At 33.0% G+C, this 52,010-nt stretch carries 40 protein-coding genes and 1 pseudogene; 20 read left to right on the top strand and 21 right to left on the bottom strand.

Annotation, left to right across the window (positions count from 1 at the left end; translation table 11 throughout):
• Positions 1-77 precede the first annotated feature (77 nt).
• The 11 genes from B0A81_RS01330 to B0A81_RS01280 form a co-directional block, all read right to left on the bottom strand.
• Positions 78-575 (bottom strand): 4'-phosphopantetheinyl transferase family protein, encoded by a 498-nt coding sequence (locus B0A81_RS01330; protein WP_089056330.1) that lies wholly within the window; start codon positions 573-575, stop codon positions 78-80.
• Complete coding sequence (locus B0A81_RS01325; protein ID WP_089056329.1) at positions 572-826, bottom strand: acyl carrier protein; 255 nt, start codon at positions 824-826, stop codon at positions 572-574. Before B0A81_RS01325 ends, B0A81_RS01330 begins: the two co-directional genes overlap by 4 nt.
• A 69-nt stretch (positions 827-895) precedes the next feature.
• Positions 896-2,167: a beta-ketoacyl-[acyl-carrier-protein] synthase family protein gene (locus tag B0A81_RS01320; RefSeq protein ID WP_089056328.1), complete on the bottom strand. Its 1,272-nt coding sequence runs from the start codon at positions 2,165-2,167 to the stop codon at positions 896-898.
• Positions 2,164-2,601 (bottom strand): 3-hydroxyacyl-ACP dehydratase FabZ family protein, encoded by a 438-nt coding sequence (locus tag B0A81_RS01315; RefSeq protein ID WP_089056327.1) that lies wholly within the window; start codon positions 2,599-2,601, stop codon positions 2,164-2,166. Before B0A81_RS01315 ends, B0A81_RS01320 begins: the two co-directional genes overlap by 4 nt.
• Before the next feature lie 249 nt (positions 2,602-2,850).
• On the bottom strand, positions 2,851-3,903 hold the full coding sequence (locus B0A81_RS01310) for a type III polyketide synthase (protein ID WP_089056326.1): 1,053 nt from the start codon (positions 3,901-3,903) through the stop codon (positions 2,851-2,853).
• The gene (locus B0A81_RS01305) at positions 3,900-4,613 is read right to left on the bottom strand and encodes a methyltransferase domain-containing protein (RefSeq protein WP_089056325.1); all 714 of its coding nucleotides are present in this window, start codon (positions 4,611-4,613) and stop codon (positions 3,900-3,902) included. The genes B0A81_RS01310 and B0A81_RS01305 overlap by 4 nt, the downstream gene beginning before the upstream one ends.
• Positions 4,614-5,741 carry an NAD(P)/FAD-dependent oxidoreductase gene (locus B0A81_RS01300; RefSeq protein WP_089056324.1) on the bottom strand — a complete coding sequence of 376 codons (1,128 nt, stop codon included), beginning with the start codon at positions 5,739-5,741 and terminating at the stop codon, positions 4,614-4,616.
• A gap of 221 nt (positions 5,742-5,962) precedes the next feature.
• Positions 5,963-9,178, bottom strand: coding sequence for a TonB-dependent receptor (locus tag B0A81_RS01295; protein ID WP_089056323.1), 3,216 nt, complete (start codon positions 9,176-9,178; stop codon positions 5,963-5,965).
• Between the two features lie 294 nt (positions 9,179-9,472).
• Complete coding sequence (locus B0A81_RS01290; RefSeq protein ID WP_244281203.1) at positions 9,473-10,840, bottom strand: sensor histidine kinase; 1,368 nt, start codon at positions 10,838-10,840, stop codon at positions 9,473-9,475.
• Positions 10,830-11,522, bottom strand: a complete 693-nt coding sequence (locus B0A81_RS01285; RefSeq protein WP_089056321.1) for a response regulator transcription factor — start codon at positions 11,520-11,522, stop codon at positions 10,830-10,832. Before B0A81_RS01285 ends, B0A81_RS01290 begins: the two co-directional genes overlap by 11 nt.
• 34 nt (positions 11,523-11,556) lie before the next feature.
• Entirely contained in the window at positions 11,557-12,474 is a 918-nt protein-coding gene (locus B0A81_RS01280; protein ID WP_089056320.1) for a bestrophin family protein, read from the bottom strand.
• A 233-nt stretch (positions 12,475-12,707) separates the two neighbouring features.
• Between B0A81_RS01280 and B0A81_RS01275 the strand changes: the two genes are divergently transcribed.
• Positions 12,708-13,451 carry a polysaccharide deacetylase family protein gene (locus B0A81_RS01275; protein ID WP_233206976.1) on the top strand — a complete coding sequence of 248 codons (744 nt, stop codon included), beginning with the start codon at positions 12,708-12,710 and terminating at the stop codon, positions 13,449-13,451.
• 353 nt (positions 13,452-13,804) lie between these two features.
• On the opposite strand, the gene B0A81_RS01270 is transcribed toward B0A81_RS01275, so the two are convergent.
• Positions 13,805-16,429 (bottom strand): phosphatidylglycerol lysyltransferase domain-containing protein, encoded by a 2,625-nt coding sequence (locus B0A81_RS01270; RefSeq protein ID WP_089056318.1) that lies wholly within the window; start codon positions 16,427-16,429, stop codon positions 13,805-13,807.
• Positions 16,430-16,803: 374 nt separating this feature from the next.
• On the opposite strand from B0A81_RS01270, the gene B0A81_RS01265 reads away from it, so the two are divergent.
• The 5 genes from B0A81_RS01265 to B0A81_RS01245 all read left to right on the top strand — a co-directional run bounded on the left by B0A81_RS01265 (position 16,804) and on the right by B0A81_RS01245 (position 21,996).
• A complete protein-coding gene (locus B0A81_RS01265) occupies positions 16,804-17,325 on the top strand; it encodes an RNA polymerase sigma factor (protein ID WP_089056317.1) in 522 nt (173 codons plus the stop codon).
• 47 nt (positions 17,326-17,372) lie between these two features.
• Positions 17,373-17,582 carry a hypothetical protein gene (locus B0A81_RS01260; protein ID WP_089055026.1) on the top strand — a complete coding sequence of 70 codons (210 nt, stop codon included), beginning with the start codon at positions 17,373-17,375 and terminating at the stop codon, positions 17,580-17,582.
• A 12-nt stretch (positions 17,583-17,594) separates the two neighbouring features.
• Positions 17,595-18,440, top strand: coding sequence for a FecR family protein (locus B0A81_RS01255; protein WP_089056316.1), 846 nt, complete (start codon positions 17,595-17,597; stop codon positions 18,438-18,440).
• 99 nt (positions 18,441-18,539) lie between these two features.
• Positions 18,540-21,152, top strand: coding sequence for a TonB-dependent receptor (locus B0A81_RS01250; RefSeq protein ID WP_089056315.1), 2,613 nt, complete (start codon positions 18,540-18,542; stop codon positions 21,150-21,152).
• A 4-nt stretch (positions 21,153-21,156) separates the two neighbouring features.
• A complete protein-coding gene (locus tag B0A81_RS01245) occupies positions 21,157-21,996 on the top strand; it encodes a DUF4249 domain-containing protein (RefSeq protein WP_089056314.1) in 840 nt (279 codons plus the stop codon).
• A gap of 113 nt (positions 21,997-22,109) precedes the next feature.
• Here the strand turns inward: B0A81_RS01245 and B0A81_RS01240 are convergent, their stop codons facing one another.
• From B0A81_RS01240 to B0A81_RS01215, 6 genes are all read right to left on the bottom strand, one after another.
• A complete protein-coding gene (locus B0A81_RS01240; RefSeq protein ID WP_089056313.1) occupies positions 22,110-24,902 on the bottom strand; it encodes a carboxypeptidase-like regulatory domain-containing protein in 2,793 nt (930 codons plus the stop codon).
• Between the two features lie 10 nt (positions 24,903-24,912).
• A complete protein-coding gene (locus B0A81_RS01235; protein ID WP_123922146.1) occupies positions 24,913-25,932 on the bottom strand; it encodes a hypothetical protein in 1,020 nt (339 codons plus the stop codon).
• Positions 25,929-26,726, bottom strand: coding sequence for a fimbrial biogenesis chaperone (locus B0A81_RS01230; RefSeq protein WP_089056311.1), 798 nt, complete (start codon positions 26,724-26,726; stop codon positions 25,929-25,931). Before B0A81_RS01230 ends, B0A81_RS01235 begins: the two co-directional genes overlap by 4 nt.
• Positions 26,727-26,759: 33 nt before the next feature.
• Positions 26,760-27,314, bottom strand: coding sequence for a hypothetical protein (locus B0A81_RS01225; RefSeq protein WP_123922145.1), 555 nt, complete (start codon positions 27,312-27,314; stop codon positions 26,760-26,762).
• A gap of 129 nt (positions 27,315-27,443) precedes the next feature.
• Positions 27,444-27,989 carry a hypothetical protein gene (locus tag B0A81_RS01220; protein WP_123922144.1) on the bottom strand — a complete coding sequence of 182 codons (546 nt, stop codon included), beginning with the start codon at positions 27,987-27,989 and terminating at the stop codon, positions 27,444-27,446.
• 255 nt (positions 27,990-28,244) lie between these two features.
• Positions 28,245-29,138 (bottom strand): helix-turn-helix domain-containing protein, encoded by an 894-nt coding sequence (locus tag B0A81_RS01215; protein ID WP_089056308.1) that lies wholly within the window; start codon positions 29,136-29,138, stop codon positions 28,245-28,247.
• A 361-nt stretch (positions 29,139-29,499) separates the two neighbouring features.
• Between B0A81_RS01215 and B0A81_RS01210 the strand changes: the two genes are divergently transcribed.
• Both B0A81_RS01210 and B0A81_RS01205 read left to right on the top strand, forming a co-directional pair.
• On the top strand, positions 29,500-30,243 hold the full coding sequence (locus tag B0A81_RS01210) for a DUF2490 domain-containing protein (protein WP_089056307.1): 744 nt from the start codon (positions 29,500-29,502) through the stop codon (positions 30,241-30,243).
• Between the two features lie 563 nt (positions 30,244-30,806).
• Positions 30,807-31,190, top strand: coding sequence for a GreA/GreB family elongation factor (locus B0A81_RS01205; RefSeq protein ID WP_089056306.1), 384 nt, complete (start codon positions 30,807-30,809; stop codon positions 31,188-31,190).
• A gap of 87 nt (positions 31,191-31,277) precedes the next feature.
• Here B0A81_RS01205 and B0A81_RS01200 read toward each other — a convergent pair whose 3' ends face one another.
• Entirely contained in the window at positions 31,278-32,762 is a 1,485-nt protein-coding gene (locus tag B0A81_RS01200; protein ID WP_089056482.1) for an aminotransferase-like domain-containing protein, read from the bottom strand.
• Between the two features lie 64 nt (positions 32,763-32,826).
• Between B0A81_RS01200 and B0A81_RS01195 the strand changes: the two genes are divergently transcribed.
• The 4 genes from B0A81_RS01195 to B0A81_RS01180 all read left to right on the top strand — a co-directional run bounded on the left by B0A81_RS01195 (position 32,827) and on the right by B0A81_RS01180 (position 38,620).
• Positions 32,827-34,689 (top strand): TonB-dependent receptor plug domain-containing protein, encoded by a 1,863-nt coding sequence (locus B0A81_RS01195; RefSeq protein ID WP_089056305.1) that lies wholly within the window; start codon positions 32,827-32,829, stop codon positions 34,687-34,689.
• Between the two features lie 309 nt (positions 34,690-34,998).
• On the top strand, positions 34,999-35,562 hold the full coding sequence (locus B0A81_RS01190; protein WP_089056304.1) for a helix-turn-helix domain-containing protein: 564 nt from the start codon (positions 34,999-35,001) through the stop codon (positions 35,560-35,562).
• An 88-nt stretch (positions 35,563-35,650) separates the two neighbouring features.
• Entirely contained in the window at positions 35,651-38,071 is a 2,421-nt protein-coding gene (locus tag B0A81_RS01185; protein WP_089056303.1) for a heavy metal translocating P-type ATPase, read from the top strand.
• Positions 38,072-38,398: 327 nt separating this feature from the next.
• Complete coding sequence (locus B0A81_RS01180; RefSeq protein WP_089056302.1) at positions 38,399-38,620, top strand: heavy-metal-associated domain-containing protein; 222 nt, start codon at positions 38,399-38,401, stop codon at positions 38,618-38,620.
• A gap of 210 nt (positions 38,621-38,830) precedes the next feature.
• Here B0A81_RS01180 and B0A81_RS01175 read toward each other — a convergent pair whose 3' ends face one another.
• Together B0A81_RS01175 and B0A81_RS01170 are read right to left on the bottom strand one after the other, a co-directional pair.
• Positions 38,831-40,372: a hypothetical protein gene (locus B0A81_RS01175; RefSeq protein WP_089056301.1), complete on the bottom strand. Its 1,542-nt coding sequence runs from the start codon at positions 40,370-40,372 to the stop codon at positions 38,831-38,833.
• Between the two features lie 438 nt (positions 40,373-40,810).
• Entirely contained in the window at positions 40,811-41,548 is a 738-nt protein-coding gene (locus B0A81_RS01170; RefSeq protein ID WP_089056300.1) for a hypothetical protein, read from the bottom strand.
• A 240-nt stretch (positions 41,549-41,788) separates the two neighbouring features.
• Here B0A81_RS01170 and B0A81_RS01165 point away from each other — a divergent pair, with 240 nt between their 5' ends.
• The 8 genes and pseudogenes from B0A81_RS01165 to B0A81_RS01130 form a co-directional block, all read left to right on the top strand.
• A complete protein-coding gene (locus tag B0A81_RS01165) occupies positions 41,789-42,970 on the top strand; it encodes an MFS transporter (RefSeq protein ID WP_089056299.1) in 1,182 nt (393 codons plus the stop codon).
• A 108-nt stretch (positions 42,971-43,078) separates the two neighbouring features.
• The gene (locus B0A81_RS01160) at positions 43,079-44,353 is read left to right on the top strand and encodes a histidine-type phosphatase (RefSeq protein ID WP_089056298.1); all 1,275 of its coding nucleotides are present in this window, start codon (positions 43,079-43,081) and stop codon (positions 44,351-44,353) included.
• A gap of 243 nt (positions 44,354-44,596) precedes the next feature.
• Positions 44,597-45,226 (top strand): GNAT family N-acetyltransferase, encoded by a 630-nt coding sequence (locus B0A81_RS01155; RefSeq protein WP_244281201.1) that lies wholly within the window; start codon positions 44,597-44,599, stop codon positions 45,224-45,226.
• A gap of 197 nt (positions 45,227-45,423) precedes the next feature.
• The gene (locus tag B0A81_RS01150; protein ID WP_089056297.1) at positions 45,424-46,407 is read left to right on the top strand and encodes a helix-turn-helix transcriptional regulator; all 984 of its coding nucleotides are present in this window, start codon (positions 45,424-45,426) and stop codon (positions 46,405-46,407) included.
• Complete coding sequence (locus B0A81_RS01145) at positions 46,407-47,402, top strand: helix-turn-helix domain-containing protein (protein WP_089056296.1); 996 nt, start codon at positions 46,407-46,409, stop codon at positions 47,400-47,402. Before B0A81_RS01150 ends, B0A81_RS01145 begins: the two co-directional genes overlap by 1 nt.
• 489 nt (positions 47,403-47,891) lie before the next feature.
• Complete coding sequence (locus B0A81_RS01140; protein ID WP_089056295.1) at positions 47,892-48,887, top strand: hypothetical protein; 996 nt, start codon at positions 47,892-47,894, stop codon at positions 48,885-48,887.
• 398 nt (positions 48,888-49,285) lie between these two features.
• The gene (locus B0A81_RS01135; RefSeq protein WP_089056294.1) at positions 49,286-49,885 is read left to right on the top strand and encodes a PAS domain-containing protein; all 600 of its coding nucleotides are present in this window, start codon (positions 49,286-49,288) and stop codon (positions 49,883-49,885) included.
• Between the two features lie 689 nt (positions 49,886-50,574).
• Positions 50,575-52,010, top strand: a pseudogene (locus B0A81_RS01130) (collagen-like protein); the annotation flags it as partial.

Raw genomic sequence — 52,010 nt, 5'->3', positions numbered from 1 at the left:
TTCCGCTCCTATGGAGCTTTTTTATTTGCCTTATTGAAATTCTACAAATAATTTACTCCACTGGCGTCTTATTTACTTTAAAGAATAGTCACCACTTTTTCAAATTGTCCGTGATGACTTATTGATACGCTCTGAATTGTATTTTGAGAAGTGAGTAAGTAGGGAATACCATTTTTATCTTTTAGAATAGAGTTTCTTTCGATTTCTGTCACATCATTTAGATTTTTTAAAATATTGACTGCAATAGTATGAATATGGTCTTTAGAAAGCGTTGTTTTGGTATAATAAACATTTTCAAAACAAGTAACAATGCCTGTAATAGTATTCTGGTTTTGTGATGTGATCGAACATACGAGTTTTTGCGGAATGTATTCCCTTATTTTGGTTTGTCGGTTATAAATTTTATAAGCCGCTTCTTTCATGCTCCAAAGCTGCCAAACCATAATTTCTGGATTTGGTGCATTTGAAACGAGCAATTGTTCCTCTAGTGTAAATAGTTTTTGTATAAAACCTTTACGCTGCCAGTTGCTTTCCTGTCGCGATTGCTGAATATCTATAACATCATTACCAATCATTTTTCGGATAACTTAGTTTCTATGATTTCTACGGCAGCTTTTACATTGAGCATACGTTCCATATCGGTATTATCAATTACTACATCAAAGTTTTCTTCGATATCCAGCACAATATCAACCAAGTTAGCCGAATTGATATTTAGATCCTTAATGAAATCAGTATTTTCATTAAGATTATCATACGCTTCGGTATTAGTTGTATATGGTTTTATAATCAATTTTAGTTTAGCGATAAGTTCTTCTCTGTTCATATTGGTTTTTAGTTTTGGGTTATGTTTTTTTTCAAATGAATTAGAATTATTACTATAATTTGTAATCTGCTATGAAAATTTCTTAAGGATTATACAGGCATTTACATCACCAAAACCAAAACTGGCTTTGGCAATTATAGTTGGACTAATTTCTATTGTTTTTAAAGGTATTTTAGGTGGATCAATCAATGCAGTAATTTCGGGATGAAGATCATTGCAATTGATATTTCCAAATATAAAGCCTTCATGAATCTGTAATATTGCGGCAATACTTTCGATACTTCCTGCGGCACTTAAGCAATGTCCGGTCATGCTTTTTAAGGAATTGATATACGGAAAATCATTTCCTTTTCGATCTAATGCTTTGGTCCAATTTTCAATTTCAAGACTGTCTTTTGTAGTTGCGGTAAGATGTCCGTTTATAGCATCAATATCAACTGCAGAAATTCCCGAATTATTAATTGCATCTGTAATGCAGCGTTGTACAGCTGTGCTGTTGGGAGCTGTCATACTTCCGTTACCGCGTTGACCGCCTGAGTTTACATTTCCTCCTAATATTTCAGCATAAATAGTCGCGCCACGTTCCAAGGCACTTTCTAAATCTTCAATTACTAATGCACCTGCACCACTTGCAGGTACAAACCCTGCAGCTGAGGCACTCATTGGTCGTGAGCCTTTCTCAGGATTATCATTGTATTTTGAACTGCAAACGCGAAGCGCATCAAATCCGCCCCAAATATAAGGTCCGCTGTCTCCAGTGCTTCCCGCCAGTATACGTTTTGCTTGTCCGGATTGAATGCGGTCGTACGCCATTAAAATAGCTTCGGTTCCTGTTGAGCAGGCAGACGAATTTGTGGTAATCTGATTCCCGAGTCCTAATTTACCGCCAAGATAAGCGCTAATACCGCTATTCATGGTTTGAGCCACAACAGTACTGCCTAATTTTCGAACCTCAAGTTCATCAATTTTATAAATGCTTTCGCGAAATTTATCAATTCCTGATGTACCAGAGCCAAAAATGATTCCACTGTCCCAATCAGGATCGTCGTTAATTTCTATAGCTAATCCTGCATTCTTCCAAGCTCCGATACCTGCAATAACACCATACAAAATACCTGTGCTGTTAAAACCACGAAGTTCCAGTTCTGTAAAATACTGCGCCTTTAATTCTTCAGAGATTTTAGGTTTTCCTGCTATCTGACAAGAGAATTGAAGTTCTTCCAACTGAGTATCGTGCCGAATTCCTGATATTCCGTTTTTTATGGCGTGACTAAATTCGGTGATTCCAACTCCGTTTGGAGCGGCAACGCCTAATCCTGTTATTACAACTCGTTTGCTCATAATTTATTTGTAATCATACCAGCCAAAACGCCTTTACAAACTTCTTGCCCGGCTTCGTTTGTCATTACTACATCACATTTTAATTTTCCAAATCTGAAAAATGTTTTTTGAGAAGTTACTGTTACTTTTTCGTTTGGATAAACAGGTTTTAAAAACTGCATATCAGCTGATGTAAAAGCAATTACGGTGTCTTTGTTAAAGTTATCCCCTAAGAGATAAATACCAAGACAGACCATGCCAATTTGCGCCATCGTTTCGGTGAGAATTACTCCTGGAGTTACAGGATTATCTTTAAAATGACCTTTATAAAAATCAAGATCTTCTTTAAAAGTATAAGTTCCAATAACACTATTTTCATCGACCTGAAGTAATTCATCTACAAATAGAAAAGGTTTACTGTATGGTAACTGTGCTATAATATTCTCTAAGATCATGATTTATTTTGTTTAATGATTTGATGTTTGATTGAACGCGGATTTTACGGGTTTACTTCGTAAAGACGCGGGTTAAAACAGATTTTTTTTTATTCTATAGCCCAGGGTTGAAACCTTGGGCAATGTTTATAATTTTCTGTTTACAGTTAAATTAGAACAAAAAATCAACGTTTTTCAATTTTAAAATCCGTTTAAATCCGCGTTTTCGCGAAAGCGAATCAGTAAAATCCGCGTTCGTTTTATGCAATATTACCATTGCAATAAAACTCGTTGTGCCGAGAATCCTGGACCAAAACTGAGCATTAATCCTTTTTCTCCTGCTTGCGGATTTTCGTCCATAATTTGTTCTAAAACGTATAATACTGTGGCACTCGACATATTGCCATACTGTTTAAGTACTTCTTTAGTTGAGTTTATGTTTTTTCCTAATTCTGAGAAAAGTGACTCCACTTTATTAATGATCTTTTTTCCGCCAGGATGGAATATCATATGATCTATATTTTCAATTTTTAAATTATTCTTTTGTAGAAACGGATGAATAATATCTTCAAAATGGGAGGCAATAGTTTCAGGTACTTCTATATCGAGAACCATTTTTAAACCATTATTTGTGAGTTTAAATCCCATCATATGTTCAGCATCATAAAAATGATACATTTCTTCATCGAGTATTTCGGGACCAGAATCTTCTTCGTAGGAGGACAATAAACAACAAGCTGCGCCATCGCCAAAAATAGCAGCACTTACGATATTGGGCATTGAAAAATCATCAAGCTGAAAAGTTGCTGTTGGCGATTCTACAGCAATCACTGCAGCACGTTTTCCGGGATTGGCTTTTAGGAAATTTTTAGCATAAATTATTCCAGATATTCCTGCCGCACAACCCATTTCGGTTACTGGAAGCCGCACAATATCTTGCCTTAATTTCATTTTATTGACAAGATACGCATCTAAAGACGGAATCATTATTCCGGTACAGCTTACCGTAATGATATAGTCTAAAGTTTCGGGATTCCAATTGGCTTTTTTGAGTGCTTTTTGCAAAACCTGTTCGCCCAGTATGATAACTTCCCGACTGTAAATATCATTTTTATCTTCAAACGAGGTTGCTGTAAAAACGGATTCAGGATCCATTATTGAGTAACGTTTGTCTACGGCGGCGCCTTCAAATATTTTTTTGACTTTTTTTATGAAGCGTTCGTCTTGTCCATGAAGCCAACTTTCCAGCATTGGAATTATTTCGGACGTTTCTCTTGAATATTGCGGTAGCTGCTTGGCAACTGTTACTATTTTTACACTCATGTTTTAGTAATTATCCATTGATAGCGAAATGCCCATTTCCAGTTTATGGTATAGTTTTTTAAGTTTAGTTTTTTTGAGAATTCTTCCAGATCACTTTTTTTAAATCCTCTTAAAATAGATACTAGTCCATCTTCACGCGACATTTTATTCAAACTAAAAAGAACACAGATCAATTCAAAAAGGTGATAAGCTAGTTTGCTGCGATGCAGGTCGTTAATAATAATTCCAACCTCAACATTATTATTAAAGGTAGTAATTATATTTAATATTTCGACATTGGTAAAATGATGTAAAGTCAAGGTACATAATACAATATCATATTTTAAATTTTTAAATTCTGGACTGAAAATGTCTTCGCAGGAATATTGGATGTTAGGATATTCTCTAGATAAATTTTGGGCATATTTTATTGTAAAAGCGTTTGCATCAATGCCGATAAGTTTAAATTTGAGATTATTTTTTTTTCCAAATTTGGCCAGTATTCGCAGCATGTCACCATTGCCGCAGCCTATATCAGCAATTGTTATTGTTTTGGCAGTATCTGTCTTTTTTAACAATTGTTTTATTCCGTGAAGAGTAAGTTTGTTGCCGCCAAGCAATTGATTTATACGTGCAATTTGGTCAAGTGCAGCTTGAAGTTCTTCTCCTTGAAGAGAAAAATCATCCATAATCTCAGGAGCGAGTGTTCTATATTGAGTGCTTACGGCCATTTACTGAATTGCTATTGTTTTGCCATGTGTTTGTTTTATTATTCTTGATATTACTTTAGGAAACGTTGCAGCTATTGTAACAAGTATGTTTGTAATCGTTTTATGAGTTAAGATTTGGGCTAGAATTCGGCCCCAAAGCATTCTTTTTCCAAAATGAATATTCCATTCTTTGGTATATTTTTTTTCTAATATTTCACGAGACATCTGCTGTCCCGAAAAATATTCTAAGATTAATTCTGATGCAATTTTGGCACTGTGAATTGCCATCGCCATTCCGTTGCCGCAAAGCGGATGAATAAGTCCGGCTGTATCGCCAATCATTAAAATATGGTTTTCAACAGCTTGTTTTTTATCAAACGAGATTTGACTTATGGTTAACGGTTTGTCAAAGAGTATTTTACTGTTTTCAAAAATGGCTTTAAGATGTTTGTTTTTATAAAGTACATTTTGCTGATAATCGTCAATGTTTTTGTATTGTTTGAAGGTTTTATAATCTGCCAGATAACAGATGTTTATGACGTTGTTTTCGACTTTAGAAACTCCGCAATAACCTCCTTTAAAGTTGTGAAGCGCAACAAGATCATCGTCTAAACTTCCAGAATAGTGTGCTTTTACAGCTAACCAAGGCGATTTTTTATGAATAAAGCTTCTTGTCAAAACTTGATCTATGTTTGATCTTTTTCCAAAAGCACCTAAAACTATTTTAGTATTAAAAGTTTGATTTGAAGTATTTATGGTAAATGTATCGTCGTTGAAAGATACGTTAGTAACAGTCTCATTAATAATAGTACAATTATGGGCTGATGCTTTTTGATATAAGAAATTATCGAGTGTATATCGGCTTACGCCAAAACCTCCTAATGAAAGTGGTGCAGAAGCTTTTTTCGCGTTACTGGCGGTAAATTCAAATTTTGAAATGCTGGTGGGATTTAGTTCTGAAACATCGGCGCCAAGCCATTGCAAATAGGGAAGAATTTCATTAGAGATATATTCACCGCAGACTTTGTGTCTAGGATAACTGGATTTTTCGATCAAGATTACTCTTAGTTTCTTTTGAGACAAATGTATAGCCGCAGTCAAACCGGCTAGTCCGCCGCCAATAATGAGTACATCCGGATTTGTTTCCATATCACCAATTTAAGCATTAAATCTTAAATAATGATGGAGGTGTTAAATTTATTTCGACTTAATTTTAGAAGTTGATTATACTGATTTGCTGTCGCAAAAACGCTGATTGAAACATGTTTTAAATGATTACTCAATTTGACGCATATTTAGATAAAAAAAAATCCCTCAGTTCCATTAAAGGTGGAACTGAAGGATAATCAAAAAAAATCAAACAAAATCTTTTAGAACGAATATCTAAGTCCAAGCTGTCCTTGGAATCTTGAGGCTAATTGATCTACAGTATATGGTGCTGACGTAGGTTTTTGGAAAGTATAAGTAGGATCGCCAGTAGCAGTTCCGCCAATATTTCCTGATTTTGTTAACCCAAGACTTGCTGTTGAATTATAGGTATTTGGAACAAAATAGCTTCTTCCCCAATCTTTGTTGATTAGATTTCCAACGTTTGCCATGCTGAAAGAAATTTGGAATGTACCAACTTTGTTAACTTTGATTTCGTCCATTAATTTCAAATCAGCTTGAATGTTCCATGGTGTAGTATCGCCATTTCTTTGTGTGAATGTTCCTCTTCTGCTTTTCAAATAATCATGTCCGTTAATGAAAGCTTCGTAGTCTGCAACTTGCTGTGCCGCTGTAGCTGAAGGAACTCCTGCTGCATTTACTCCAATATATTTCGCTGCTTCTGCTGCATCTTTAAAAATATAAGCCAATCCTGCTGCTTGTCCTGTTCCTGCAATTGTTGAATTTACAAATCCCCAAGAGAATGGATTTCCTGATTGTGCATTAAAATATACGTTTGCAGAGAAAGTATTATTATCAGCAAGTTTTACAGCATATCCAACATTAGAAACAATTCGGTGTTTAATATTGAAATTCGAAGTTGCTAATTGTGGATCATTTGGCGTTAATGATTGGTTCATTTGAAAGTTACTTTCCATTGAGTTACGAATTCCGTTTGTAACATCTTTAGAATCTCCGTAAGTATAAGCTACCATGAAGTTAAGACCAAAGTCGTAAGTTTTCGTAATCATTTCAGTAATGCTGTATCGATATCCTTTATTTGTATTTGAAAGTAAGTAAGCATTTGAAAATGCAGGATTGATGTTTGCAGCGTAAATAGGCATTTGATGATTTGTATCGTATGAGAAATAATACGGATTATCTGTTTTATTTACTTGTTGAAACTCTAGGTCACGAATTACTTTTGTATACATTCCTTCAGTAGTAAATTTATAACCGTCGATAATTTTATCAATTGCAAGTGTATTTCTTAAAACTGCAGGCATTTTGAATTTATTATCAATTAAATCTGCTTGTACTTTTGGTGTTGCATCGTGATAACCGTTTAAACCATTAGCTTTTAAAGGATCTCCTGCAGCAGCAACTTGCGCTGGAGTTAGATTGTTTTTATCGTAGCTTCCGTAACCTACACCATCATTATAATAAGCATATCCTAACCATGCAAAAGGAACTCTTCCTGTAAATACTCCAGAACCACCTCTTATAACTAGAGTTTTGTCTTCGTCTACATTATAAGTAAATCCAACTCTTGGCGAAATTAATGCTGTACTGAAGAAGTTGTTTTTTATTTGGCTTAAAGGCGTGTAAGAATATGTAGTTCCATAGTTTGGATCGGCAGGAGAGTTTTGAACTTGCGGGCTTAAGTTTGGCTTAGTCGGCATATCTGTATAATCAACTCTTACTCCTGGAGTAACTTTTAATTTACTGCCAATTCTAATTTCGTCTTGTACATAAACACTGTAAAGGTTTACTTTGAATTTTGCATAAGGATTATTAAAGATCTCATCTCTTGTTGAACCGTCGAACGGATAAGTACCACGAACACGAGTAGGCAGTTTGTTATAGAAATCTGCAAGAGATTTATAAGAAACTCTTCCGTTAAGAGCATTTACAAAACCGTAGTTAATATCGTAGAATTCGTTGTGTGTTCCAAACAATAAAGTATGATTTCCTGTTTTGTACGTTAGGTTATCAGTAATTTCAGTTGTGTTTTGTTTCATATTAAAAACAGTCGCTTCACGATCATTTCCTAAGAATATTGTTCCTCCATTATAACCAATTTCTGTTTGGGGAAACATAATATTGCTTGATTTTGGATCACGATAATCTTTAATAGCTGAATAACTTGCAATGAAGGAGTTTGACCATTGGCTGTTGAAATGACTTTTGAATTCTAAAACAGTACTGACAGCTTGATTTTTTTGTGTAAAATCCATACTTGAGAATCTAAAGTTTGCCGCATCACGTTCTAGGTTTGAAGCTTGAGAAACTACTGTGTTATTTCTTAATGAAAGAGAATGTTTATTGCTGATTTTCCAGTCTAATTTATTGAAGAATTTTTGACTTTTAGAAAAGTTGTTGTACGAACCATATGTTCCTGGATCAAAACCGTAATTGGTTTTAACAAAATTTGATATTTGTTCTGCGGTCGCATTATCGATCAACGAAGTTACTTTTCCGTTTGCATCTGTTTGTCCTGCATTGTAAAATAAAGGATCAGTTCTTTCAGCATATTCCATATTGGTAAAGAAGAATAGTTTGTCTTTTACAATTGGAAGACCTAATCTAAAACCAACTTGGTAATCTCCAAAAGCACTTGGCATTTTTGAGCCGTCCCCTGCATTATTAGGTCCCGTGATTGCGGCGCTTCTTCCGTAGCTGTAAATAGATCCGCTTACTGTATTTGTACCGCTGCGAGTAACGGCATTTACGCTTCCTCCTAAAAAGTTTCCTAGTTTAATATCGTAAGGAGCAATATAAACTTGAATATCTTGTATTGCATCTAGACTTATTGAGTTTGAGCGTGTACTGCTTCCCGGCATACCAGAAGTACCAGATTGACCGCCTAATGATGGACTGAAACCAATTGCATCATTATTGATAGAACCATCTATAGTTACGTTGTTGTATCTAAAATTGGTTCCTGCAAATGAGTTGTTTGAACTTTGCGGAACTAGTTTTGTAACATCCTGAATTCCTCTGTTGATTAACGGAAGACCATTTACTTGTTTTTCGTTAATACTAGTTCCGTTATTTTTAGAAGAAGGTTTTGAGCTTGTAATAACAACTTCTGCCAATACAGTATTATCTGCTTTATTTACAACAATAGCAGGTAAATCGTTGTCACCAAGAGCTAAATGTATATTTGCATTTGAATAATCTTTAGTGTCTGCACTTTTAATTTCTAATTCATAAGGACCTCCAGCACTTAAATTCTCGAAACTGAATCGGCCTTGTTTGTCAGTTACAGCTTTGTAAACTGAGTTTGTAGGTAAATGAGTAAGAGTAACTTCGGCCTCAATTAAAGGACCTGTTCCGTCATTAACTTTTGCAGTTAAAGATGAAGTTGTAATTTGAGCAAAAATGTTTCCTACGGTAAGGAGCATTAAAGCCGAAAAAAAGAGTTTTAGTTTTGTCATTATTTTTAGTTTTTATTTGACAAAGAAACTCAGTTTGTTTCGATCGGATTTAACGCTTTTGTTAACTTAAAATCATAAAACTATTCAGTGTTATCTTAAAATTACTAAGGTGTTATATTAATGAAAATGATTTAACTCTTTAAAATCAATACTTTATGTAAAACAATGAAAATTAATAGATTAGAGTTAGGTTTAAAGTAGATTAGAAAAAGATTAGAGTGTTAAGCCAGTGTTACGGATTGCAAAAAAGAGTGAAGTAAGTTAATGCTGGTTTCCTTAAAAATGAAGAATTTTTTAAGGAAACAAAAGAGAAAATGAAGTGCCTTTTTGGAGTTCAGAATCTACCGTAATTTTGATATTATGAAGTTTTAGTATCTGCATGGTTATAAAAAGTCCTAATCCTTGTCCTTGTATATGGCGTGTATTATCGCTTCTAAAAAAAAGATCAAAAATAGCCTCTTTATCATGATCTGAAATTCCAGGTCCCTGATCTGTAATTTTTATTAGAAGTTTATCATTTTCTGCAGACGCAAAAACAGTTACTTGTGCAGGTGATGAAAATTTAATGGCATTATCTAAAATATTGTACAAGGCAATAAATATCATGTGTTTATTGACGTAAACAGAAAGAAGATCTTCATGATTTGCAACGGCATTTAAATTTACAGAAACTTTAGATTCAGGATATTCAATCGCTTTTTTCTCCAGAACATTCCACAGAATTTCATCTATTCTCACCGTTTCCATTTGCTGCGGCTCAGAAAGTTCAAGTCCAGACAATACTAATAAACCTTCTAATGTAGCTTTCAAGTGTAAAGTATCATTTCGAAGCGATTTTAGAATATCTTGATATTGTTCGTTTGTTCTTGGCTGCTGAAGTGAAACATCTATATCACCAATAATAATAGTAAGCGGTGTTTTTAATTCGTGAGAAGCATTTTTGAGAAAGTTTTTCTGAATCATAATACCACTTTCTAATCTTTCTAAGAGATAATTGAATGTGGTCGCAAGTTCTTTAATTTCGTCTTTATCGCTGGTTTGCGGAATTTCTAATCTAGAATGAAGATTTTCTGTAGTTATGGTATTTACTTTGGCAATAACTTCTTCAAAAGGGCGAAATGTTTTTCGCGACAAAAAAGTTCCTAAAAAGTAATTTAAAGGTATGCCAATTAAATAGAACAGTAAGAACATCAGTCCCAATGTTTCAAGCTGTCTGTTGCCGGCGCGATCAATTCCTGAAACAACAATTATAAAATCTCCTTGGTTGTCTTTATAGAATAACCCAACAAATTGTCGGTCATTTATAGTAAACGACGCCATTTTGTTTTTGATTATATGATCTAAATATTGACCATTTAAATCCATATTAATATTGTCGCGTACATAAAGCTGTTTTGTTTTGGCATCGTAAACGCGAATAGATTCGTTGTCGATTTTATTGTATTGAATTTCAATCTGTCGATAACGTTCGTTGTTGATTTCCTTAATTTCATCTTTTTCAAAGTAAAAAAGGGCAGTAGTCATGGCGTGATCTTCCAACGTATCGATGTACAAATCTTTCATGTGACTTCTAAACAAGAAAAAAGCACCTGCCATAAGAAGTCCCACCGTAAAGGCAAAAAGCAGGGTAGAATTTAAAGATAGTTTGTTTTTAAGATTCATGACTCTTTTGTTTGAGCATATATCCTGTTCCTTTTATAGTATGAATTAATGGGACTGCGAAGTTTTTGTCTATTTTATTTCGCAGATAATTAATGTAAACGTCTACCGTGTTTGATGTCGAATCAAAATCGATACTCCAAACAGCCTGAGCAATTGCAGTTCGAGATAAAGCCTTTTCACGATTTTTCATAAAAAATATTAAGAGTTTTAACTCTCGCGATGAAAGATTTAATTCCTTTCCGTCTCTCGAAGCACTTTGTTCTTTCATATTAATTTCGACTCCTGCATAGGATTGAAAATCTAGAATTCCGCTGCTAAATTCCGCACGACGAAGCTGAGCATTTATTCTTGCCAGCAGTTCTTCGAACATAAACGGTTTTGAGAGATAATCATCGGCGCCGGCTTGTAATCCTTTTATTTTTTCTTGCGGTGTGTCGAGTGCGCTTAGAATGAGAATTGGAACTATTATTTTTCTGCTTCTTAAGGCTTCGCAAACTTCAAATCCTGTAATATCAGGAAGCATAATGTCTAGAATAATAATATTATATTCATTTTCGGTAACTTCTTTTATGGCTTCAAAACCTTTTGCTATTGTTTTAACTTCATAAAGATGTTCTTCAAGTCCTCTTTTAATAAAGGAAGCAACTCTTGGATCGTCTTCAACTAATAATACTTTATTCATAATTAGATATAATTGTAATGCTGGCTATTATAAGTTAAGAGATACAATAGTCATTTGAATTTTTTATTGGAGTTACTTTTTTATTGTTCAATTCTAAAAGTGTATTTTCTATCATTTGCGACATTGTGTCCAAAGCAAGGTCATTGGGCTGAAGTCCAAAAGGATTTTCCAATTCATCAGCAATCGCTTCAAGTGCTACAAAAGTATATGCAATAAATACAATTATAAATGGTGTAATCCATCCCATTGTTTCTACAAAGCCAAAAGACAATAAAAAACAATAAATATAAACGGTTCTATGCAGTAATACACTATAAGTATACGGAATTGGTGTGCTCGCGATTCTTTCGCAGCCGCCAACTATATCGGAGAGTTTGTTTAGGTTTTCTTCGAATGCAAGTTGAGTAATGCTGTCAATCTTGTTTTCAGATTTGGCATTTTTTACCCAAATTCCTAATTCACGTAAAATGATGACAGGTTTAAATTGTACTTCTTTAAGTTGTTCTGCAAGTTCTTTTGGAAGCAGTCGCGTCATGTCTTGTGCCGAATCTGTTTCTCTAAGCTGATGTTTCAGACTGTAAACAAATGCAATTAGTAAATTAAGAAAGTTATCACGTTTTGCTTCATAAGCATTGTCATTGATCAAAGTAATGCTTTGTCTGGCTAGAGATCTAGTGTCGTTAAGCAGCGCGCCCCAAAGTTTTCGGCCTTCCCAAAATCTGTCATAACTTACACTATTTCTAAATCCAAGGAAAATAGCAAGCGCGATACCAAACAAAGTAAAAATGGCAGGATTAATATGTAAGTTGTATTGTATAAGATAAGGCTTAAAATAAACTACTGTAAAAGAGAACAACAGTAATAATAGAAGTCTGGGAAGGAGCTGAGGCAGAACAGAACCTTTCCATTCAAAGAGCATTTTAAACCAAGTGTCTTTTTTCTTTATAATCATCTGAAAGCGGAGAAATTATTGACTATAAAAATAGTTAAAAGTACAACCTGTTACAAGAAAAATAATAGAGAATATGAGAGAATATTATTTATGTCTAGTGTAAGTAAATGATTTCAAAAAAAGTTTATATTTGACTCTTAATTTTATCATTCAACAAAACAATCAAAACTTTACTGTTAACTAATTGATCGCGGTTTATGAAGCTTTTTTTTATCAAAATAATGGTGTTTTTAATGTTTCTTACTTTCTTGGGCTGCGACAGCAAAAAAGGAAAACCGGAACCAAAACCGTATGAAGCAGGCGTAATTTTATCTTTTGATGATGCTTATGTCGATGAATGGTTTGAGGCGGATCAAGCTTTGAAAAAATATGGATGGAAAGCTACTTTTAATGTTTGCAGAATCGATTCTATAGGAGCTCCTGAACTAAAAAAATTGCTGCAGCTTCAAAAAGAAGGTCATGAAATTGCAGGTCATGGTTATCATCATTATAATGCGGTAAAGTTTGTAAAGAAAAACGGAATCGATGAATATATGAAGCAGGAAATTGATCCAATGATTGTTTCCATGAAAAATAAATCTTTTAAGGTGACTACATTTGCATATCCTTACGGTTTAAGATCTGATGCGCTTGATAAAGCGTTATCTGCCGATTTTAAAATTATTAGAGGAAGATCTTTTGGCGGCGAAGTTCCAGAAAAACAGAATAGCTATTTTAATAATTCTAAAATAGTTTTTGCTTTTGATATCGATAACAGCCACATACATTTTAGTATTCCATATGTTTTAGAATTGCTTGATTATGCAAAGAAAAACAATAAAATTTTGCTTTTATGCGGTCATAAACCAGTGAAAAATGTAACTGAAAATTATCAGGTAAAAATTGAAACTTTAGAGTTTATCTGCAAGTACATGAAACTAAACGATCTTAAGTTTTATAAATTGTCTGATTTAGATGATCTTCTTCCTAAGAAATAAAAGATATTATAGTATTGTTTTTTTGCCACAGATTTCAAAGAAGTCCTTTGGCACTTTGAAAAGAAGAAAGAAAATGAATAGCGTCCAGCTTTATCTGGATGTGAATAGTAAATTATGAGAATGACTTTAGTCAAATCGTATTAGATTAAATTTGGCTAAAGCCTGAATCTATAACTAATTTTTCTCCTATAGTTAAAACTGGAGGCAATTTAAGTAATGTAAAAAATACAATGAGTAAACAAAACAAAGAAGTAACAGTTTTAAAAGAATAAGATATAATTTAATCCCAATAATTTCTTTTTTATGACTTTATGACTTTCGACTTTAAGACTTTCAACTTTATGACTTTCAACTCAACTTTTAATTACTTTTGCTAAAACCTGCGGAATTTGAAGCAGGTCATAATCGTCATTAAAAACGATATATTGATTTTGCCATGAAGGAGAGAATTTATCTTTAAAATCTCGAAGACCTTTGTAATGCGAAAATGATTTTAGTTTTTCATAAGCGTATTTCATTGATTTTTCTTGAATAGTCTGCGGATTTTCGATTCCGCTCATTGGCGCAAGACCAAGATCTACAAAGGAAACATTTTGTGCTTTTAAATGATTGAAAAGTGTTACCATCATAAAATCGATAATACCATTTGGCGCATCATTTGTTTTTCGGATTAAGTCGTACGTGCTTTCATTTTTCTTATAATCGGGAATGATATTTAAGAACGCAAGTATTTTACCTTCGTTATTTTCTACTGTAATAATGGTTTGTTTTTTGAGTTCCTCCCAAAGAAAAATTCCTTGAGAAAAAAGCACTTCTTTTCGTGAAGTTTCAATAAGCCATTGATCGCTTACGGCTTTTAGTTGCTGCAATAAACTGTCTTTTATTGGCGGCTCGTTTATTACAGCGCGCAAACCTAAATCTGTGATCTTTTTTATTGAATTGCGCAAGGATTTTCTGTTTTGTCCTTCAAGATTAAACTCCTGCAGATTTACAACAGCGGCCTGCCCGACAAAAAAGTATTTTTTGCCCATTTGCGTGTACATTTTTAAGTTTGCTTCTGGTATGCGATAAAACATGCTTCTTAAGCCATAATCATAACAATATTGGTCAAATTCAAGAATGCAGGAACGGATTTCTTGTTCATCACGTCCAACGGGATTTTCTAGTACAACTGCAAAGTTTCCTGACAATCTATAAGAAAGAAACGCATTTTGATTCTTTGAAATAAAAAGCAGTTTATCAAAATAGGTTTTGAAATAATCTAAACTTGAATTACCGTATTGTTCTAAAAGTGCAGAGGCAATTTCTTTTTCTTGTGCAGTGACTGTGTTTTTTAGAATCGAAGGTTTTACTAATGTGAAAATTAAGAAGGCGAAAGAAAGAAATCCGCTGATTTTGAGCGATAGTAAAAAATGCATCGCAAATGTTCCTGTTGGATGCAGGTTATCACTGCTAATTAGAAAATAGTTTTGAAGAGTATATCGAACCGATTCAATAAAACTAAAATCAATGTTAAAGTGTTTTTTGTCGAAGAAATAAAAGCCAAGCACTCCGTAAATTAAGACAGCAAGTATACTTAATAGTGAGGTTTGTAAGCCAATAAGTCCAAGTTTTGGGTTGGCTTTTATATAATATTCTTTTCGCGTTGCAATTAAAACACAAAGTACTAAAAAAGCAATAGTCGATTCTTCAAAATCAATTGCTTTTGTAAGGTTTCCAATCAATGAAATTATGGATAATAATACGGCAAACCACCAAGCCATTCGGAGTCCTTTAAGCATAAAAGCTGCTGTTACTAATAAAAATAAACCAGTGGTGAGTACCAAATAGTTTGAGGTATGTATCGCTTCAATAGGAAGGATATCTTTAAGCGTTAAAAGCCTGCTGTGAATGGCTGGCGTAACAACCGAAATAATATTTATAACACCAAGTATGAACAAAAGCAGTGCAGGGACTATTCGCAAAATTAGTTTTTGTATTCTTGATGCAAACAAAAATACGGCGGCAAGTAAAGGCAGCCAAAATTCGAAAACGCGGTAAAACAGTGTTATCGCAACGGCTTCCATATTATTAAAACCATATTTAATTAAAATATAGCTCATTGAGACTTCGACAGCGCCAAGACCTCTTAATAAAGGAGAAACTATTAAAAAGATTACAGCAACTACATATGCAATTGAAGCTGCCAAGATAGAAGCCTCGAGCTGGATGGCTTTCATGCCGATGAAGATATGTATAATTCCTGTAAGATCAATTAATAAAGAGCAAAGTACAATTTTAAGAAAGCTTTTTCTATTGATTTTATGTTGCTGTAAATCGGTAATAAAAGGTTCTGTTTTTGGGAAACTTTTCAGCAGAAACTTGTAGAAACTTCCTTTTTGAATTATCGAATTAATTAAAACAAAAAGTAATGGCAGAATAAAGATAACAAGTGCTAAAACCAGCCATTCGCTATAGCCGATGCTTCCTTTTAATAGAGAAAAAAGAAACAAAGGTATTGCAAGAAGTACAACTGATAAAATTCCAACAAATCCGTATAGAGCAGAAGCTAAATGAATTTCCGTTTTCGTTGTTCCCTTTTTTGACAAACGTTCCGTAAAGAATAAAAGTGAGGTGATACCGCCGGCAGGAAGAAATACACTAATAAAGTTTCTTTTTATGAATAAAGCATTCGCATCTTTCCAGCTGATATTTGCTCCAATGGCAGAAAATGAAACTACATATAATAAACCTTGCAGAAAAATATATAGAATTGTGACAAGCAAAGCTATCAGAACCCATTTTGGCTGTGCTGTGGCAATACTGTTTTTTATTTGATACAATTCACTTTGTTCTTCTTTTATAAACCAAAAACCAATTGTCAAGAAAATTAAAGTCAAGGTAATCTGACCTAACAATTTCCCGTTTTTCGAGAAAAAAGCAACAATTCTTTTTTGAAGCGAGTGCAGAGCAGTTTCGGTTTGGTTTATTTCTCTCATAGAAAGGACTTATTTACTTTATTTATTATAAAAACAATTTATAAGTTCTGTATTCTGTATTTTTTAACGATTTTTTTTAAAGAATGATTGTCAATTGTAAAACTGAATTTTAAAAAGAAAATAACAGTTAAAAATACGCTTATTTTTTGTAAGATAAAAATTTGTGTTTTTTGGGATTATCAGCATAAATAAAGCTGAAAAGAATACTTTTTTTGTACTATTTTCTTTTCTGTCTGCTCATTTTTCGAATTAAATTCCTGTACTTTGCAGCTTAAGATTAGCTTAAAGAACTAAGTAAAAAAGTCTTTGATGCCAATTTTAAGATACAATATTATTTTAGACATTGAGTTAAGACTAATTATCGTATTTGCATTATGGACAATAGAAAGTTTATATTAAGTTTAAAGAATGGTAATGAGGAGGCTTTTAAGAAAGCATATCTTAGTTACTACGATAAGCTGATAAGTATTGCAAAACGATTTGATTTTACAGTTCTTACTCCGCAGGATTTTATTCAGGAAACTTTCTTAAGGCTTTATGATAAGAGAGAATTGCTCCATGAAGATGTTTTATTTGATAAGCAATTGTTTACCATATGCAAGAACATCATTATTAATCATGTAAACAGAGAAAACAAAGTAGTTCAACTTGATTCTCTGCGATTTGAATTTGAAGAGGAAGATACTGATACCACAGTTTTTGAAGAAAGAAAAGAAAAATTGTACAACTTCATAAATCAGCTTCCTGAACAGCAGCAAAAAATATTTACACTACATAAACTGGAAAACCTTAGCTATAAGGAGATTGCAGAGCTTACAGATCTTTCTGAAAAGACTATTGCCAATCATATTTATCTCGCCAGTAAATTTATTCGAAAAAAAATAGAAGATCATTAGGAACTTTTCTGTTCTCGTTTGTTATATATAAAAAAAGAGAACTTAAAATGCATATTGAATCTTATAAAACAGATGTAAAAAGCAAGGAAGATGCAAGCTTTATGGTTGCACTTCTGCAGTTTATCATTTCTGATTGTATCATGAATTTTGATTTGGAGGATTCTAATAAAATTTTGCGAATTGAAACCAATAGAGAAATAAAAGAAATGGTTTATGGCGTTTTTAATAAACAAGGATTTCATTGTCAAAAACTTTAGCGCTCAAAAGATATGGATGAAAAGAAATTAGAGGAAGAATTGAAAAAAATATGGGACGAAACTCCTGTTGCGCATTCTGACAGTGAAAAAGAAGCTTCTTGGGAAGCATTTCAGGCAAAAACATTTCCTTCAAAAGTAAAAAAGTTTAAGCCATGGCGTTATTATGCAGCGGCCGCAGCGGTGCTGGTTTTTATTTTCATAGGTACTGGAATTTACTTTAATAAAGATGTTACGGGTAATGCTGTAAATCTTGCCGGAGTTACAATTGAAAACTCGACTTCAATATTAAAAATTGTGGCTTTGCCGGACAGTTCAAGTGTAGAATTGAGCCCAAATTCTAAAATTGTGTATGCCAATAATTTTGCTGTTGACAGAAAAATTGAAGTTACTGGTCAGGCTTATTTTAAAGTTAAGAAAGACAAGAAACATCCTTTTCAGGTTTTTTGTAACGAAACGACAACTACGGTATTAGGAACTTCTTTTACAGTTGAGGGATATACTAAAAAAGAAGTGACTGTTGAGCTTTTTGAAGGAAGTGTTGAGATGAGTGTGAAAAACCAAGATAAAAAATGGATACTTAAACCGGGTGAAAAATTTACTTACGGAGAAACAACAGCTTCAGTATCTCATTTTAACAGGTTTACGGATTTTGAGAACGAAAAACTCAGCGTTGTCTGCACTTATATCGAAACAAATTATGGTTATAAAGTGACTATTCCAGAGGAATATCGCAGCCAGAGAATTACAGTACGAATAAATAAAAAGGAAGATTTAAAAACAATTGTTCAATTAATATCAGAAATGTATAACCTAAACTTTGAAGTAAATGAGAAATTAAAGCAAATTACTTTTCAGTAGAAAAGAAAAGGATGTCCTAGCCGCGAAACTAAACATCCTTCCCATAGTCAAGACAGCACGGAGCTGTCTATTTAATAATATTCAAAAATACAAAATTTCATGAAGTGTATAATTTCAACATGCTTTTTTTTATTCAGTTGGTGTATATGTGCCCAAAACATAAGCGTAACTGTAGATCAGACAGTAACATTAAAAGAATTTTTTAAGCAAATTGAAAATCAAACGGATTATAAATTTGCCTTTACGGATCAGATAAATACCAATCAGAAATATTTTACTCAAAAAGGTGTTTATAACAATGTTGAAGTAAAAGAGGTTATCAATCAGCTTAATAAGACTGCATTGGTTCAATTTTCGGTTGTAGGGAATAATATTTTCGTAAAACATAAAGCTGCAAAAACAACTAAAAAAAAAAATAAGCTGACAGGACAAGTTCTTGATGAAGACAAAGAACCTGTTATTGGCGCAAATGTTTACATTAAAGAAATTGCTGCAGGTGCTTCGACAGATGCAAACGGAATGTTTTCTGTGGATTTGGATAAAGGCACGTATACGGTTGTAATCAGTTATGTTGGTTTTAAAAATAAGGAAAAGCAAGTTACTGTTTCTGATGACACTAAGGTAAGATTCAACATGGAGCCAGATAGTCACGAGCTGGAGCAGGTTGTAATTACGGGAAACAAAGCTGTTGATGTTAGGAATACGCAAATGAGTGTTAATAAGCTTTCGATGGCAGAAATTAAAAGATTACCAACGGCGATGGGGGAACCGGATCCTTTAAAATCACTATTGACTTTACCGGGTGTTACAAATGCGGGCGAAGCTTCTTCTGGTTTTAACGTGCGTGGAGGTGCCGCTGATCAAAACTTAATTCTTCTAGATGGCGCTCCTGTATACGGTGATTCACATATGTTTGGTTTCTTTTCTATTTTTAATGCAGATGTCGTTAGCGGATTAGATTTATATAAAGGAGGTATTCCGTCTAAATTTGGTGGTCGTGTTTCCTCTGTTCTTGATGTAAGCCAGCAAACGGGTGATCTTACTGATTATAAAGTAAACGGGGGCATTGGTCTTATTTCAAGCCGACTTTTAGTGCAAGGGCCATTAAAAAAAGATGTTGGTTCGTTTATTATTGCTGGACGTGCTTCTTATGCGCATTTGTTTTTAAAACTTACTGATATTAAAAGTTCGGTTATGTTTTATGACATTAATGCTAAGTTGAATTATCGTTTAGGAGCAAATAATTCTATTGCTTTTTCTGGTTATATGGGAAATGATTTATTTGATATTAATAATTTTTTTGCCAGTACCTACGGTAATACTATGGGAACGTTTAGTTGGAAACATAGGTTTTCGGACAACTTAAATACAAATCTTTCTCTTTTTTACAGTGATTACAAATTTAATCTGCAAATACCCTTTCAAAAATTTGAATGGGATAGTAAAATTACCAACTATGGTTTAAAATACAACTGGAATCATGCGATATCAGAAAATTTTAAACTTAATTATGGTGTAGAGGGTTTGTATTATGATTTTAATCCGGGAACTGTAAAACCGTTTGGTGTTGATTCTCAGTATAATTACAATCAATTAGATAAAAAATATGCTTTAGAAACTGCTGCATATCTGGATGTCGAAAATCAGATTACAGAAAAATTGAATCTTCGTTACGGACTTCGTTACAGTATGTTTAATCGTTTGGGAGGCGAAAGTATCAATATTTATGAAAATGGAGAAGCAGTAGTTTATAATCCGTTATATCATATTTATGAAGAAGGAACTCCAATTGGAAGTACTTATTACGGAAAAGGAAAAACCATTAGCACTTTTACTAATTTTGAACCAAGATTGGCATTATCATATGCTTTTAATGACGAAACTTCTGTAAAAGCGAGCTACAACAGAATGGCGCAATATATCCACATGTTGTCTAATACTCGTGCTCCTTTGCCTATGACAATCTGGACGCCAAGCGGACCTTTTACAAAACCACAATTGCTGGATCAATATGCAGTAGGATATTTTAAAAATTTTAAGGAACAAGAGTACTCTTTTGAAGGTGAATTATTTTATAAAAAGATCCAAAACCGTATTGATTACATTGATGGAGCAAATTTGTTAGGTAACAATAATATTGAACAAGATATCTTGAATGGAAAAGCCAGATCTTATGGTATGGAGTTATTATTGAGAAAAAATACCGGTCGTTTTACAGGATGGGTTTCTTATACTTTGTCTAAAGCAGAACAAAAAACACCTGGAAGAACACCTGAAGAACCAGGTATTGCCAATGGCGAATGGTATTTGTCTGGTTATGATAAATTGCATAATTTGAATATTACAGCAAATTACGAATTCAATCCTAAATGGTCTTTCAATGCTAATTTCAGTTTACAATCAGGTCAGCCTGTAACATATCCAAATGGTTATTATGAATTTGGCGGAAGAAATATACCTAACTATACGTTGAGAAATTCAAACAGACTTCCAACTTATCATCATTTAGATATTGGCGCAACTTATACTCCTAAACCAGATAAAAAGAAAGGATGGCAAAGCTATTGGGTATTTAGTATTTACAATCTTTACAATAGGCAAAATGCGGCGTCGATCACGTTTGCACAAAATAATGATACAGGAATGAACGAGTCAAGACAATTGTCTATTTACGGATTAGTTCCTGGGGTTTCTTATAATTTTAAATTTTAATAGTATGCTGAGATTAAAACAATACAATTTTAAAAGTAAAGCGTTTACGCTGTTCAGTCTTCTTTTTGTTTTACTTTTTTCATCTTGTGATAAGGTTGTGGAACTTGATTTAGAAACAGGAGATCCCAAAATAGTAATTGATGCCGAAATCATTTGGGAAAAAGGAACTGACGGCAGCCAGCAATCAATAAAAATAACCCGAATGGCTCCTTATTACAGTGCTACTACGCCAAAGGTTTCTGGAGCACAGGTAAGAGTGGAGAATAGCAATGGAGTTGTTTTTAAGTTCAATGAATCTGAGCCGGGTTTATATGTCTGTACTAATTTTGTTCCTGCAATTAATATGGAATATAAATTATTTGTAGACGTTGATGGACAGAGTTTAACAGCGACTGAAAAATTAATTAGTGTACCGCCAATTGACAAAATAGATCAGGAATTTATGCCCGATATTACAGGACCAGACCTTATTGTGGTAACATTTTATTATAAAGACCCTGCTGATCAGGCAAATTATTATCTGACAGATTATAAAACTGATTTTCTGCCTTTTCCGGAATATACTTCTACAAGTGATGAATTTATTAATGGAAATGAAATAAATGAAAAATTTACAGATACTGACTTAAAGCCGGGAAAAGTTTTAAATATTACACATCGCGGTATTTCTAAAAATTTCTCTAATTATATGAGTTTAATTCTGGAAGTAACAAATTCAAATCCGTTTGCTGCGGCACCGGGTAATATAAGAGGAAATATTATTAATACCACTGACGCAAACAATTTTGCACTTGGTTATTTCAGGGTTTGCGAGGCAAACCGAATGACCTATACCGTAAAATAAAAATTAGTTTTTAAGATTGATTTGTATGTACATCTGGCATTTAAATAGAATGTCAGGTGTATTTTTTTTTGCAATAAATCGCAACAATTAATTTTTAGTTTGATTTAAGGAATCTACTGTTTTTTAAAACCGCTGGAACTGAATTTTCTTGTTTCTACACGTTTCTCCTTAATATTTAAAGTAAATTTTATTTCTTTAATAGTATTAGGTTCGGCATTTACAATCTGATTATTGTCTTCAACCTCAACATATTCTGAAAGACCCGTTTTTTCAAGACTTACGGTGTATGATCCTTTTGGTACATACAACACAAAGTTCCCGTTCTCATCTGTTTTGGTTGTAAATGCTTTACCATTATCGCCAATAGCAATAAGCGGCAGACCGCCTTTTTTCTTTGTTATATCAAAGCTTTTGTCAGTTGTAATGTAAGTTATTGATCCTTTTATAGCAGCTGTTTTATTTAAGCCAATAGCAATTTTAGTGTCTTCATTTACATTTACTTTTACTTCGTCAGCATACCATTCATTTGTATTAACAGGTTTTATAGAATATGAACCAGCAGGTAACGATCTGTATTTTAGAATTCCATTACTATCAGTTCTAAACGCTTTTCCTTCAATAATTACAAGTTGGTTTACAGCTGGTGTATTTTTAGCAGTTGTTTCATTTTTGTTTCCCGTTTCATAGTAAACATAAACTTCAAGTTCGTTTCTTGAGTTATCAATCTTTATAGGATTAAAGCGCTTTGTAAGTCCAACTTGAATCGTATTTAGAGTGTTTATACTAGTCGAAAAATCGCTGTAATAATTGTAAAGAAAAATGGTAAAATCTTTTGTTACATCATAATCCAAACGTCCATTAAACTGAAGTGATTCACTTATTATGCTGTTTTTAGAATAAACCATTCCAACATTAACATTCAGTTTATCATTAAAAAACTTGTGCTGTAAAGTAGGAGAGATGGTTAAATTGGTGTATGTATCTTTGATGCCTAACTGTGAGTTGGCAATGATTTCTCCTAGATAAAAGTTATTGTATTGATAAAAGGCTAGAAGATTAAAGAATTTCCAGCTGTAAATGAAATTGGTTTTAAAATGGAACTCTTTATTTTCGATAGTATTAGCAGAAAAAAGTCCGCCCTCAAAAGACAACGATAAATTTTGTTTTGTAGGAGCATTAAAGTAGGTTAAACCCAAAGTCATTCGGGCTGCTTTCATTGAATATTCTTCTGGCGTAAGTGTGCTGATGAGTTGTTCTTTACGACTCTCAGTATAGTAATAAGGAGACAGCGATACTACCAATGAAGAAAATCGTCGTGACGCTCCAATATCATAACGTGCTGTTGAAAAATGCGTAGAGGTAAACTGATTTCCAAAAGCTTCTGGTTTTGCAGATAAATAATTATAAACTCCCCAAAGATTATATTTACCTGCAGGGAGATTCACTCGTTCATTTAGGTTTACAACTCCTTTTCTCATTCCTGAAAAATAACCAGAACTAAGGTAGTTGGAACTGCTGTAGAACAAATTTTTAAATTTACCATTAAACTGAAGTTCTCCTGCACCGCCAAGTTTGTTTCCAGTTTCCATATTTGATGTAAGATTACTTACAGCACCGCCAAATCTAAGGTTGAAATTTTCTGATGTATACAATGAAAAGCGAGATGATGCCAAGTAGTTCTTGGTTCTGGAATAGGTGTCATCATCATAGATAATTGTATTCTCATAACCATTTTTCTGCATCCATCCGTTATTATGGGTAAATACAGCCCACGCCGATTTACCAAAAGACAAACTAGGATTATCAATGAGGTTAAACGTTTTGTCGATTGCACCAGCTTCAATAGTACTTTTTTCGCTGGGTTTATAGAAAGCTTCAGCACCTCTTCCAATTAGATTCATGTCAAAAAACTTCGATACGTTTCCAATTGTAGCTCCAAAGTTTTTTTGGCTGTAACCAAGCCAGGTATTTCTTAAAAAGACTTGATCTGAATTCTCCCACCAGTTCATGTCTAAATTTGCCTGCAAACTTCCCTTATTTATTTCTGCCCGAGCATTGGCATACAAAAAATAGGCATTTGTATTATCGCTGTTATGCTGCACGCTTGCTGTAACCTGATTGGATTGATTAAAGGCATAATTATAATCGGGATTATAAGGCATAACGTATCTTCGATCCTGTCTAATAGAACTAGCTCTTACTGTACCGTTAGTAATAATATCGCCATTATGATACAGTACTGTAATATTTATAGTAAAATCCTCTTGATTTAAAATAGTCTTGTTTACGATTTTTTTCAAGACTACAGTAGTATCAGTAAATGGCTGAATATTTATATCCTTATTTTCTATTGCACTTCGAGTTATAAAATCTGGATAACGGGCTAAAATGGTGATTTTTTGAGCGGTATTACCTTCATTAGAAATACGAATAGGTATTGCTAGACTATCGCCAGCTCTTTCATAGATTATGTTTGTTTCCAACAACATCACTTTTACCAGTTTTCGTTCTTGAATAAAAACGGGTAAAAAAACGTTTTTAGAAACTGAAGTTCCAGCAATAGTAAATACGGCTTCTATAGTGCTTTTATTTCCTGCTTTAGCTGTTGCGGCAACAATAGCTTTTATTGGAATAAAAATACTATCGTGAGCGGCCAATGTAATATTTTTGGATTTTCGCTGTGAAAGGTAAATATCTTCGTGACTGCTGCTTGTATCAAAAGTTCCTTCAATAGTATTGGAACTGGTATTTACAATTTTTACGTAAGCCTCTATAACTCCTTTGCTGCTTGTTTCAATTTTATTGTTTGTAAATTCTATAGTAAAGCTGCCATTTTGTGACCAAGCGTTTAAACTTGATCCCAAAATAGTAAGAAACAATACTATTTTATAGAATTTACTCAGCATTATAAAAAGGTTAATTAGGCATTATTACAAAATATACACGAGTACTATATGTTCCCGGATTAACATTTAGTCCCGGACTATTGGCTGGTATAAAAAATTTCACATTATAGGTTATGTCCTGCGGAGTACTGCTGGATCTAATCGCTATAGGCTGTGTTGTCGTTGCCAATGTTACAGGAGAAATTATTTGTAATCCTTTATAAGTTTGATTTGTACTTAATTGCAATTTTAAGTTAGAAAGCGGCAGTGTCTGCGATGATGTTGATGATATAAAATCACCTGAAGCTTCTACTGCCAGTTGTGAATTATAAGTGTTAACTCGCAGTGCATTTGGAATTGTAACCGATTTTTCGACGGTGTAATCAGATGGAGTGTTGTAGTTTAAGTTAAACTGCTGCGCACCATTTTGAAGTATAACGCTTTGACTTCCAAAATTTCCTCCAAAAGATAACTGAAACCTTGCATCACCAATCGGCGAGGTGTAGATGCCAATTAATTGTTCTGTCCCGTTGCTTATTTTATAAAGCTTAAATTCATATGATGTATTATACATTCCGTTTGGACTTACCAATAAATGATTTCCTCCTTGAATGGTTAAGTTATATCTAAAAAGTCTGTTTACGGCACCATTTAAGTTTACATTGCTATGAATAAGGGTAATTTCATTGTATTTGCTCAGCTGAAATACTTGGTTTGGAACATTGATAAATATTCCATTTGCTGATCCGCTGTTTTCTTGACTGTTAAATTTTAAATAAGCATATTGAGCACCTACAGTGTAGGCACTATTTACTTCACTGGTAAAATCCTGTGTAAGTCTTGCAGTAAGTTTCCATTCATTTACATCCATATTAGAACCATAATACTGTATTGGAATAGAAATTTGACTGTTAAGTGTTTTTCCTGATACCATTTCTGAATAAGTAGAAAATACAGGCTGTCCATTATTATAGGCGCCCAGCATATACTGAGCATTAACAGTGTATTGCGCAAATAAGTAACAAACGATAAAGGTTATTATTTGTTTCATAGACTAAATTCTAATTCAGCAATTTTTATAAGGTCGTTCTCGCCATAAGTTAAAATGGCCGAAACGGTGTAGTTCCCTTTAGCAAGATCTGCTGGTAATTGTTGTTTTAGGATTCTAATGTCCTTTGGAAGAGTGTAAAATTCAGATTCTTTCAAGGTGCTTTTTTTTCCGGTGCTATTATTAAATAATTCCCATTTTACCTTTCCATCAGTCCATAAATCGCCTTGATTTTCTATTTTTAGTTCAATGATCTTATTTTTATTATCATCAGCATAGCTTGTAAAATCAACAAAATCTACAAGAACTTTATTTTCTTTAATAAAACTATGGTACACTTTTACACCCATTCTTACGGTTACCTGTATCGCAGCACCATTTTGATCTGTGGCAGTTCCAGGGTTAAGCTGTGTAAAGAAAATCATTCCTGTATGAACGGGTACAGAAGAATCAGCAGATGCAGGAACTTTAAAAAGCACTTCAACTTGTTTAGTTTCTCCTGGTTTTACAACAAAGTATGATGACGGTAATATTTGTATCCAATCAGTGCATGAAGTTGGAAGCGTATTTGCTGGTACAATTTTATTGTTGCCAGACGGTTCATATTCCCAGTCGCTAAAAGAAACACCTACTTCTAGTTCTTTATCTGTAGGATTTGTTAAAGATACATACTGAGAACCTGATGCTCCAGAATTTAATTTATAATATAAACGTCCTGGCGATACAGATATTCCTGCCTGAGCTTGAATCTGATTTGCCATGAATAACCCAACTAAAACCAATATAAATTTTTTCATATTTTTATTGTTTGCTATTAGTAAATATACCAATTATTGCGGAATTAGGGTGTACATAATTGTAGTACTATATGTACCTGATTCGCGATTAAGATAATTTGGTGATTTTGTTTCAGGTATTGCGTAGTTCACATGAAATCCGCGCCCCCATTCTCCTGCAGGAGATTTTATAATAGTTGCAGGCAGTGCCGAAAGCATAATTTGAGGCACTACTTGAAGTCCAGCGGGCGGCTGAGCAGTAGAATTTGTAAGACTGCCGGTTACTGTTTTTACAGCAATTGTATTTACAGGTAACGAAGTGCTATTTCCATTATGAGAAAAATATTCCGTGCTTGCCTTTACAGTTACTTCATAAGCCGTACTCGAACTCACTTTTATATGATTCGTTTGCTGTCCAGAATCATTTCCCAAAAGGAAATGAGAAGGCTTAGCCATACTTATATTAACAGTAGGCTGAGAAATTTGTATGCTTTGTACTTGCGCAATAGTCACATTTACTTGTGTTTGCGCAGAACCTATATTTTGTGCCATTGCAGCTATAGGACAAAGCAGTAAAAATAAATCTTGTATGTTTTTAAGAGTTTTCAAGCCTAATTATATTTCTAAAATGGTTAAACAATACCCTCCAGAAAACAACTAATTCTGAAAATAATAGAGATAAAAACGGCACTAACCGCATAAAGCAGATTAGTGCCATTTTATTAAAAGTTTTTATTATTAGTTTGCTACTATAGTGTAAGTAAGCAAAGTACTGTAAACAGCTTCAGGTTTGTTTAAGTATACAGGAGCACTTACCGGAGGAATAGTGTACTGTACATTGAATCCGCGAATATCACCTGTAGTTGATGAAATAAGCTCAACAGGAGTAGTTACGCTAAGTGCTGGAGCATTTGCAGGGAAAGCAGCGTTTGATCCTGCATCAATACTGCCCGCAGCACCAGAGAAAGTACCCGGTGTAGTTTTAACAACAACAGTCGATACTGGGATAACATCATTACCTGGTGATGTCAAGTCTGTAGCAGCCTGAATAGTTACTTTGTAGCCATTAGTTGCACTTACTTTAACATGATTAGGTAAAGTACCTGTAGTGTTACCATTTGTAAAGTTTGCTGCAGTATTCATCCCGATAGTAACTGTTGGATTAGTTACTTCGATAGAATAAACGTTTGCAACATTTACGTTTAAATTAGTTGTTTGTGCAAAAGCAGAACTTGTTGACAACGCAATAATTGCAAATGATGCAGCCATTAAAAAATTTTTCATTTTATAATTTTTTTTAAGTTTAAGTTCTAAATAGTAGAGACTTAATTTATTTGGTGCAAAATTACTTTCGTGCGTAACGAAAGTCAAAGTCAAAAGAAGACTTTTTAGTGTCATTTTAAGACATAAAATGACTTTAACTTTTATTTAAGATGCATTATAACAATAAGTTAAATAAAAGTATTGGTGTAGTTTTAAAGCAGAAAACCCTTCAGAGAACTGTTCTGAACGTTATTCGTACTAAAGGCCGATCACTATTTAAGCAAGTTTATTTTTAGGAATGTAAACTCTTTTTTCTTCAAATTGTGTTCTGTAGTTTGTGGGCGACATTCCTGCAGCATTTGTGAAAAAACGAATAAAATTACTCGGATCCAAAAACGAGAGTTCAAAAGCTATTTCTTTAATACTCATATTAGTGTATCGCAGTAAACGTTTACTTTCGATTACAATTTCTTCAGTAATTACTTTTTTTGGCGGCATGCCATAAATCGAATTGCATATTTCATTTAAAGATTTTACTGGGATATTAAGTAAATCGGCATAATCTTTTACAAGTTTAGTTTGCTTTAGATTATCTTTTATTAGTTTTCTAAAGTGGTTTGCAATATTGACATCTCCCTTTTTAAACGTTTCAATAGGACTGTAAGCTCTATCTAATAATTCTTTCTGAGAGAATAGTAAAAGCCGCTCTACCGTATTATGCGCAAAGTGATACATTAAGTCATCAAAAGGTTTTCGGCATAAGTGCAATAAAGATTGATAGTATTGCTCTATAATCTTTTTTAAGGAGCTGTGAAGTTTATATTTTAAGGCATGCTCTGAATTAAAAAACACACATGAAGACAAAAACTGTCTGTCAAGATCTGTACGACAATAAAAGGCTTCATCGAAACAAACAAGCAGTACTTCAAAACTAGTTTTTGTGTCAACACTAAATACTTGATTTATGCCTATAAAACCACATTCAAATTTATTGATATCTATAAGGTTATTATCTACGTTAAGCGTTAATTCTCCAGATTTCAGCCAAAACATTTGATAGAACGAACTTCTAAAGGATTTGTTTAAGAGCGTGCTCTCTTGAGATTTTACTAAATGTACACTGTATCCGCTTGGGAAGTGATTTTTGTCAAGGCTTAGAATTTCAATCATGTTGTTTTATAAAAGAATATGTAATACTTAAAGATAGGAAAATTATAACAAAAAAGCGGAGTCAAAAGGAAAAGAAATTTATAGAAATAGTACTTAAATTATAACATTAAATAATAGTATTTAAGTTTAATATTTATAAAGATTTACTTTATTATTTTCTAATAGAAAATAATCACAGAAACAGAATATGATTTAATATTAAGGATTTATATAAAACAGTAAAATCGATTTTAATATTTTTAGCAAAGAAAAACTCATGAAAATTTGATTTTTACAAATAAAACAAGAATTAACAATGCAAAAAGCGTAATTAAATTATAAATTATTTAAATTAGCAATTCCTCATATAATTTGATAAAAAATGATTTTTAGATTACCTCTCATCAGCTTTATAAGCCTGTTTTTTCTACTCTTAAGTACAATTGCAAACGCCCAGACACAAAATACTTTTACAGGATGGGGAGCTTTATTTTCGACTTATAAATTAAATAATAAGTTCAGTATTCATTTTGACGGACAAGCAAGATCTACGGATGAACTAAAAGATATGCAGTCCTATATTATTCGTCCAGGATTAAATTATCATGTAAAAGATAATATGATTGCAACAGTTGGTTATGCTTATATTGGAAACCACAGAAGCGTTATGGATGTTGATGGCTGGATACCTGAGCACAGAATATGGGAGCAGTTTATTTTTAATCAAAAATTCACATTATCTAACCGTCCAGTTACTTTACAGCACCGTTTTAGATTAGAGCAGCGTTTTATGGGACAACCAGTGATTGATCAAAACGAACTTGTGACTGATAACTTTGAGTTTGCACAGCGATTACGCTATTTTGCCCGTTCTATTTTTCCATTGTCAGAGACAGCTAATTTTACCAACGGAGCATTTTTAGCATTACAGAATGAGATTTTTGTGAATATTCAGAACGCTCCAAACGATAGTTTCTTCGATCAAAATAGAGCTTATTTGGCACTAGGATGGAGATTAAGTCCTAAGTTTGATGTTGAAGCAGGTTATATGAATCAATACATACTTGGAAAAAACATTAATACCGTAAATAATATAGTGCAAGTAGCAGCTTACGTAAGGCTTTAAACGCATTCAATACTTATAAATTTTAAAACATCCTAAAGAAGAATTTTTCTTTTTTAGGATGTTTTTTTTGCGGTATTATTTTTATAATGTGCGGCAAATAAATTTCTACAAATTTTAATTTGTTTATGTAGATTTATTAGTTTCTTAAATATTTGTAATACAAAAGAATATGTCTTATTACTTATGTTTTTATTTTAAGTAAAATCTATTTTGGTTTTTTGATTTTTTTTCTTTCAAAAAAAGAGGTATCTTGCACTAAGTTAAAAGCACTTGTAATAATGACTATTTCAAATTTTTATTTAAAAAATAATCGCTTGATGCGCCTTATGGGCACGTTATTATATTTGCACGACGATACTTTCTTAAAAAGTTCGAAAGAGTTTATTAATTAAGCCCTGTCAAAACTCTAGACAGGGATTCTTTCATTCAGACGGCTCATTTATTTAATCTTCAATTTTTATTTAGGATTAGGATATCATTGAATTTACACGCTTAAGAGCCATAAAATGGTTCAATGATGAGTTATATATCATACCTATGAAAAATGGAGCAAACAGAAAGTTATGTCACAATTACAAAATATCATTTTAACAACAGGAGTATACGATTTAATTAAAGATCATGTAAGAAGAAAAAAAGTAACCTTACAAGAAGAAAAATTGCTGCTTGATGAACTTAAAAAAGCAACACAAGTATTAAGAAGAGATTTACCAGAAGATATTGTTTCAGTAAATCGAAGAGTAACTTACAAAGATCATGCAACAAATGAAGAAAAAACAGTTGTATTTGTTGGTCCTGAGAAAACAAAAGTAAGTAAAAATAAAATTTCAATTCTTTCAGATGAAGGTATTGCAATGGTAGGATACAAAGTGGGAAATCTAGTAGAATGGCCGGCTAAAAAAGGCGATTTAAAATTCGAAATCTTAAAAGTAGAAGAAGTAGCTTAAAACTTCTTTTATAATCAAAAAAATATCCCATAAGAAGCATTTCTTTATGGGATATTTTGATTAATATCAACTCTTAGTACTGCAGTTTTAAATGATCTCTTCGAGAGACTGACTTAAAATAGCAACAGCATTTTCCATTGCTGTTTTGTCCAAATGTCCAAAGCCTAAACGTGTAGCAGTTAAATCTTTTGTTTGATATAAAATTGTCTTTGGCAGGAATAACCCATTTACAATACATTGCTTTTGAAGCGTTATTAAATTAAAGCTGTCAAGCCATTCAACCCAAATCGCCAAACCTCGAACAGGAATTTGGAATTTGATTTTGCCGTCTAATTTTTCCTTTAACAATGAAACAAAGTAATCTCGGCGTTCTTTATAGATTTTTTTGTTCTTTTTTGAAAGACGATGAACTTCGCCTTCCGTAATCCACTCCGTTAAAACCTGCTCTTTAATAACATCAATACTAGGTTCAAGAATATTTTGATGTTTTTCTAGCTCCTGAATAAACGCTGAAGGCGCAGCAATAAATCCGTAACCAAAACCTGCAGGTAAAGATCTTCCGAATGATCCAATATAAACGACTCTTTCATTAGAATCTAGAGCTGCCAAAGGCAATACTGGATTATTATCATAATGAAAATCAAAATCGTAGTCATCCTCAACAATAACAAACCCGTATTTATTAGCCAATTCAAGTACTTCCATTCTTCTTTTGGCACTGAGAGAAGTTGTTGCAGGATAATGATAATTTGACGTAAGATACAATAATCTGATTTCCTGTGTTTCGCAAATTTGTCTTAGATGTTCCGTATCAATTCCGTCCTTATCAACTGGTATCGAGATTATTTGCGCGCCGCTGTCAGATAATGTCATATTCGACATATAGTAGCCCGGAGATGCGACAACAACTTTATCATTGGGAGAAATAAGTAATTTTAGGACTAAATACAAACTGACTTCGTGACTAGAAGTAGTAAGTAAATTTGATGTCGAAATGCGTATGCCTCGTGTTAGATTTAGAAAGTTAGAGAACTGAGTTTTAAAATTTAGATGAGATTGCGTTTGAATTTGTTCCCAGGTTTCGGTGTGTTTTTTTCTTTTTAATTTAGAAACATAAAGCCTCGCCAGAACATCAGTTTGAACGAGTCGTAAATCAGGTAATCCATCATTAAATTGATAAGGCAGAGTGCTGGTTTCTTTAGGATTCTCTAGAATTGTAGAACGTTTAAAAGTAAAAGGTTCACTTATTTTTGATGTGTTTTTATTTTCAGTCGGAACAAATTCAGCTTTGTTTTTTTGTTTTTTCTCCGATAAGATAAATGTTCCTTTATTGGGTAAAATTTCAATCCAGCCTTGTAATTCTAAGTCCTGAAAAGCTTTAATAAGTGTATTTCTATTAACCTCTAATAATGTACATAATATACGTGTTCCCGGAAGTTTTGTGCCTTCAGGAAGTAAACCAATTTGTATCGCTTTTATAAACTCAAAAACGATTTGTAGATATATAGCAGTGGATTCTTCAGGCTTAAGCTGAATGAAACTTTTGAAGGGAATTTGAACCGGACTATCCATTTTTATAAAACTGGTACACATTAGTAGTACGGCAAGATACTACTTTTGCAAAAAATTAAAAAAAATGACAAAGATTTATTTTGCTTTATTAACCTTTATGAGTGTTAGTTTGTACGCTCAGGTTCAAAAAGACACTATTAAAATTGACGAGGTAATAATTAACGAAAATAGATTTAGCACGCCTATATCTAAAAAAAATAGAAATGTATATGTAATTGATAAAGCAGCGATTGAAAAATTGCCTGGAAAAACTATTCAAGAAGTTCTGCAATATGCGAATGGTGTCGATTTAAGACAAAGAGGCCCATTTGGAAGCCAAGCTGATGTGAGTATTGATGGCGGAAGTTTTGAGCAGACTGTTGTGCTTATAAACGGAACTAAAATTATCGATTCGCAAACGGCACACAATATGCTTAATCTGCCTATTCCGGTTGAAGTAATCGAAAGAATTGAAATAATTCGCGGGCCGGCGGCACTTACATATGGAATAAATAGTTTAACGGGAGCGATAAATATTATAACCAAAAAGCCTGCGCAATCTGGATTTTTAGTAAATACTTATGCGGGTTCTAATTTTGAAAAGGATACGCAAGATACAGGTGATACATTTTATGGTACGGGAATTCAGGTTGGAGGAGTTTTAAGTAAAGAGAAACAACAACATTCGCTTTTTGCTTCTCACGATAAAAGCAACGGATATAGATACAATACGGCATTCGAAAATAATAAAATATTTTATCAAGGTAATTATCAGATTAACGATAAAAATGAAATTTTAAGTTCATTTGGTTATATCAATAATGGCTTTGGTGCAAACGGATTTTATGCAGCTCCGGGTGACCGAAATTCAAGTGAAGTTGTACAAACTACATTTGCATCTGTACAATCGAAACATCAATTATCGGATAAATGGGCACTTATGCCTCGAGTGAGCTATAGATATAATTATGATGATTATCGTTATTTTGGGATTTCCAATCTAAAAGCAGGAAGAAGTCAGCATTATACCAACTCATTAGCTGCCGAAGTTAATACCACTTATAAGATGGAAAAGGGAGAATTGGGCTTTGGTGCCGAATTTCGAAATGAAAATATTACTTCGTCTAACATTGGAGATCATGATCGAGAAAATTTTGGAATTTATCTGCAGTACAGAACTACTTTTATTGAAAAGTTAGATGTGAATTTAGGTACATATCTTAATTATAATTCCGATTACAAATGGCAGGTTTATCCGGGACTTGATGCAAGTTATGCGGTTACGAATGCTTTTAAAATTGTTGGAAATATTGGAACAAGTCAGCGTATACCATCGTTTACAGATTTGTATTTAAATCAACGTCCTGGGAATATTGGTAACCCAAATTTGGTAACCGAAAACGCATTTCAGAGCGAAATTGGATTCAAATACACGAAGCAGAATTTTAGTTTTAATGCCAATTATTTTTACAGAAAGATCAGCAATTTTATAGACTGGACAAGAGATGTTACCACTCAGCCGTGGCAAAGTAACAATTACGGAAATCTGAATACAAATGGTTTTAATTTGCGTACGAACTATAGAGTTAATTTTTCTAGTGATTCTAGGCTAAACATTAATTTGGCGTATTCTTATTTAGATTTTAAATTTCAAGATGTTATTGATGATTTGTATGCTAAATATTTGGTTTCTTCTTTAGAGCATCAAATAACAAATACAATCGATTTTCAGCATAAAAAATTTACGGCTTTATTTGCAACCCGTTTTAATAAAAGAATAACTGGTCCATCATACTGGATTAATGATTTTAGAGTAAGCCAGTCTATTAAAAAAGTAACCATATATGCAGATGCACAAAATATTTTCAACACCACTTATTACGAAGTTGGAGCAGTTCCGCTTCCGTCAAGATGGTTCAGTTTGGGAGTAAAATTTGTGACTTTTTAAGTGTATACAGTCAGAATGATTTAGAAGTTCGAAGCTGTAATAACTGATTAATTATAAGAGTTACTAGTATACCAGAACGCGGATAAAGCGGATTCGCTTACACGAAAACACTGATTAAACGGATTTTTTTTAAGATTCGTTTAATCAGTGTTTTTACTTTTATAAATAGTCAGAGGAAATACAAGTTACAAAATCGGTTAAATTTTAGAACGAATACTTAAACAGTCTGTATTTATTGGATGGTTAATTGAATTTTAGTGCTAGATTTGTTGGTGCTATAATTTAATAAAATTCTAATCTAATAAAGATATGAGTACATTATTCGTTAAAAATATGGTTTGTAATCGCTGTATAATGGTAGTTCAAAATGAGCTCGAAAAACTCGGTTTAGACTTTACAAATATTAAACTTGGAGAAGTGAGTTTGACAAAAGAACTTAGTTCTGACGAAAGAAATTCGCTGGAAGAAGTATTGGTTCCTTTAGGTTTTGAGGTAATAGATGATAAGAAAAGCAGGATTATTGAAAAGATAAAAAATATTATCATCGATTTGGTACATCATCAGGATAATGACACAAAGAACAATTTATCGGATATATTAAGCGAAAAAATCAATCATGATTACAATTACCTTTCTAATCTATTTTCTGAGGTTGAAGGCACTACAATAGAGAAATATTTTATTGCACAAAAAGTCGAAAAAATAAAAGAACTTTTAGTTTATGACGAGTTGTCGCTGAGCGAAATAGCTTTGCGTTTAAATTATTCAAGTGTCGCTTATTTAAGTAATCAGTTCAAGAAAGTAACCGGGTTAACACCAAGTCATTTCAAGCAAATTAGAGAAGAAAAAAGAAAACCGCTGGATAAGGTTTAAGTAAATTTTACAAATCAAATCCATAATTACGCAATAAAACTTATTGATATTGGGGCCAACTTTGCATGTAAATTACAACACATGAATTATGGCAGCAATTAATAATAATAAAGAAACAATTTTCATTCCGCTGGAAAATGTAGAAAGTGAGCACTGTGCTTTAATCGTAGATAAAGGATTAGCGGAGATTAGCGGAGTTGAAACTCATAAAGTAGAGGTAAACAACCGCAGAGCAGCTATTACAGTTAAAGGCAATGAAACTGTTGGTAATGCTGTAAAAGCGATACGAGATTTAGGTTATGGTGTTCCAACTGTAAAAAACACTTTTCCGGTTTTAGGCATGACTTGTGCTTCTTGCGCGGGCAGTGCAGAAAGTATCGTATCGTTTGAATTGGGAGTAGTCGATGCATCGGTAAACTTTGCAACTGGCAATCTGACTGTAGAATATCTTCCAAACCTCACAGATGCTTATAAACTTCAAAAAGCGGTTCAAGCCGTTGGTTACGATTTGCTTATTGTAGACGAAACCAAACAGCAAGAATCTCTGGAAGCTATTCATGCTGAGAATTTCAAAAAATTAAAAAACAAAACCATTTGGGCAGTTCTATTATCATTGCCTGTAGTAACCATTGGTATGTTCTTTATGGATATGCCATATGGAAATGAAATTATGTGGCTTTTTTCTACGCCGGTAATTCTTTGGTTAGGTAAAGATTTCTTTATAAATGCATGGAAGCAAACAAAACACGGTTCTGCCAATATGGATACTTTGGTGGCTTTGAGCACTGGAATAGCTTATTTGTTTAGTGTATTCAATATGTTGTTCATGGATTTTTGGCATCAGCGTGGATTGCATGCTCATGTATACTTTGAAGCAGCGGCTGTTGTTATTGCATTCATTCTTCTTGGTAAATTATTAGAAGAAAAAGCGAAAGGAAATACCTCATCAGCAATTAAAAAATTAATGGGTTTACAGCCCAAAACCGTAATGGTTATTCAGCCTGACGGAACAGAAAAACAAACTGCTATTGAAGATGTTCATGCTGGCGCTGTTATTTTAGTAAAACCAGGTGAGAAAATTGCTGTAGACGGAATAGTGATTTCTGGAAATTCGTATGTTGATGAAAGCATGCTGAGCGGTGAACCTGTTCCTGTATTGAAAACGGAGAACGAAAAGGTTTTTGCTGGAACAATAAATCAAAAAGGAAGTTTTCAGTTTAAAGGTGTTAAAGTAGGTAAAGAAACGATGCTTGCGCAAATCATTAGAATGGTACAAGATGCGCAAGGAAGTAAAGCTCCTGTACAGAAATTAGTCGATAAGATTGCGGGTATTTTTGTTCCAATCGTTATTGGTATAGCGATACTAACTTTTATTGCGTGGATAGTTTTAGGAGGAGATAATGCCGTTGCGCAAGCTTTATTGGCTGCGGTTACAGTATTAGTTATTGCTTGTCCTTGTGCTTTAGGTCTTGCAACGCCTACAGCGATTATGGTTGGAGTAGGTAAAGGAGCTGAAAATGGAATATTAATTAAAGATGCTGAAAGCTTAGAATTAGCTAGAAAAGTTACCGCTATTGTTTTAGATAAAACTGGAACGATTACGGAAGGGAAACCACAAGTAACAGGTGTTAAATGGCTAGATAATAATGATGTAACAAAAGATATATTATTGAGTATCGAAAAGCAATCTGAGCATCCTTTGGCAGAAGCCGTTGTAAAAAAATTAGAAGGTGTGCAAAGTGTGACTTTATCAGATTTTGACAGTATTACTGGTAAAGGAGCAAAAGCAGCTTATAATAACGAAACCTATTTTGTAGGTAATAAAAAATTATTGACTGAAAATAATATTACGATTGCTGATTCATTATTGGAGCAAGCTGATGCTTGGGGTAAAGAATCTAAAACTGTAATTTGGTTTGCCAACAGTACAGAAGCGCTTTCGGTTATTGCAATTTCTGATAAAATAAAAGAAACATCTGTAGAGGCTATTAAAAATATGCAGGATATGGGTATTGAACTTTATATGCTGACTGGTGATAATGAAGCTACTGCAAAAGCTATTGCTGAGCAAACCGGAATAAAACATTACAAAACAGAAGTAATGCCGCAGCACAAAGCCGATTTTGTAAAAGAATTACAGCAGCAAGGTAAAGTTGTTGCTATGGTTGGTGACGGTATAAATGACAGTACAGCCTTGGCAACAGCTGATGTAAGTATCGCAATGGGCAAGGGAAGTGATATTGCAATGGATGTGGCAAAGATGACGATTATATCATCGGATCTAAATAAAATACCTCAAGCGATTCGTTTATCTAAACAAACTGTTGCAACTATAAAACAAAATTTATTCTGGGCGTTTATCTATAATCTTATTGGTATTCCTCTTGCGGCAGGTATTTTGTATCCAATAAACGGATTCTTGCTAAACCCAATGATTGCTGGAGCAGCAATGGCTTTAAGCAGTGTAAGTGTAGTAAGTAACAGCTTGCGTTTAAAATGGAAAAAGTAAACACCTTGATGCGTTTGCTAAACGGCGGTTTCCTAATTTATATGCCGCCGTTTTTATATTAACTTTTAGTTTAATTGATTTATTTATTGACCTCATTTTTTCTCTTCATTGCAATTTTTGAAGCAGGCTGAAATGAGGTCTTTTTTTTAATAAAGTTCTATAAATAACAAGATATGTAAAAACCTTTGAACCTTTGTTCCTTAAAGCCTCAGAACCTTTTTTAAACAATCAGTAAATATCACAAATCAAACAAGGAATAGTGTAAGCAGATTGAGGTGTAAATGACGGAAATTTGCTGTATCAAATAATCATAAAACATCATACAAAATGGAAAATAAAAATCTTCAATTTAAAACAACCCTTAATTGCGGCGGATGCGTAGCAAAAGTAAAATCGGACTTGGATAATACCAAAGGTATTGGCGAATGGAACGTAGATACTGATAATGCGGATAAAATCCTTACCGTTCAATCAGAAGGAGCAACTGAGGAAGAAATAGTTGCTATTATTAAAAGTAAAGGTTTTAAAGCGGAGCCTTTAACCGTTTAGTTCTCTAAACCTATCTTTGTCCAAGAATTATAAATAAAAGGACACGTTATTACAGTTATTCCGTTTAAAATGAGCTTGATATTATATCAGGCTCATTTTTTTTTAGAAATAATTTTGCCTCTATTATAGTTTTTTATAAAGTGTAACTAGAAAGCAAAAGCGCTGATTTTCAAATTGAAATCAGCGCTTTTTTATAAGTGTAAAGAGTTTTTAATTCTCGCAGAAAGAACCTATTTGTTTTAAATGTCTCTCTGTTTGATATTTATTAAAGTTGTTCCATTTAGGAGGAAAGCTTGTTTTTTGTCCGTACATAGCATCCAAGCAAACATTGTTGTCTTTGTATGTATTATGTAAAACTTCTAGAATTTTAAAGAAGAATTCATCAAGCATTACAATTGCTTCAAATTCAGCTTTTAAACTAGTATAGTTTTCATCTGAAGGATTTAACAGCTGCAGTAAATTTAAAACTTCATTTTTTTCCTCTTCATTGATTTCAGTTGAATAACCCATTTTTAAAGTTTTAAAAACGAGATTATTCCACGCTTTGCTGTCATGCGCCCATTGTACATCAGGTAAGTTTAACGAATGTTCGCAGATTAAAATAATCGAGAAAAGAACATCATTTAAGTATTGTGCCGGAAATTCGTCAAAACTTCTGAATTCAAAACCACTTTGGTACATTTTTTCCTGATTAAAATCAAGACCAATTTCAGAAAGCATTTCGTATTCCATTTCAGCTTCAACTTGATCACGCCACCAAATATTTTCCTCCTTTTTAAATTTTAGTAACTTTCTAAAATCATCAACTTTATAAGTCAGGATTTTACCTTTTGGCATCGCTTTGTTGTAAGTTCCCACACCTATGTAGCGAGACATTGCATTTCGCATAGAACCCAAAGTAAATTTTTTGTCCATGCTGTAAGTATCACTTATTACTCCCATAATATCTGGACTTCCAAGAGTAGCTATAAAAAACGGCTCAAACCATTGCAGTAGATAAATAGCATTGGCATGAGTTTTTTCAAAATCATTATAATCTACAATTCTGCTGTCTTCTGTTAATGATGGCAAAGTAATATGAAAATGGTACGTTCCGTTATTAAACAAAACCAGATTTTCCTGATTTGTCATAAACATATTAAGTCCATTATTGTAATCCGGAAAATTTAATTTTCCGTTCAATACACGTGATTCATTAATTTTATCAATAAACAGTTTTTTCGTTGCTTTTAATTCTTTGCAAGAATCAGTAACTGTTCTGTTTTCAAAATATTTAGTCACAAATTCGATAGAGTCACCATCAAAATGAACAGATCCCATCGTTTTGTTTCTTTGAGTAATCATACTCTGAATATTATAAGGCTGATCTTCTAGGAAAAGCTCCATGATCGATTTTCCAAGATAATCAGGGTTTTCTAGCGGCTGCGTGCTTACCTCACCATTTTCAGTATTGCTTAATGACTTTATTGGTGATAATGTTTTGTGCTGATAGTTTATATCGAGTTTTTCCAAAGAATGACTATTCATCATTCGGCTCACAGTATAACTTTCATTCAAGTTAAAAGCTTTTTTTAAAACAGGAGTAAGGCTTTCTGGTTTATAACATTTTCTATAATCAATACTGTATTTCTCAAAACCAATTTTTTCTTGTATAAATTCACCAGAAACTATTAAGGGATCTTCAAATTGCAAATAGGTTTCGTTTTCTAATCCAATTCCCCAATAATATTTTTTTGTCTGATTGTCTTTCATTTATACTTTTTTTCTTTTTTATGGTTGATGTAACTTTTCTTAGATTGATACTTTTTATATGTAAACACAACCTAATTTTGTTAAAATTAGGGGCAAGAAACCTTGTAACGGATTAAGCATTATTGTTGCCTCCATTATAAAAGTTTTTCGTTTACTTTTAAAAATATAGGAATTTTATAGTTTAGAAATTCTGCATTTATATCGACCGAAAGAGAGATTAAAAAATAAAATTTTATAATTGGGTTATAAAATAGGTCTTGTTATTAATCGCTTTTATATCAATAATTTAAGCTGAAGTATGGCGCAGATGAAACTTTTGCAATACTTGTTTTTTTCTAAGCTGCAAAAGTAGTGAATAATTAGATTATTTCCAAGCTGTTAATGCAATGGAAATGAATATGTTTTTTTAGGGTTTTAAAATAAAGCTCAAATGCTTTTTTATTCATGGTAATAAAAGACATAAGAAGAATATAATTCGTCATTCCACCAATCTTTTCTAACTTCCGAAAAGTAGTTGTAATTCAGCTTTCCAGCTTGCGATTGCAGCGGATAAATCACCATTCCATTCTCTCGATAAGCTTTGTGCAAATCAGTTTCGGGAACAACAGGAACAATATGTCCAGAAAGTCCTTTTTCTCTTCTTTTCGCGCAGATTATTCCGATTCCGCCATTAGTATTTACCTTATTTTGAATTTCATCAGGACTATACATTCTTTCCCAGCCAAAATTTGAACCCCATTGTAAAAACCAATCGTGTATAGCACTAGAGTAAATGCGATCAACAGTTTCTTCAAAAACAGCTTCAACCTCTTGTCCATTCATTATCTTTTCGAGAGCTTCATCCGTCCACCAAACCGTTGGCAGATAAACTTTAGAAAACCAGCAATAATCATAAGAATAGACATTACAATAAGTATCTTCTACAGTTCTTTGATATCTTATGTTTTTTTCAACATCCAGCTTGTCAATCAATCGTGCAATACTTTCTTTTTTACTGGCTGCATCTGTTAAATCTCTATATGGAATATCGGAATCAGAAAGAGGAGTTTCCTTCATTTCCATAGAATCTAATCTAGAATTAGCATTAGGTAATAAATCGGCTTTTAATATTTTATCATTTGACACAGGATTATTTTCTATAGCTAATGATCCTGCTGCTATGGTATATTCTTTCATCTTGACTGCTTAAAATTAATTGGTTTTTACCTGCATGAATTAGTATTTGTACAGTTAGGTTTTATAACCAAAAAAGTAAATATAGGGATTTTGAAGTTTTCTAACCCTTATAGAAACAGACAAATTATGAAAACATTAGGATTATTTTGGTTTGTATAAGTGTTTGTTCTTTTTAATTAAGAATTATCGATTAGCTTGAAGCAGGAGTTTTATCTATCTTTGCACTTTTAAAATTACTTCATGAATTCCCCTGTTAAAGCCGTTCATCCAATATACAATCTTCAGTTTGGATTAGTTTGTTTAAGTTCATTACTCTTTTCTGCCAGTTTCAATATGCTGATTCCTGAACTCCCAGAATATCTGAGCAAAATGGGCGGAGCAGAGTATAAAGGATTAATTGTGGCGTTTTTTACATTAACGGCTGGAATTTCAAGACCATTCAGCGGTCGATTGACTGATACTTTAGGAAGAGTTCCCGTTATGGCAGTTGGTTCTATTGTATGTTTTGTTTGCGGTATTCTTTATCCTGTTTTAGGAACAGTTTCCGGCTTTTTGTTTTTGCGATTAATTCACGGATTCTCAACAGGATTTAAACCTACAGCTACAGCAGCATATGTTGCTGATATTGTTCCGAGAGAACGTTGGGGAGAAGCTTTGGGTTTACACGGACTCTGTTTTTCTATCGGAATGGCTTTAGGGCCGGCGATTGGGAGTACGATTAAGATATATTCGTCTATGAATATGCTTTTCTATGCGTCTTCGGTTTTTGCGCTTTTGTCAATTGTAATATTAATGAATATGAAAGAAACGTTGAAACACAAACAGCGTTTTAGTATGCGTATTCTTAGGATTTCTAGAAAAGACATTATTGCTGTAGAAGTGCTTCCAGCGGCTATAGTAACTTTTCTTTCTTATATGGCTTATGGAGTAATATTGACATTAATTCCTGATTGGAGTCAGCATCTAGGAATAACCAATAAAGGCTTGTTTTTTATGGTTTTTACAATTACTTCGGTAATGATTCGTTTTGGAGCAGGAAAAGCATCTGATAAATACGGGCGTTTGCATTTAATAGGAATTGGACTTTTCTTTTTAATTATATCATTGATCATAGTTGGATTTTCAACATCGATCAGCGGACTTTTAATAGGTGCAGCGATGTACGGAATCTCAACAGGAATTGTTTCACCAGCTCTTAATGCTTGGACTGTCGATATGAGTTTTCCTGATCATCGAGGCAAAGCTATGGCGACAATGTACATTGCACTTGAGGCAGGAATTGGTCTTGGAGCTCTTATTGCGGGATGGATGTATCAGGATGTAATTGCAAAAATTCCGATGCTTATGTACGCAAGTGCTGTGATGGTTTTTCTTGCACTTGGTTATGTTTGGATGCGATTGCGAAAAACGGAAAGTATTTAATTTTCTCAGGCCGCAATTGTAAAATTGTTAATGATAATTTAATGACCTAATCAGTTGTAGTTGGTTTCTAGTATTTGGAATATATTTACTTTTCAAAACTAAATCAAAATGAGAAAAACTACTTTATCATTATTATTTACACTGGTTAATTTGTCTTTTATTCTTGCGCAGACAACTCCGCAGGAATTGTTTGATACTCCCGAGAAAACTGCTGGCGTGCATTACGCATATCCTGCAAAAGATATTACAGCTTTTACGCCGGTGCCAAAAGGTTATGAAGCATTTTATATTAGTCATTTTGGACGACATGGTTCTCGATATTTAATAAGTGATAATGATTATAAAGACGTTATTAATTTATTTGAAGACGCTGCTAAAAATGGAGCTTTAACTGATTTAGGTAAAGATGCTTTGAAACGTTTACAACAGCTTTGGACTGAAGTCGAATTTAGAGGCGGCGATCTTTCTCCGCTAGGACAAAGAGAACAAAGAGGTATCGCGGAACGTATGTACGTAAATTATCCTAAAGTGTTTGCAAAAGAGGCTCAAGTAGAGGCAAGTGCAACATCAGTATTGCGAGTTGCACTAAGCATGGATGCTTTTTGCGAACGGATAAAAGAGTTTAATCCAAACTTACAAATCTCTAGAAATGCAGGTATCAAATGGCAGCAATATTTAAACTATCATACAAAAGAAGCCATTGCTTTTAGAAGTGCTAAAGATACATGGAAAGAAGACTTTTTAAAATTTGAAGCCGCTCATACCCAACCAGATCGTTTGGTAAATTCTTTGTTTTCAAACAGCGATTATATCCTTAAGAAGGTGAATCCTGATGATCTCATGAAAAAGTTGTTTGCGATTGCAGGAGGAATGCAAAATACCGAAACAAAGTTGTCATTTTATGATTTATTCGAAAAACAAGAACTGTTTGATTTATGGCAGACAAGCAATTATAGGTTGTATGTAAATGATGCAAATGCAGCTGTGAACAATTGTATTATGTTTGAAAATCAAAAACCTACTCTGAAAAATATTCTTGAAAACGCCAACAAGATTATTGCATCAAAAGGAAAAGGAGCGACATTGCGTTTTGCTCATGATGGTAATTTAATTCCGTTAGCAATGCTGCTTCATTTAGACGGAAGCTATAATAGCATTTCAGATTCGAGTAAGTTTTATGAAGCTTGGAGTAGTTTTAAAATTGCACCAATGGCAGGGAACATACAAATTGTATTTTTCAGGAAACGAAAATCGGATGATATTCTTGTGAAATTTCTTTTGCATGAAAAAGAAATATTGGTTCCAACTATTCAAACAGACAAAGCGCCATATTATCATTGGAAGGATGTAGAAAAGTATTATAAGAGTTTGCTTTCGACTTAAAAAAGGAAAAAATGATGAGATTTTAAATCTCATCATTTTTTGTTTACAGCAATATCAAAATGATATAATCTTATCATTCTGATAGGACTTTCATTCGTTTATAAAAACCTCATTAATGGGGTCAAACTAAACAAAGACAGCTTGTAACACGTTCGAAAGGGGCGTAATGCCAGAATTGGTATATGTTTTGGAAATATTATTTTATAGCAGCATTATTAATTAAATCAATAAGCTAAATAGAATATGAAAACCCGACAACCTGTTTTAGATTTTTTAGGCAAAGACTTTTTACTTTCTGTATCAACAGTCTTATCAATCAATAATAAAAGTATAGAAGAATCACCAAATTTTACAATCGAAATTGCAAATGTGAACCATGTATTTTGGTTAAATGAAATTTGTGATACTACGCTTTCATCAGCTTTAGCTCGAGGAACAGGAATTTCAGGACGTTCTCCAGAACTACTTGAGGAAAAAATGAAAAAGGGTGAAGCTGTTATTGCTTTTGCATCAGATGGAACTTGGGCTGGTTTTTCGTTTATTTCTGCTTGGAACAATGGTGAATATGTTTCTAACTCCGGATTAATTGTAGCGCCGCAATTCAGACATACAGGACTTGCAAAAAAAATTAAACAGAAAATTTTCTGGCTCAGCCGTCAAAAATATCCCAAAGCAAAAGTATTCAGTCTGACTACTGGACTTGCAGTAATGAAAATGAATCATGAACTTGGTTTTGAACCCGTCACATATTCTGAATTAACCACCGATGAAGCTTTTTGGGAGAATTGTAAATCTTGTGTTAATTGCTCTATTTTAATGAATAAAGAGCGAAAAAACTGTTTGTGTACAGCCATGCTTTATAATCCGAAATAAGATATTATTTTCTAAGAAAGGAACGCCTAAAATCTTTATCAAGAGCGTTTTTCGTTGTAATATTTTAGTTTTTATTCTAAAAAACATAAAAATTCTACTAAATTTTATCTGAAATAATTGACAGATTAAAAAAGTAAATAAAAATATATATATTTTTGTTAGTAAAAAAAGTAGTACCAAAATATGTCAATTATAGAATGAAAAAAATTACACACCACTACGGAGTAGAATTAGATTGGGTAGAACCATTTGCTTTAGGATTTGAAGGAAGGGTTGAAGGTAATTTTATTATAGTACCGGATCATATTCATACTGGAAACAGATATGTTTTAGATTTAGGAATTGGTATTTCGGTTCTTTATGTAGATGTTGTTTACAATTCAGAAATTCATTTAAGACAAGAGAATAAAACAGATGATTTTGTAGGTCTTTATTATAACCTTACCGAAGGAGAAGCTATTGTACAATCTGATGATGTTTCGAATCCTATTGGAAGATGGAATTACAACCTGGCAATTTTGGACAGTACTTTGCATTCAGATTATATTGTTAAGGAAGGAAGCAAAACTTTTGCTGTTTGTATTTTTATAAAAAAGGATCTTATAAAAGAATATTTTCAGGATAACCCCTCATTAAAAGAACATGCTGATGAAATTCTAAATCCAGAATTAAATACCATTGTTAAGTTTACCAGAATGAGCAATGATAGTTATAATCTTTTAATGAATTTGCGCAATCATGAAGTGGGAGGAACTGTGTTTGATCTTTATTTAAGAGGAACGGTTCAGAATCTATTAGCCGAATATATAGAAAAAATGACTTATGAGGAACTTGTAATTGATAAAATTAATGAATACGATCTGACTCATATTATAAAATCTCAATCTTACTTAGTAGAAAATTTGAATCAACTATTTCCAAGTATCGAATTTCTGGCACAACAAGCAAATATGTCAGATTCTAAATATAAAAAATTGTTTAAAAAGATCACTGGAATGACACCTAACTCTTTCTTCTTAAACAATAAACTTGTAGAAGCAAAGCGACTTTTACAAGAACGACAACTTAATATTGCAGAGGTTTCTGATCGGTTAAATTTTACAAACAGTTCCTACTTTGCTGCAAAATTCAGAGAATTTTTTGGGATGTCACCTAAAGACTTTGTTAAACAACTGGAATAATGCTAGAAGTTCGTCATACATACTCGTTAACTTCTGAATGGCTCTATGAGGATTTAGAACAGCTTGGAGAAGGCGCGGACGTAATTGACGGTAAATTAACAGTAATGCCAGAGTTGGCTGATGGCGGTTTTTTCTTTACACAAGTTTCAGCCGGACTTTCAGTGGTTCTTTTAGATTTAACATTTAAAAAGCCCATTCGTATAAGAAGACTTTCATCAGATAATGATCTATATATCATACATTATGATTTTAGTGATGAAATAAATCTTATTCATATTGACGGAATAAAACACAAAATAGGATACAAGGCCAATCTTGGACTTGGAGTTGTAGACAATTCTATCGAAAACGTTTTTGAACCAGTTGTGGGAGAACGCGTATTTGCAATGCGTTTACTGGTAAGTAAAGATTTGCTTAGCGCATCGATTGCCAATAGAAATGTAAAAGATCATAATAAACGTAAAATAAGAAGCGATAAAAACACGCTGTTTTTTTACGATCATATCGATAGTAAAAGCAAGCTTATTATGCATGCTATAAAAAACAAGACCTTTTTAGATCCTGCATTCGAAATCTATTTGCAAGGAGTTAGTTTAAGGCTGCTGGCAAAGTTTATCAATAGATATTCGAATCTTGCGCAAATGTTGCATCATATCCCTGAAAAAGAAGTAACAGCCTTAGATCTTACAAAGGATTATCTATTGGATAATTTAGTTGACGGATTTCCGGGAGTAGATATGCTGGCAGAAATGGCGGGAATGTCAGTTACAAAGTATAAATCTCTGTTTAGAAAGATGTTTATCACAACTCCAAATCATTTTTTTATACGACAAAAAATGATTTTAGCCAATGAGCTGCTTAAAAGCGAAAATTTTACCGAGATATCAGAGATTGCCCGCAAATTAAACTACACCAAAGTAAGTAAATTTTCATTATCATATTCCCAGCAATTTGGAAGAAAACCCTATGAAGATTTTTTAAAATCAGAATTTTAAAAATACGAACTCCATTTTATCTACAAATTCTACTACAGCATTTTTTATTACAATCGCTTCAAAGTTTATTCAATCAGTATTACAAGCGTTCATTATTGATTACAAAATCTTAAAATGTCTTATTCTGGTATTTATATGACGTATTTGGACTAAAATATTATGTCTATTTGCGGCATAATTATTTAGTAAAATTTAAGGTCGAAATATCTTTTTTAGTATTTGCTACAATTGTGTTATAGAACTTTTTATCAAAACTATTATGCTCTCTCATAATTTTGATAAAATTTCAAATGAATAGCTGTTATTTCCATCAATAACAAATCATTTTCTATTCGTAATTCCTCTTTTTTTCTTTCTAATTATTTCATAAAGGTATGGCATTATACATTGTCCTGCCTTCTCATAATTTAATTTTTAAAAATAGATTCCATTTACAATGGGACCTAAGATTCTTGAAATATTTTCAAAAGTCTTAATTAAACATTTAGAATGATGATTGAAATTACCCACACTTATTCTTTATCCTCAGATTGGTTAAAGGCACTTGCAGAACAGTTTAAAGTAGAATTAATTAATGAAAAACTATTGGTGGCACCAAAAGAATTGGCTGATGGAGGATTTTTCTTTACAACTATAACGCCTGGACTTTCAGTTGTACTATTAGATATAACATTTAATCAAGAGATACATTTAAGGAGACTTAAATCAGATAATAATTTGTTTATTATACATTATGATTTTAGTGACGAAATGAATTTAATTTACGTTGAGGGCATAGAACATAAGATAGGTTATAAGGCCAATCTTGGATTAGGCGTTTTTGATAATGCTTTAGAAAATGTTTTTATACCCGTTATTGGCGATCGTGTTTTTGCCATGCGATTAATGGTAAGTAAGGAATTATTAAGCACATCGATTGCCAAATCTGATACAGAAAACCCTGCGAAACGTAAAATAAAGAGCGACAAGAACACTTTGTTTTTTTATGATCATATCGATAGTAAAAGCAAGGTGATCATGCATGCCATAAAAAACAAATCGTTTTTAGATCCCGCATTCGAAATTTATTTAAAAGGAGTAAGTTTAAGATTATTAGCAAAATTTATTGATAGATATTCTAACCTTACCCCAATGCTGCATCATATATCTGATAAAGAGTCCGAAGCTTTAAATTTGGCTAAAGATTATATGATGAACAATTTATTTGGTGTATTTCCAGGCGTGTCGTTTTTGGCTGAGATATCAGGAATGTCGGTTACAAAATTCAAGTTTTTGTTTAAAAAGATGTTTGTAAGTACGCCAAAGAACTTCTTTTTGAGAGAAAAAATGATTTTGGCTAATGAACTTCTTAAAAGCGAGAGTTTTGTAAAATTATCAGATGTATCCAGAGAATTAAGTTATACAAAACCAAGCCTGTTTTCGGGAGTATACTTTCAGCAATTTGGAAGAAAACCAGCAGAGGATTTTATAAGCTCAAATTATTAATAGTACAAGAACTTTTGTTAGTCAAATTAAATGCCTTATAAACTGCATACAATTATGAATTAAAAGAGTTACTATTATTGTTCTTGAGATTTTTGGAGAAATCAATAAAACCTAATGGCTAAAATCAAATTTAGTGATTAGGTTTTTTCTATTTAAGACCTCTGTAATTTTATATTATTAAGCAATGAATAAAGAATTCAATAATGTCTTAATGTATTGTTTATTAGGCGTAACTTATCTAAAGCTATACTTTTCTTTGTATTGAAATACTAATGTAGTTGAAAAGCTTATTTGGTTTTTAAAGTATTATAAAAGAGATTATAATGTAAGGCAGAATGTATCTAGGTTCTGTTTGAATATTATTTTTTAAAACAGTAATTCGTTAAATAAGAATAACAATGGAATTAAATTTAGAAAAAATTAGTGCAGCAATAAAAAGTTTATTACCACAAAAAAGAATAAGTGATAACAACAGATCTTTAAATACTACAATAGAGACTAATCGCAGTTTGTCTTTTAGGCTGAATGACCCTTTTATAACTAATTTAAGAGATGAAGAAAGCAAATCTAAGATTTACGACCAGCGCAGTCGGATTGCCTTAGAAGCTTCGGCTGCTGGAATTTGGGATTGGGACATACCTAGTAATGTAGTTTTTTATTCTTCAGAGTCATTAAGATTACTCGGATTAGATTCTAATGATATGTTTGATAATTTAGAACTTTGGGACAGAGCCTTGCATCCCGAGGATCTTGAAAAATACTATGCTGCGATTGATAGCCATCTAGACGGAAAAACACCTTATTTTGAGAATCAACACAGAGTTTTAACTTCTACCGGAAGATATAAATGGATAATGACGCGAGGAAAAGTCGTTGAACGTGATGCTAAAGGAAAAGCCATTAGAGTTGCGGGAACTCATACAGATATTTACTTTCAAAAAGAAAGAGAACTTACATTGACAAAAAATAGTAGATTTTTTGCTTCTAAAAGAAGTTAAAGAGATGTATTGTTTTGTCGAATAATTGATACAATTTTTTATTGCGTTGCCACAGAAAGTTTTTCTTTGGCAACTTTTTTTTTGATATAGTAATTGGTGCGAATCGTTCTCATTTATATAATCTATAAAAGAGCATTTTAAGTTCTTTTATAGAGCTAGGAAAGTTTTTGTTTGTAACTCTTAATTTCAATTTTGGCTTTTTAAAATTAGAACCAAAACACTTTACTATTTATTATAAAATAGTTTGTTTTAGTTTGTTTTGTAGGTTTAGTTTTATTATTTATGAGTTTTTGATCTTTACTGTCTCCTTTATAGAAAATAAATATTTTCAATTATCAAGCCTTTAAATTACAAATTTCTTGGTCTGTGCAATGTAATTTAAGTATTAGATGATTATGTTGTTAAAATTTTAAATAATTATCATTTTAATGATCTTAAATGTCTTTTTCGTTGCTTAAAAATCACTATAAGTCTTAATTGTGTCTTAAAGTGGTGTTTTTTTGACGTTTACAGGCTATTGGAATATCTTCCTTTGTCCTGTAATAATTATGTTATTTCTCAGAAACAAATTATCCTATAAACATCTTATTGGTTTTCAATTATAAGGAGAGCATTAATTGAGGTAAAATTTAAATTTTGAAAGCATAACAAAAAGTTCATTTATTAATTTAAAGATTAAAGCCATGCAAATGAAGAATACTTTTATGGGACTCGTAGGGTTGCTGTTTTTCTCGACAGTATCTTATGGTCAGGTTGGAGTAGGAACCTTAACCCCGGAACAATCCTCTCAATTGGATGTTACAGCTACAAACAAAGGTATATTAATACCACGTATAAAACTTACACAAATTTCATCTCAGGCGCCTGTTGTAGGTACAGCTGCAGTTAGTTTATTGGTGTATAATACTCAATCGATTAATGATGTTACACCTGGTTTTTACTACTGGAATGGGGTAAAATGGGTAAGAATTATTAGTAAAGATGAAATAGGTAATTTTCAGGAAACGGTTACAACATTGGTAAACAACGGAAACGGTACTTATACTTATTCTAGTGAAGACGGTAAAATAACGACTGTTGAAGTTGCTAAAGATGTAAAATCATATCAAACATTAACATCATTAGTGTATAATTCATCAACACAGGTTTTGACCTATAAAGATGAGAATGAAAAATCTCATGAAATTACTTTAGAAGGTTTAACAGGACCTCAAGGATTACCAGGAAAAGATGGTCAAGTAGGAACTGCTGCTGGAGCTGGAGCTCCTGGAAATCGAGGATCCCAAGGATATCCTGGAGAAGGAGTGAACATATATACTGATAATTCAACAGGAGATGTTTACGTTCAAAATGCTGATGGCACTTGGACAAAAATCAATGGAGAAAACGGAAAAAACGGACAAGTTGGATTAGCCGGAGGAAACGGTGCTCCTGGAAATCAAGGATCCCAAGGATATCCTGGAGAAGGAGTGAACATATATACTGATAATTCAACAGGAGATGTTTACGTTCAAAATGCTGATGGCACTTGGACAAAAATCAATGGAGAAAACGGACAAGTAGGATTAGCCGGAGGAAACGGTGCTCCTGGAGATCGAGGATCCCAAGGATATCCTGGAGAAGGAGTTAATGTATATACTGATAATTCAACAGGAGATGTTTACGTTCAAAATGCTGATGGTACTTGGACAAAAATCAATGGAGAAAACGGAAAAGACGGTATTGATGGAAAAGATGGTCAAGTAGGAACTGCTGCTGGAGCTGGAGCTCCTGGAGATCGAGGATCCCAAGGATATCCTGGAGAAGGAGTGAACATATATACTGATAATTCGACAGGTGATGTTTACGTTCAGAATGCTGATGGTACTTGGACAAAAATCAACGGAGAAAACGGAAAAGACGGGCAAGTTGGATTGGCCGGAGGAAACGGTGCTCCTGGAAAAAGAGGATCGCAAGGATATCCTGGAGAAGGAGTTAACGTATATACTGATAATTCGACAGGAGATGTTTATGTTCAAAATGCTGATGGTACTTGGACAAAAATCAATGGACCTCAAGGATCACAAGGTGTTGCTGGAACAAACGGAGCAGACGGAAAAGATTTTAAATATGAAGATTTTACTCC

This window comes from Flavobacterium plurextorum, from assembly GCF_002217395.1.
Lineage (GTDB): Bacteria > Bacteroidota > Bacteroidia > Flavobacteriales > Flavobacteriaceae > Flavobacterium > Flavobacterium plurextorum.
The sequence above is the reverse complement of the archived record's forward strand: the minus strand, read 5'-3'. Positions and strand labels throughout refer to the sequence as shown.

Coding starts and splice junctions, on each gene's coding strand:
- B0A81_RS01330 (WP_089056330.1), bottom strand. CDS start 575: ATGATTGGTAATGATGTTATAGATATTCAGCAATCGCGACAGGAAAGC.
- B0A81_RS01325 (WP_089056329.1), bottom strand. CDS start 826: ATGAACAGAGAAGAACTTATCGCTAAACTAAAATTGATTATAAAACCA.
- B0A81_RS01320 (WP_089056328.1), bottom strand. CDS start 2,167: ATGAGCAAACGAGTTGTAATAACAGGATTAGGCGTTGCCGCTCCAAAC.
- B0A81_RS01315 (WP_089056327.1), bottom strand. CDS start 2,601: ATGATCTTAGAGAATATTATAGCACAGTTACCATACAGTAAACCTTTT.
- B0A81_RS01310 (WP_089056326.1), bottom strand. CDS start 3,903: ATGAGTGTAAAAATAGTAACAGTTGCCAAGCAGCTACCGCAATATTCA.
- B0A81_RS01305 (WP_089056325.1), bottom strand. CDS start 4,613: ATGGCCGTAAGCACTCAATATAGAACACTCGCTCCTGAGATTATGGAT.
- B0A81_RS01300 (WP_089056324.1), bottom strand. CDS start 5,741: ATGGAAACAAATCCGGATGTACTCATTATTGGCGGCGGACTAGCCGGT.
- B0A81_RS01295 (WP_089056323.1), bottom strand. CDS start 9,178: ATGACAAAACTAAAACTCTTTTTTTCGGCTTTAATGCTCCTTACCGTA.
- B0A81_RS01290 (WP_244281203.1), bottom strand. CDS start 10,840: ATGAATCTTAAAAACAAACTATCTTTAAATTCTACCCTGCTTTTTGCC.
- B0A81_RS01285 (WP_089056321.1), bottom strand. CDS start 11,522: ATGAATAAAGTATTATTAGTTGAAGACGATCCAAGAGTTGCTTCCTTT.
- B0A81_RS01280 (WP_089056320.1), bottom strand. CDS start 12,474: ATGATTATAAAGAAAAAAGACACTTGGTTTAAAATGCTCTTTGAATGG.
- B0A81_RS01275 (WP_233206976.1), top strand. CDS start 12,708: ATGTTTCTTACTTTCTTGGGCTGCGACAGCAAAAAAGGAAAACCGGAA.
- B0A81_RS01270 (WP_089056318.1), bottom strand. CDS start 16,429: ATGAGAGAAATAAACCAAACCGAAACTGCTCTGCACTCGCTTCAAAAA.
- B0A81_RS01265 (WP_089056317.1), top strand. CDS start 16,804: ATGGACAATAGAAAGTTTATATTAAGTTTAAAGAATGGTAATGAGGAG.
- B0A81_RS01260 (WP_089055026.1), top strand. CDS start 17,373: ATGCATATTGAATCTTATAAAACAGATGTAAAAAGCAAGGAAGATGCA.
- B0A81_RS01255 (WP_089056316.1), top strand. CDS start 17,595: ATGGATGAAAAGAAATTAGAGGAAGAATTGAAAAAAATATGGGACGAA.
- B0A81_RS01250 (WP_089056315.1), top strand. CDS start 18,540: ATGAAGTGTATAATTTCAACATGCTTTTTTTTATTCAGTTGGTGTATA.
- B0A81_RS01245 (WP_089056314.1), top strand. CDS start 21,157: ATGCTGAGATTAAAACAATACAATTTTAAAAGTAAAGCGTTTACGCTG.
- B0A81_RS01240 (WP_089056313.1), bottom strand. CDS start 24,902: ATGCTGAGTAAATTCTATAAAATAGTATTGTTTCTTACTATTTTGGGA.
- B0A81_RS01235 (WP_123922146.1), bottom strand. CDS start 25,932: ATGAAACAAATAATAACCTTTATCGTTTGTTACTTATTTGCGCAATAC.
- B0A81_RS01230 (WP_089056311.1), bottom strand. CDS start 26,726: ATGAAAAAATTTATATTGGTTTTAGTTGGGTTATTCATGGCAAATCAG.
- B0A81_RS01220 (WP_123922144.1), bottom strand. CDS start 27,989: ATGAAAAATTTTTTAATGGCTGCATCATTTGCAATTATTGCGTTGTCA.
- B0A81_RS01215 (WP_089056308.1), bottom strand. CDS start 29,138: ATGATTGAAATTCTAAGCCTTGACAAAAATCACTTCCCAAGCGGATAC.
- B0A81_RS01210 (WP_089056307.1), top strand. CDS start 29,500: ATGATTTTTAGATTACCTCTCATCAGCTTTATAAGCCTGTTTTTTCTA.
- B0A81_RS01205 (WP_089056306.1), top strand. CDS start 30,807: ATGTCACAATTACAAAATATCATTTTAACAACAGGAGTATACGATTTA.
- B0A81_RS01200 (WP_089056482.1), bottom strand. CDS start 32,762: ATGGATAGTCCGGTTCAAATTCCCTTCAAAAGTTTCATTCAGCTTAAG.
- B0A81_RS01195 (WP_089056305.1), top strand. CDS start 32,827: ATGACAAAGATTTATTTTGCTTTATTAACCTTTATGAGTGTTAGTTTG.
- B0A81_RS01190 (WP_089056304.1), top strand. CDS start 34,999: ATGAGTACATTATTCGTTAAAAATATGGTTTGTAATCGCTGTATAATG.
- B0A81_RS01185 (WP_089056303.1), top strand. CDS start 35,651: ATGGCAGCAATTAATAATAATAAAGAAACAATTTTCATTCCGCTGGAA.
- B0A81_RS01180 (WP_089056302.1), top strand. CDS start 38,399: ATGGAAAATAAAAATCTTCAATTTAAAACAACCCTTAATTGCGGCGGA.
- B0A81_RS01175 (WP_089056301.1), bottom strand. CDS start 40,372: ATGAAAGACAATCAGACAAAAAAATATTATTGGGGAATTGGATTAGAA.
- B0A81_RS01170 (WP_089056300.1), bottom strand. CDS start 41,548: ATGAAAGAATATACCATAGCAGCAGGATCATTAGCTATAGAAAATAAT.
- B0A81_RS01165 (WP_089056299.1), top strand. CDS start 41,789: ATGAATTCCCCTGTTAAAGCCGTTCATCCAATATACAATCTTCAGTTT.
- B0A81_RS01160 (WP_089056298.1), top strand. CDS start 43,079: ATGAGAAAAACTACTTTATCATTATTATTTACACTGGTTAATTTGTCT.
- B0A81_RS01155 (WP_244281201.1), top strand. CDS start 44,597: ATGAAAACCCGACAACCTGTTTTAGATTTTTTAGGCAAAGACTTTTTA.
- B0A81_RS01150 (WP_089056297.1), top strand. CDS start 45,424: ATGAAAAAAATTACACACCACTACGGAGTAGAATTAGATTGGGTAGAA.
- B0A81_RS01145 (WP_089056296.1), top strand. CDS start 46,407: ATGCTAGAAGTTCGTCATACATACTCGTTAACTTCTGAATGGCTCTAT.
- B0A81_RS01140 (WP_089056295.1), top strand. CDS start 47,892: ATGATGATTGAAATTACCCACACTTATTCTTTATCCTCAGATTGGTTA.
- B0A81_RS01135 (WP_089056294.1), top strand. CDS start 49,286: ATGGAATTAAATTTAGAAAAAATTAGTGCAGCAATAAAAAGTTTATTA.